Origin of the sequence: Salinarimonas sp., from assembly GCF_046292825.1 — a bacterium.
Lineage (GTDB): Bacteria > Pseudomonadota > Alphaproteobacteria > Rhizobiales > Beijerinckiaceae > Salinarimonas.
This window is the reverse complement of record NZ_JBKBQG010000031.1, coordinates 1-49,481: the sequence shown is the minus strand read 5'-3', so window position 1 is coordinate 49,481 and position 49,481 is coordinate 1. Positions and strand designations below refer to the sequence as shown.

Genomic DNA, 49,481 nt, shown 5'->3' with positions numbered 1-49,481 from the left:
CCTTCGCCGCTCCCGCGGCGAATGACCCCATCCGACCCGTCGGCTTCGCCGCCGGGCCACCTTCCCCTGAGGGGAAGGAGAGCGGCGGCGCCTGGTCGCATCGGTCCGAGGCGGGGCTCGAGGAAAAGGTGCGGCGCCAAGCTCGGCGCCAGACTCAGCGCCCCGTGAAGCGCGGCGCGCGCTTCTCGCGGAAGGCGGCGATCCCCTCGTGGAAATCGTCCGAGAAGCCGGCGCGGCGCTGCAGCTCGGCCTCGAGCGCGAGCTGGGACGCGAGGTCGTTCCCGAGGCTCGCGCGCACCGCTTGCTTGGTCATCGCCTGCGCGAGCGCCGGCCCCTGCGCGAGCCGGCTCGCGAAATCGAGCGCCTCGCGCGCGAAATCCGCGTCCTCGTAGACCGCGTGCACGAGCCCCATCGCGCGCGCCTCCTCGGCGGGGATCGGATCGCAGGTGAGCATCAGGGCGAGCGCGCGCTTGGGCCCGACGAGGCGCGGCAGGATCCAGGTCCCGCCGGCGTCGGGAATGAGCGCGATCCGGGCGAAGGCCTCCTGCAGATAGGCCGAGCGGGCAGCGACCAGGATGTCGCAGGCGAGCGCGATGTTCATCGAGGCGCCGACCGCCGGCCCGTTGAGCGCCGCGACCGTGAGTTTGGGATAGCCGGCGAGCATCTCGATCAGCGGGTTGTAGTCGCGCGCGAGCGGAGGCCCGAGATCGATCCGCCCCTCCTCGTCGCGCGGCAGGTCCTCGGTGAGGTCCTGGCCCGCCGAGAAGGCGCGGCCCTGGCCGGTGAGGAGCACGACGCGCACGCCCTCGTCCTCCGCGCAGGCCGCGAGCGCCTCGCGCAGGGCGGCGTGCAGCTCGGCCGTGAAGGCGTTGAGCTTGTCGGGGCGCGCCAGCGTCAGGACCGCGACCGCGCCCTCCCGGCGGCTCTCCAGAACTGGCGTCATGCGGCGTCCTCCCCTCTCGATTCGCGGATGCCGAGGATAGTGGAAACCTCGGCGCGCAGCACGGGGAGAAGCGCCTCCTCGAACCACGGGTTCCGGGCAAGCCAGGCATTGTTGCGCCACGAGGGATGCGGCAGGGGCAGGACGCGGGGGCGCCGCTCCTCGGCGAGGATCTCGCGGAAGCAAGCGACGGTCGCCGTCATGCCGTCCCTGCGCGCCTGCGGCAGGTGCCACCCTTGCGCGTGCGACCCGATCACGAGGACGAGCTCGAGCGCCGGGAGATTCTCGAAGACGCGCTTGCGCCAGATCGGCGCGCATTCCCGCCGCGGCGGCAGGTCGCCCCCTTGCGCGTCCCAGCCGGGAAAGCAATGGCCCATCGGCACGATCGCGACCCGGCCGGCATCGTAGAACACGTCCTCGCCGATCCCGAGCCAGGCGCGCAGCCGCACGCCGGACGGATCCCGGAACGGCACCCCCGCCTCGTGCGCGCGGATGCCCGGCGCCTGGCTCGCGATGCACAGCCGCGCGGTCGCGCTCGCCTGCACGATCGGCCGCGGCTCGTGCGCGAGCGCGGGCCCGCGCGTCGGCGCGTCCCGGCACACCCGGCAGGCGCGCAGCTCGGCGAGGAGATCGTCGAGGGGGGATGACATGCGGGGGAGATAGGGAGGGGGCGGGCGGAGCTGAAGGGGGGAGACGCGCGGTCTCGATCCCGCGCCCCACCCGACCTCCTTCGGCTCCGCCTCGGAGGCCACCCTCCCCGACGGGGTACGGCATGCACATATGATCGATTCTGCACGTCGACGAAGGCCGCTCTTGTCCTTCCCCCTTGGGGGAAGGTGGCTCCGAGCGAAGCTCGGAGACGGATGGGGGTCGTCGAGGCGGCACCGTCACGGTTCCTCCTGCACGACCCCCACCCCAGAGGAGTCCCATTGCCCTCCCCCAAGGGGGAGGGGAGACCGTCGAGCCCGTCAGGAAACCTTGAGGATCTCCAGGACATCCAGTCGGGAGAGATGTGTGAACCTCTTAGAGCTACGGTGAGGGATACGTGCGGCCAATCCCTCCCCGTAGGGGAGGGTGGACGCCGGAGCGCAGCGACGGCGGCCGGGTGGGGCCCGTGCGCGACGGCCTGTCCATCGCCCGTTTGACGGCGCACGCGCGCGGCTCTATCTGCGACCTCATGAAGCACGTCGTCGTCGTGGGGGCCGGGCAGGCGGGCTCGGCGCTCGTCGCCAAGCTGAGGGCGGAAGGGTTTTCGGGGTCGATCGTGCTGATCGGCGCCGAGGACGTCGCGCCCTACAACCGCCCGCGCCTCTCGAAGGCCTATCTCCTCGGCGAGGCGTCGCTCGAGCGCCTCCTCCTGCGCCCGGCCTCCTTCTACGCGGACAACCGAATCGACCTGCGGCTCGCCACCACCGTCGCCGCGATCGACCGCGCGGCGCGGCGCGTCGTGCTCGCCGACGGCGAGAGCCTGCCCTACGACGCGCTGGCGCTGACGACGGGCGCCGTGCCGCGGCGGATGCCGGCGGCGGTCGGCGGCGCTCTTGCGGGCGTCTTCGTCCTGCGCGCGCGCGACGACGCGGACGCGCTCGCCGCCGAGATCGCGCCTGGCCGGCGCGTGCTCGTCGTCGGCGGCGGCTATGTCGGTCTCGAGGCGGCGGCGGTGTGCGCGCAGAAGGGGATGGCGGTCACCCTCGTCGAAATCGCCCCGCGCATCCTCGGCCGCGTCGCCTGCGCGGAGACGGCCGATTATTTCCGCGCGCTCCACCGCGCCCACGGCGTCGACATCCGCGAGGGCGTGGCGCTGGAGCGGCTCCTCGGCGAGGGACGCGTGACCGGCGCGCTCCTCGCGGACGGGACCCGGCTCGAAGCCGACCTCGTCGTCGCCGGGCTCGGGATCGAGCCGGACGTCGCCCTCGCGCAGGCGGCCGGCCTCGCCCTCGAGAACGGCATCCGCACCGACGAATTCGGCCGCACCAGCGATCCGGCGATCTTCGCCGCGGGCGATTGCGCCTCCTTCCCCCACGAGGGGCGCCGGATCCGGCTGGAGAGCGTCGGCAACGCCATCGCCCAGGCCGAGGCGGCGGCGCTCGCGATGCTGGGGCGTCCGACGCCCTATCGCGCGATGCCGTGGTTCTGGTCGGACCAGTACGATTGCAAGCTCCAGATCGCCGGGCTCGGCACCGGCCACGATCGCATCGTCGTGCGCGGGGAAGGCGCGGCGCGCTCGCACTGGTATTATGCCGGCGCGCGGCTGATAGCGGTCGACGCGATGAACGACGCGCGCGCCTACATGACCGGCAAGCGGCTGATCGAGAGCGGCCGGTCGCCGCCGCCGGAGGCGGTCGCCGATCCCGCGATCGATCTCAAGGCGCTCGCCGCGCTCTGAACGGCGCGAGGTCGAGCCCGAGGCTCTCGCCGACGGAGGCGAGATGGGCGCGCATCGCCTCCTCGGCCGCATCGGGGCGGCAGGCGGCGATCGCCTCGACGATGGCGAGATGCTCGCGGCCGAGCCGCGCGCGCCGATCGGGCGAGCGCGTCCCCTCGCGCATCCGCTGCCAGACGGGATCGTCGCGCACCGCCTCGAGCGCCTCGAACAGAGCCAGGAAGAGGCCGTTGCGCATCGTCTCGGCCAGCTTGCGGTGGAAGGCGCGGTCCCAGCGCTCGTAATCGGCGTCCGTCTGCGCAGCGTGCGAGCGCTCGGCGAGGCGGCGCAGGCCGTCGACGTCGACCGGCGCGGCGCGGGCGGCGGCGTGGCGGACGATGACGGGCTCGATGGCGAGGCGCACCTCCATGATCTCGGCGGGGCTCGTCTGGCTCGCGAGACCGGCGAGGCGCTTGGCGAGCGGGCTCGGCGGGGCCGAGACGAAGGTGCCCTGGCCCTGCCGGCGCCAGACGAGACCCTGCGCCTCCAGCGCGTCGAGGGCGCGGCGCACCGCGCGACGCCCGACGCCGAGCCGCTCGGCGATCTCCCGCTCGGGCGCCACCCGTCCGTCCTCGACGATGACGCCGCTCGCCAGAGCCGCGGAGAGGGCGGCGAGCACCGGGTCGCCGCGATCGGCGCCGGTCGCGTCGCCGTCCGCTGCGGCCGGGTGATGGACGGGGACGGACACGCGACCTCCGATCGTGGGCGGGCGAGGCGCGCCGGACGCGGCCTCATGGGGAATGTACCAATATTGAAATTGGTACGCGATCTGGCCCTGCGCTGTCGAGCCTAATCCGCGGGCCGCTCCGCCGTCATGATGGGCTTTTGCTGAACGGAATTCGTGCAGACGCACGCTTGAATGCGTTCGTATACGGGTCTAGCCTGATCCGGTTCCGCAGAGCGCACGCGTACCGAAGGCGCCGCGGTCCGATAATGGTTCGCCCTCGCGCGAGCCCGGCATGCCCCGAGGAAGGCTCACCCGTGCAGACCGATCGCGCCGTCCGTTACCCCTCCCGCCGCTCACCGGTGCTCGCCCGCAACATGGTGGCGACCTCGCAGCCGCTCGCGGCGCAGGCGGGGCTTCGCATGCTGCTTTCGGGCGGCAACGCGGTCGACGCGGCGCTCGCGGCGGCGATCGCGCTCGTCGTGGTCGAGCCGACCGGCAACGGGCTCGGTTCGGACGCCTTCGCCATCCTCTGGGACGGCGAGCGCCTGCACGGGCTCAACGCCTCGGGCCGCTCGCCGGCCGGCTGGAACCCGGAGCGCTTCCCGAACGGCATGGTCGAGCGCGGCTGGGAGAGCGTCACGGTGCCCGGCGCCGTCTCCGCCTGGGTCGACCTCTCGACGCGCTTCGGCAAGCTGCCCTTCGAGGCCCTGTTCGCGCCTGCGATCGACTATGCCGAGAACGGCTATTCCGTCTCCCCCGTGATCGCGAACCTGTGGGCGCGCGCCGAGCGGATGCTCGGCCGCCAGCCCGGCTTCGCGGAGGCCTTCCTGCCGAACGGGCGCGCGCCGCGAGCGGGCGAGATCTTCGCCTGCAAGCCGATGGCGGACAGCCTGCGCGCGATCGCCGAGAGCCGCGGCGAGGCGTTCTATCGCGGCGAACTCGCCGAGAAGATCGCCGCGTTCGCCCGCGCGCACGGGGCGGCGCTCACCGAGGACGATCTCGCGGCCCACGAGAACGATTGGTGCGGCACCGTGAGCGCGTCCTACGGCGACGTCGCGCTCCACGAGATCCCGCCGAACGGCCAGGGCATCGCCGCCTGCATGGCGCTCGGCATGCTCGCGCACCACGACATCGGTCGGCTCGCCCCCGACAGCGTCGAGGCGCTCCATCTCCAGATCGAGGCGACGAAGCTCGCGCTCGCCGATGTCGAGGCCTATGTCGCAGACCCCGCCGCGATGGTGGACGTCGCCGCCGCCGATCTCCTGGCGCCCGATTACCTCGCCGCCCGCGCGAAGCTCGTCGACCCCGCCCGTGCGCAGGATCGCGGAGCGGGCGCGCCGAAGGCAGGGGGCACGGTCTATCTCACCGCCGCCGACGAGAGCGGCATGATGATCTCCTACATCCAGTCGAACTATGCCGGCTTCGGCTCGGGCGTGGTGGTGCCGGGCACGGGCATCTCGCTGCAGAATCGCGGCTTCGGCTTCGTGACGACGCCGGGTCACCCCAACCGCGTCGGCCCGCGCAAGCGCCCCTTCCACACGATCATCCCCGGTTTCGTCATGCGAGGCGGCCGCCCCGAGATGAGCTTCGGCGTCATGGGCGGGCCGATGCAGGCGCAAGGGCATCTGCAGATGACGCTGCGAACGCAGGTTTGGGGCCAGGACCCGCAACAGGCGGCCGACGCCCCGCGCTGGCGCGTCGTCGCCGGCATGGAGGTGGCGATCGAGGAGACGGTCGGCACGGCAGTGCTCGAGGGGCTCGCCGCTCTGGGGCATGCGATCACGGTCGAGGAGCCCGACACGAGCTTCGGCTTCGGCGGCGCCCAGCTGATCCGGCGCATCGAGGGCGGCTATGCGGCAGGCTCCGACCCGCGCAAGGACGGCCAGGCGGTGGGGTATTGATGGGGCGGGCAGCGACGAGCGCGGGACGCTTCTCCTTCCCCTTGCGGGGAGGTGGCACGGCTTTCCCACGCCGTCATTCCGGGGCGCGAAGCGAGCCCGGAACCCAGATCCACGACGGTGGACCGAACGCGCATGCGCGCTCGTTGCGCGAGTGCGAAGCACCCGAAGGTCGAGGGACGCAGCCTATCGGCTGCTCGCCGAGCCTTGGAGTTTCTGGATTCCGGGCCCGCTTCGCGACCCGGAATGACGGCGTGGAGGAATATGGCGACAGCCTCTATGGCTGTCATCCCGGGCCGCGAAGCGGACCCGGGACCCATACGCTCGACGCTTGTCGGAGCGCGCATGCCGCGCTCGCTCCGCTACCTGTCAGTGGCTTCGGTCGTCGGAGAAACGCAGCCTATAGGCTGCGAGTGCAGCGTAGTGGATATGGGTCCCGGATCGCCTTCGGCGTCCGGGACGACAGCTCGATGCAGGCACGACCCCCATTTCCCACCCACCGAACCGGTTCGGAGCCCCCCCGATGACCTGGTCGATCGTCGCCAAGGATCCCGAGACCGGCGCCTTCGGCATTGCCGTGGCGAGCCGGTTCTTCGCGGTGGGGGCGCGGGTGCCCTATGTCGCGGCAGGCGTGGGGATCGTCGCGACGCAGGCGCTGATCAACCCGCTCTACGGCCCCGCCGGGCTCGCCCTCCTGCGCGCCGGCAAGAGCGCCGCCGAGACGGTCGCGACGCTCGTCGGCGCCGACGAGGGCCGCGACCATCGCCAGATCCAGGCGATCGACGCGAGCGGCACCGTCGCCGACCATACGGGGCGGGACTGCGTCCCCTATTGCGGTGCCACCTCGGACGATCTGTGCGGGGTCGCCGGCAACATGCTCGCGGGGCCCGAGGTGCTCGAGGAGACGGCGCGCGCGTATCGCGAGGCGGCCGCCCTCCCCTTCCCGCGCCGCCTGATCGCGGCGCTCAAAGCGGGCGAGGCGGCCGGGGGCGACAAACGCGGCAAGCAATCGGCCGGCCTCGTGATCTACGGCACGGAGGACTGGTCCGAGCTCGACCTGCGCGTCGACGACCATCCGGAGCCGATCGCCGAGCTCGCCCGCCTGGAGCAGGTCTCGCGCGAGCGCTGGGCGCTCTTCCGGCGCTATCTGCCCACCAAGGCCGACCCCGTCGGCATCACCGATCGCGCGCGCATCGACGCCGAGATCGCCGCCGCGCTCGCCGCGCGCGAGGAGGAGCGATGAGCGACGAGCCCATCCTCACCGTCGAGGACCTGCGGGTCACCTTCACGGGGCCGGACGGGCGCACGACCCGCGCCGTCGACGGCGTCGGCTTCGACGTGAGGCCCGGGCGCACGCTCGGCATCGTCGGTGAATCGGGCTGCGGCAAGAGCGTGACCTCGCTCGCGGTGATGGGCCTCCTGCCGAAGGTCGGCACCAGAATCGAGGGGCGGGTCGCCTTCGAGGGGCGCGATCTCCTCTCCGCACCCGAGCGCACGCTCCAGGACCTGCGCGGCGACCGGATCGCGATGATCTTCCAGGAGCCGATGACCTCGCTCAACCCATCCTACACGATCGGCGACCAGATCGCAGAGGCGATCCTGCGCCACCGTCCGGTCGGCCGGCGCGAGGCGCGCGCGCATGCCCGCGAGATGCTCGAGCGCGTGCGCATCCCCGAGCCCGGCGCGCGGCTCGACGAATATCCGCACAAGCTCTCGGGCGGCATGCGCCAGCGCGTGATGATCGCCATGGCGCTCGCCTGCGCGCCGAAACTCCTCATCGCCGACGAGCCGACGACCGCGCTCGACGTCACCATCCAGGCGCAGATCCTCGAATTGATGCGGGGGCTGCGCGAGGAGACCGGCACGGCGATCGTGCTCATCACCCACGATCTCGGCGTCGTCGCGGAGGTCTGCGACGAGGTGGTGGTGATGTATGCGGGCCAGGTGGTCGAACGCGCGCCGGTCGAGGAGCTGTTCGCCTTTCCCCAGCACCCCTACACGGTGGGGCTGCTCGGCTCGCTGCCGCGCTTCGACCGGCGCCGCGAGCGGCTCGCCGCGATCGAGGGCGCGGTGCCGGACATGAGCCGCCCGCCGCAAGGCTGCCGCTTCGCCGCCCGCTGCCCCTTCCGGATCGAGGCCTGCGCGTCGATGCCGCCGCTCGCGCAAGTGGCGCCGGGCCGGGCCGCCCGCTGCTGGCGCGCGCCGCTCGAAAGTCTCGTCGCATGAGCGCGACCCCCCGCCCCGTCCTCGAGGCCGACGGCCTCGTCAAGCATTTCGTGGCCAAGCGCTCCTTCCTCGGCCGCACGCTCGCGAGCGTGAAGGCGGTCGACGGTGTGTCGCTCTCGCTGATGCCGGGCGAGACGCTCGCGCTCGTCGGCGAATCGGGCTGCGGGAAGTCGACGCTCGGGCGCATGCTGCTGCGCCTGATCGAGCCGACCGAGGGCACGATCCGCGTCGAGGGCCGGGACGTCACGAGCCTTCCCGAGCGCGAGGCCAAGGGCTTGCGCCGCACGGTGCAGATCGTCTTCCAGGACCCGTTCGCCTCGCTCAATCCGCGCATGACGGTCGGCGAGATCCTCGCCGAGCCCTTGATGCTGCACGCCATCGTGCCCGCGCAAAAGCGCGCCGCGCGCGTCGGCGAATTGCTCGAACAAGTGGGCTTGCGCCCCTACCAGGCGGCGCGCTTTCCCCACGAATTCTCGGGGGGCCAGCGCCAGCGCATCGTCATCGCCCGCGCGCTCGCGGTGGAGCCCAAGGTGATCGTCTGCGACGAGCCGGTCTCGGCGCTCGACGTCTCGATCCGCGCGCAGATCCTCAACCTCTTGGAGGAGCTCAAAGGCCGGCTCGGGCTCTCCTACGTCTTCATCAGCCACGATCTCGGCGTCGTCCGCCACATCGCCGACCGGGTGGCGGTGATGTATCTCGGGCGCATCGTCGAGGAGGGGCCGACGGATGCCGTCTTCGGCGATCCGCGCCATCCCTATACGCGCGCGCTGATCTCGGCGATCCCGGCGCCCTCGCCGACGGCGCGGCGCGAGCGGCGGCTCCTGCAGGGCGACGTTCCGAGCCCGCTCTCGCCGCCGTCGGGCTGCCATCTGCGCACCCGCTGCCCGCACGCGACGCCGGCCTGCGCGGGCGAGCGCCCGCCGCTCCTCGCGGTGGGGCCGGGTCATGCCGCCGCCTGTCTCTACGCGAACGAGCTGCCCGACGCGGGCGATCTCGTGCCGCGCGAGACACCGACCGATCCGCGCCTCGAGCGGCTCTTCGCCGCCTTCGAGGGCACGAAACCCCATGCGCCCGCCGAGAATACGGCGCGCTGAGGACACGAAAGGCGGCCGCGACGCGCCGCCGACAAGAGAGGGAGACGGTATCGTGATGAAGAGGACCATCATCGCCGGCGCGGTCGCGGTCGCGACCCTCGGCCTCGCCGCCTCGGGGGCGAGCGCGCAGACCCTGCGCATCGGGCTCGCCGAGGACCCGGACGTGCTCGACCCGTCGCTCGGGCGCACCTATGTCGGGCGCATCGTGTTCGCCTCGATCTGCGACAAGCTGTTCGAGATCGACGCCGATCTCAACATCGTGCCCCAGCTCGCGCTCTCCCACGAGACCTCGGAGGACGGCCGCACGCTCACCATCCGCCTGCGCGAGGGCGTCAAGTTCCACGACGGGACGGACATGGATGCCGAGGCCGTCAAGTTCTCGCTCGACCGCCACCGCGAGATGCCCGGCTCCTTCCGCCGCGGCGAGCTCTCGATCGTGGAGAGCGTCGAGGTGGTGGACGACCTCACCGTCCAGCTCAACCTCGCGAGCCCCTTCGCGCCGCTTCTCGCGACGCTCACCGACCGCGCCGGCATGATGGTGTCGCCGACGGCGGTGGAGGCGGCGGGCGACGCGTTCGGCAATGCTCCGGTCTGCGCCGGGCCCTTCCGCTTCGTCGAGCGCGTGCAGCAGGATCGCATCGTCGTCGAGCGCTTCGAGGATTACTGGAACGCCGAGAACGTGCATCTCGAGCGCATCGAGTACCGCCCGATCCCGGATTCCACCGTGCGGCTCGCCAATCTCCAGGCCGGCCAGCTCGATCTCATCGAGCGCGCGCTCGCGACCGACATCCCCGCGATCGAAGCCGATCCGCGGCTCGAACTCGCGATCGTGACCGAGCTCGGCTATCAGGGCATGACGATCAACGTCGCGAACGGCGAGGGCGCGACGGGCCCGCTCGCGGAGGATCCGCGCATCCGCCAGGCGCTGAACCTCGCGATCGACCGCAACGCCATCAACCAGGTGGTGTTCGACGGCAATTTCTTCCCCGGCAATCAATGGGTCGCGCCGACGAACCAATGGTACCAGGAGGCCTTCCCCGTGCCCGAGCGCGACGTCGCCGCCGCGCAGGCCTTGATCGCCGAGGCGGGCGTGGCGACGCCGATCGTCGTCGACTTCATGGTGCCGAACAACCCGGAAGTGCGCCAGGTCGCGGAAGTGATCCAGGCCATGGCCGGCGAGGCCGGGTTCGACATGCGCATCCGCGTCGTCGAATTCGCCACCGGGCTCTCGGAGGCCGAGGCCGGCCGCTTCGGCGCCTTCATGCTAGCCTGGTCGGGCCGCCCCGATCCGGACGGCAACATCTATTCCTTCGCGACCACGGACGGGCCGTTGAACTACGGCAAGTTCTCGAGCGAGGTCGTCGATCAGGCCCTCGCCGACGCGCGCACCGCGACGAGCTTCGAGGACCGCAAGGCGGCCTACGAGCGCGCGGCGCAGGTGTGGATGACGGAGGGCTCGGTGCTCTACCTCTACCACCGCGCGATGCTCATCGCCCACACCGACCAAGTGTCCGGCTACGAGCAGCTGCCCGACGGGCTGGTGCGCGTGGTGGGCGTTCGGATGGATTGAGGGGGGCCTCCCCGCATCCGGGCGCTCTCCAGCGTCGATGAAGGGCGCGCGGACCTCCCCTCCCCTTGGGGGAGGGCGAGGGGAACAAGAGCTCGGGTGGGGGTCGTGCAGGATGAAGCGCCAGGGTGCCTCCTGCACGACCCCCATCCGTCTCCGAGCTTCGCTCGGAGCCACCTTCCCCCAAGGGGGAAGGACAAGACGGCACGGCGCATCCGGGTGCTCTCCATCGTGAATGAAGGGAGCGCGGGTCTCCCCTCCCCCTTGGGGGAGGGCGAGGGAAACAAGAGCTCGGGTGGGGGTCGTGCAGGATGAAGCGCCAGGGTGCCTTCTGCACGACCCCCCATCCGTCTCCGAGCTTCGCTCGGAGCCACCTTCCCCCAAGGGGGAAGGACAAGGTGTGCTTCAACACGCGTTCTCCTTTCTGGGCAAAGAACAGAGGACCAAACCCGTGCTCCAGCTCATCGGCAAACGCCTGATCCAGCTCGTGCCGACGCTCTTCTTCGTGTCGGTGCTGATCTTCTCGCTGCAGCATCTCCTGCCGGGGGATCCCGCGCTCGTGATGGCGGGGGAGGAGCGCGATCCGGTCGTCATCCAGCAGATCCGCGAGCAATACGGCCTCGATCGGCCGCTGCCGATGCAATATCTCACCTGGATGGGCAACGTGCTCTCGGGCGATCTCGGGCAGTCGATGCGCATCCGCGTGCCCGTCCTCGATCTCATCCTCGAGAAGCTGCCCGTCACGCTCCACCTCGCGATCATGGCGATGGCGATCGCGCTCTTGATCGGCGTCCCGGCGGGCGTGCTCTCGGCGGTGAAGAAGGATTCGCCCGCCGATTACGTGATCAACGTGGTGGGTCTCGCCGGCATCTCGACGCCGAATTTCTGGCTCGGGATCATGCTGATCCTGCTGTTTGCGGTGAATCTCGGCTGGCTGCCGGCCGGCGGCTACGTCTCGCCCTTCACCGATCTGCGCGCCTCGATCGCCGCGACGATCATGCCCGCCTTCGTGCTCGGCACCGCGATCGCCGGCGTGATCATGCGCCATACCCGCTCGGCGATGCTGCAGGCGCTCGCGAGCGATTACGTGCGCACGGCGCGCGCCAAGGGCCTGTCCGAGCGCGTCGTCGTCTGGAAACACGCGATGCGCAACGCGCTCACCCCGGTGATCACGCTCGGCGCGCTCGAATTCGGCACGCTTCTGTCGGGCGCGGTGCTGACCGAGCAGATCTTCTCGATCCCCGGCTTCGGCAAGCTGATCGTGGATGCCGTCTTCAACCGCGATTACGCGGTGGTGCAGGGCGTCGTGCTGGTGACGGCGAGCATCTACATCCTCCTCAACCTCCTTGCCGATATCGGCTACATCCTCGCCAATCCGAGGCTGCGTTCATGAGCGCCGCGACGACCCTCCCCGCCACCGACGACGCGCCGGAGCTGAAGATCGAGGGCCCCTGGCGGCGCGCCTGGCGGCGCCTGCGGCGCCGGCCGGCCGCGATGGTGGCGCTCGCCGTCGTCCTGATCATCGTCGCCGCAGCCCTCCTCGCGCCGTGGATCGCGCCGCACGATCCGACGCGCCAGAGCTGGACGGCGGTGCGCCAGGCGCCCTCGCTCGCGCATTGGTTCGGCACCGACGAGGTCGGCCGCGACGTGTTCTCCCGCGTGATCTGGGGCGCGCGCGCCTCGCTGGCGGCGGGCGTCGTCTCGGTGATGATCGCGCTCGTGATCGGCGTGCCGTTGGGCCTCCTCGCGGGCTATGTGGGGGGCTGGACGGACGCGGTGCTGAGCCGGCTCACCGACGCCATGCTCGCGATCCCCTTCCTCATCCTCGCGATCGCGCTCGCGGCCTTTCTCGGCCCGAACCTGACGAATGCGATGATCGCGATCGGCGTGACCGCGACCCCGATCTTCATCCGCCTCACCCGCGGCCAGGTCCTCGCCGCGCGGGCGGAGGATTACGTCGAGGCGGCGCGCGCGGTCGGCAACCCGCATTGGCGCATCGCGGTGCGGCATGTTCTCCCCAACGTGATGCCGCCGATCCTCGTCCAGGCGACGCTGACCATCGCCGCCGCCGTGATCGCCGAGGCGAGCCTCTCGTTTCTCGGGCTCGGCCAGCAGCCGCCGATGCCGAGCTGGGGCTCGATGCTCAATTCCGCCCAGCGTTTCCTCGGCCAGGCGCCGTGGATGGCGATCTATCCGGGGATCGCGATCTTCCTGACGGTGCTCTCGTTCAACGTTCTCGGCGACGGCCTGAGGGACGCCCTCGACCCCCGCTCCCGCTGAGGCGGGCGCCTCTCGGGGACGGATGCGATCTCATTCCACGCAGGCGCGGATCGCGTTCTCGAGATCGGCGGGGCGGAAGGGCTTGGCGAGCACCCCGCGCACGCCGTAGCGGCGGCCCTCCGCTGCGACGTCGCCGGCCCCCGACACGATCAGGATCGGCGTGCCGGCGAGCCGCACGTCCGCGCCGATCCGGTCGAGCAGCTCCCATCCGCTCAGGCGCGGCATCATCAGGTCGAGGACGATCAGATCCGGCCGTGCGCCCGTCTGCAGCGCCTCCCAGGCTTCGAGCCCGTCTCCGGCCTGGCGCACGGCATGGCCCATCTCGACGAGCACCTCCTCGAGGTATTCGCGGATGAAGAACTCGTCGTCGACCACGAGGACGTTCGCCATCAGGCGGCCCTCGCATCGGCGCGCGGCCTGTAGGCGAAGGCGAAGCGGCTGCCCTCCCCCGGCACGCTCGTGACCTCGATCGTCCCGTTCATCGATTCGGCGGCGTGGCGGACGATGGCGAGGCCGAGCCCCATGCCGGGCTCGTGCTTGTTGCGCACGCTGCCCGCCTCCTCGAAGGGCTCGAAGATGCGCGCGCGGTCCTCGGGCGCGATGCCGGGCCCGGTATCGGCCACGACGATCCGGCACTCGCGCCCGTCGAAGCCGAGGAGGACGTCGACGCCGCCCGTTTCCGTGAACTTCACCGCGTTCTCGAGGAGGTGCTTGAGCACGAGCCGCAGGAGCCCTGGATCGCCCGGCGCCGGTCCGCTCGCCTCCACCCGGCAGGTCAGCGCGAGACCCTTGCGCTCGGCGGCGGCGCGGAACGGCTCCAACACCTCGCGGCCCAGTTCGGCCAAGGCGACCGGCACGATCGCGGGGGCGGTGTGGCCCGGCGCGAGGCGGGTGTGCTCGAGCACCGCCTCGACGATGTCGACGAGCCGCTCCGTCGCTCCGTCGAGGGAGCCGATCAGCCCCTCCACCCGCTCGCCGGCGCCCGACCCGAGAGCCCGGCGCAGACGATCCGTATGGATGACGACGCTGGTGAGCGGGTTCCGCAGCTCGTGACTGACGAGCCGCATGAACTCGGATTTCGCGCGGGAGGCGGCCTCCGCCCGGTCGAGCGAGAGACGCATCGTGTCGGCGGCGTCCGCGAGGGCCTCGTTGCGGTCGGCCACCTCGCGGGCGAGACTTTCGAGGTCGCGCTGCTGGCTGTCGATCTGGGTCCGCAGCAGGTCCCCCGCGCGCTTGACGGAGGTGAGGTTCGCCACGCGCGCGACGAGCTCGTCGGAGGAGAAGGGCTTGACGAGGTAGTCCTGCACGCGCTCGCGCAGGAGCTCGAGCCGCAGCGCGTCGTCCGCCCGCGCCGAGAGGACGAGGATCGGGATGTCGTGCAAGGCGGCGTCCTCGCGGATCGCGCGGGCGAGTTCGGCGCCGTCCTTGCGCGGCATCATGATGTCGGTGACGACGAGATCGGGCACGATCGCCCGCGCCGTCTCGAGCCCCTCCTCGCCGTCCGCGGCGGTGGTCACGCGGAAGCGCGTGCGCAGCGTGTCGGCCACGAAGGCGCGCAGATCGGGATTGTCCTCGACGACGAGGACGGAGGGCGCGTCGGCCGGCGCGTCCGCGGGGGCGCTCGCGTCGTCGTCGGAGGCGGGCGCGCTCGTCGCGAGCTCGATGCGCATCTGGTCGAGCACGCCGCGCGTCACGTCGCCGCCGCCGAGGAGCTCGGCGCGCGCCGGCTCCGCGGCGCGCGCGCGGCGCACCCGGGCGCCGACGGGAGCCGTGCGCGGCAGCTCGACCCGGAACAGAGCCCCCCCGCCGGGCGCCTCGCTCACGCCGATCGTGCCGCCGTGCAGCTCGGCGAAGTCGCGGGCGATGGCGAGCCCGAGCCCGGTCCCCCCGCGTTGGCGCGAGGCGCCGGCATCGACCTGCCGGAAGCGCTCGAACACGACCGATCGCTGATCGACGGGAACGCCCGGCCCGTTGTCCGCGACCGCGATCACGACGCGCCCATTGGCATCGAGCGCGGCCGAGCACGCGACCCGCCCGCCGACCGGGGCGAACTTGAGGGCGTTGGAGAAGAGGTTGAGGAGGATGCGCCGCACCTTGTCCGCGTCGAGCTCGGCGGGGAGGGTGTCGGGCACCTCGATCGCGATGGCGATCTGCCGCTGCGGCGCGAGCGCCTCGAAATTGGCCGCCACCTGCCGGACGAGCGCGGCGACGTCGGTCTCGACATAGTCGGGCGCCATCTCGCCGGCATCGAGCTTCGAGATGTCGAGGAGGTCGTTGACCTGCTTGAGCAGCACGGAGGCGTTGGATCGCACCACCTCGAGATCGCGGCGCATGCGCTCGTCGGGCGTGCCGTCCGCCAGGATGCGCTCGACGGGGCCCAAGACGAGCGCGAGCGGCGTGCGCAGCTCGTGGCTGACATTGGCGAAGAACTGCGTCTTGATCTCGTCGAGCTCGCGCAGACGCTCGAGCAGGCGCTCGAGCTCCCGGTTCTTGCGGGCGATCTCCTCCTCGGCGCGCTTCTTCTCGGTGATGTTGCGCCCCTCGGCGAGCAGCATCACGACCTCGCCCGCGCGGTCCCGGATCGGCACGAGCGAATAGTCGATGATGATCGTGTCCTCCCCGGCCGCGTCGCCGAAGATCTCCACGTCGTAGCGCACGAACTCGCCTGCGGCCGCACGGCGGATGCTGTCGCGAACGCCCTCCTGGATGGTCTCGGAGACCTGCCACCAGCGCGCTTCCCAGAAGGGCAGGCCGAGCGTCTTCTGGAGGTCGATGCCCGCGCCCTCGAGCGCGTTGCGGTTCGCGTCGATCAGGGTGCCGGCCGCATCGAGCAGACCGACGAACTGGTACATTTCGTCGAGAAGGATTCGCGCGAGTTTTGCGCGGTGCAGTTGTGAATCGTCCGTTTCGTGGAGGGTGACGTCGCGGATGTACAGCGCCGACTTGGTCTCGAACAGCTGCCGGTTCAATGATCGATCGGGCACGCGGCGAACTCCGGGCGAGATTGCCAAGCTCGTAACGTTCGTGCGCCGCCGATTGTTTCGCGGGGCTGCCTGCGGCGCTTCGGCTCTTCTCTTCATATAACCCGCTACGCCGCTCACTTGCAACGATGGGCACGGCCCCATCCCGGAAGCCCGGCCGTGCGGTGCGACGGAAAATCTTTCAAGCCTGAAAATTCGAAGCTTGAAACTTCTCGGCCCCGATGGCAGCCTTCTCGCCGATGCGCATCCCGAGCGTCAGCGACGCCTCGAGCTCGAAGGTGGAACGGGCCATGAAGATCCTCTGCCTCGGCGGCGGCCCCGCCGGCCTGTATTTCGCGATCTCGATGAAGCTGCGCGACCCCGCGCACGAGATCACCGTCCTCGAGCGCAACCGCGCCGCCGACACCTTCGGCTGGGGCGTCGTCCTCTCCGACGACGCGCTCTCGCGCATGCAGGAGAACGACCCGATCTCGACGCAGGCGATCCGCGATCGCTTCGCCTATTGGGACGACATCGCGGTCGTGCACGACGGCGTGCGCACGGTCTCCGGCGGCCACGGCTTCGCCGGCATCGGCCGCAAGGACATGCTGATCCTCCTCCAGGCCCGGGCGCGCGAGCTCGGCGTCGATCTGCGCTTCGAGACGGAGTTCCGCTCGGCCGAGGAGTACCGCCGCGACTACGACCTCGTCGTGGCCTCCGACGGCATCAATTCCGCGGTGCGACGCGAATATGCCGAGGCGTTCCAGCCGGACATCGACGTGCGTCTGTGCAAATTCGTCTGGCTCGGCACGCACCAGAAATTCGACGACGCCTTCACCTTCATCTTCGAGAAGACGCACCACGGCTGGGTGTGGGCGCACGCCTACCAATTCGACGCCGACACCGCGACCTTCATCGTGGAATGCGCGCAGGAGACCTGGGACCGGTTCGGCTTCTCCGACATGTCGAAGGAGGAGACGGTCGAGACCTGCCGGCGCATCTTCGAGCGGCATCTGGGCGGTCACGCCCTGATGTCGAACGCCGCCCATCTGCGCGGCTCGGCGGTGTGGATGAACTTCCCGCGCGTGATCTGCGCCCGCTGGTATCACGAGAACGTGGTTCTCATGGGCGATGCGGCGGCGACGGGGCATTTCTCGATCGGCTCGGGCACGCGGCTCGCCTTCGACAGCGCGATCGCGCTCGCCGAGCTCCTGCACAGCGAGCCCACCATCGAGGCCGCCTTTTCCCGCTATCAGGAGGAGCGCCGCCTCGAGGTGCTGCGCCTGCAATCGGCGGCGCGCAACAGCCTCGAATGGTTCGAGCAGGTCGAGCGCTATCTCGACCTCCCCCCCGAGCAATTCGCCTATTCGCTGCTCACGCGCAGCCAGCGCATCAGCCACGAGAACCTGCGCCTGCGCGATCCGGAATGGCTGGGGCGCACCGAGGACTGGTTTCAGCGCCAGGCCGGCGGGGAGCCGGGCCGCGCGCCGATGTTCGCGCCCTTCGCCTTGCGCGACATGCGCCTTCAGAACCGCATCGTCGTCTCGCCGATGGCGCAGTACAAGGCCGTGGACGGCTGCCCGACCGATTGGCACCTCGTCCATTACGGCGAGCGCGCCAAGGGCGGGGCCGGCCTCGTCTATACCGAGATGACCTGCACCTCCGCGCAGGGGCGGATCACGCCCGGCTGCCCGGGCCTCTACGCCCCCGAGCACGAGGCGGCGTGGAAGCGCATCGTCGATTTCGTCCATGCCGAGACGAGTGCCAAGATCTGCTGCCAGATCGGCCATGCCGGCCGCAAGGCGAGCACGCAGATCGGCTGGGAGGAGATGGACGCGCCGCTGCCCGACGGCAATTGGGAGATCATCGCCCCCTCGCCCGTGCCCTGGTCGCCGAGGAACGCCACCCCGCGCGAGATGACGCGCGCCGACATGGAGGCGGTGATTGCGGAATTCGCGGCGGCGACGGCGATGGCGAAACGCGCGGGCTTCGACATGGTCGAGCTGCACGCCGCCCACGGCTATCTCGTCTCCTCCTTCATCAGCCCCGTCTCGAATCGCCGCACGGACGCCTATGGCGGCAGCCTCGAGAACCGGATGCGCTGGCCGCTCGAAGTGCTCGCGGCGATGCGCGCGCAATGGGGCGAGGAGAAGCCGCTGTCGGTGCGCATATCCGCGACCGACTGGGTCGGCGACGAGGGCGTCACGCCCGACGACGCGGTGGAGATCGCCCGCCTGTTCGCCGCCGCGGGCGCGGACATCATCGACGTCTCCGCCGGCCAGACCTCGATCGACGCGCGCCCCGTCTACGGGCGCATGTTCCAGACGCCCTTCGCCGACCGCATCCGCAACGAGGCGGGCATCGCGACGATGGCGGTGGGCAACATCACCGAGCCCGACCACGTCAATTCGATCCTCCTCGCCGGGCGCGCCGACCTCGTCTGCCTCGCGCGGCCCCACCTCGCCGATCCGTACTGGACGCTGCACGCCGCGATCGCGCTGGGCGACGAGCGGACGCAATGGCCCCTGCCCTATCTCGCCGGGCGCGATCAGGCGCGGCGCCTGCAGGCGAAGGGCGGGGAGGTCATCCGGGCATGAGCGTCGCGGCGCGCGCGCGCGGGGACGCCTCCTCGAAGCGGCGCCTCAGGGCGTGGATCCGCCTCCTCGGCGCAACCCGCGCGGCCGAGGGCGCGCTGCGGGAGTTCCTGCGCGTCGAGCACGGCACGACGCTGCCGCGCTTCGACGTGATGGCCGCGCTCCACCGCCGCCGCGAGGGGGTGACGATGAGCCAGCTGTCGCGCATGCTGCTCGTCTCGAACGGCAACGCGACGGCTCTGATCGATCGGCTCGAGCAGGACGGGCTCGTGCGCCGGATGCCCTCGCCGAGCGATCGGCGCAGCATCCTCGTCGCGCTGACCCCGCTCGGCACGAGCCGGTTCGAGGCGCTCGCGGCCGAGCACGAGGCGGAGGTGGCGCGGCTCTTCGCGCCGCTCTCCGACGCCGATCTCGACCGCCTCGCCGACATTCTCCGGCGCCTCGCGCGCCACGATCCCGGCACGGCGCGGGAGGCCGTGCAGGACGCGGGAGCACGCGCATGGACAAGACCTTCCTGACCTGGCCGTTCTTCGAGGCGCGCCACCGCGCGCTGTTCGAGGAACTGGACGCCTGGTGCGCGGACCATCTCCCCGTCGCCCACGGGGACGTCGACGCCGCCTGCCGCGAACTCGTGGCGATGCTCGGGCGCGCGGGCTTCCTCGTCCATACCGGCGCGGACGAGGGCGAGCGGCTCGACGTGCGCACGCTGTGCCTCGTGCGCGAGACGCTCGCGCGCCACGACGGGCTCGCCGATTTCGCCTTCGCCATGCAGGGCCTCGGCATGGGGGCGGTGAGCCTGTTCGGGACGCCGGGCCAGCGCGCCTGGCTCGCGCGCACCCGCGCGGGCGAGGCGATCGCCGCCTTCGCGCTCACCGAGCCGGGCTCGGGCTCGGACGTCGCCGCGACGACGACGACGGCGACGCGCGTTCCGGAGGGCTGGCGCATCGACGGCGAGAAGACCTGGATCTCGAACGGCGGCATCGCGGACGTGTACGTACTCTTCGCGCGCACCGGCGAGGCGCCCGGCGCGCGCGGCCTCTCCGCCTTCCTGGTGCCCGCGGACACGCCGGGTCTCGCCATCGCCGAGCGGCTCGACGTGATCGCGCCCCACCCCCTCGCGCGGCTCTCGCTCGACGGCCTGGTCCTGCCGCACGACGCGCTGATCGGGCGCGCGGGCGAAGGTTTCAAGCTCGCGATGTCGGTGCTCGACGTGTTCCGCTCGACGGTGGGCGCCGCCGCGCTCGGCTTCGCCCGCCGCGCGCTCGACGAGGCGCTCGCGCGCGTCGCCGCACGGCGCATCCAGGGCCAGGCGCTCGCCGAGCTGCAGCTCGTCCAGGGCCACCTCGCCGACATGGCCTTGAAGATCGACGCCGCCGCGCTCCTCGTCTACCGCGCGGCCTGGACGAAGGACGCGGGCGCGGCGCGGGTCACGCGCGAGGCGGCGATGGCGAAGCTCTACGCGACCGAGGCCGCGCAGGAGGTGATCGACGCCGCCGTCCAGCTCCACGGCGGCGACGGCGTGCGGCGCGGCTCGGTCGTCGAGAGCCTCTACCGCGAGATCCGGGCGCTGCGCATCTACGAGGGCGCCTCCGACGTCCAGCGCGTCGTCATCGCCCGCAGCCTGCTCGGCTGAGAGTTTGAAAATCTTACCCCGCCCGTCATTCCGGGGCGCGAAGCGAGCCCGGAACCCAGATCCACGACGTTGGTTCGAGCGCGCATGCGCGCTCGCTCCGCAACCCGAGACAACTGATACCTCGAAGGACGCAGCCTACAGGCTGCTCATCAGAGGTCGGGAGTCTGGATTCCGGGCTCGCTTCGCGCCCCGGAATGACGGCGTGGAGGTTCTAGGAGAAAGATTCACAAACGCTGAGGGGCGAGGTGCGCGTCACCCCTCGGACACGATCGCCTCGGCCTCGATCTCCACCCGGTGGTCGCCGATGAGCCCGGCGACCTTGACGAGCGTGTTGGCGGGCTTGACCGTGCCGAGCACGCGGCCGTGCGCGCGCGAGACGTCGATCACGTCCTCCTCGTGGGTGATGTAGATGCGGGTGCGCACGATGTCCGCGGCCCGCCCGCCGAGCGCCTCGACCGCCGCGACGATGCGGTCGAGGATATAGGTCGTCTGCGCGCCCGCATCCCCCGGGGCGACGGCGCGGGCTTGGCCCGCGACCGCGGTCGTGCCGGAGACGAGGATACGGTCGCCGACGCGCTGCGCCCGGCAATAGCCCGCGACGTCCTCCCACATCGACCCGGTGAGGACCCGCCGCACGCCCGGCCGGCCGGGCACGTCCTCGGCGGCGAAGGCATGGGGGATCGCGTCGAGATGGTGCGAGAGATCCCCGGAGGCGGTGAGGAAGGGCGGCGTGCGATATTCGTCGCCGCAATCGCCGGGGATCGGCTTCGTCGCGGCGAAGGCTTCTTCGAGGCGGGCATGATCCTCCGCGTCCAGCGCGAAGGAGAACAGGCGCAGATTGTCCTGCGTATGGACCCGCTCGCCGAGCCGCGCGCCGATGATCACGCCCGCGACGCGCGGCTGCTCCAGAACCCAGCGCGTCGCGACGTTGGCGATCGACACGCCGTGCCGGCGCGCGATCGCGGCGGCCGCGCGCAGCACCGTCTGGAACGCGTCCCAGCCGCCGGCCGCCTCGATGAAGCGCCGGTACTTCATCCGAGACCAGTCGTCGATCCGCTCCGGCGCGGGCGCGTCGAGCCAGCGCTCGGAGAGGAAGCCACCGCATAGGGTGCCGTAGGCGAGGCACCAGACGTCGTGCTCCGCGCAGACGCGGGCCATCTCGCCCGCGGCGCGGCGGTCGATCAGCGAGAAGCTCACCTGATTGGTGCGCACGGGAACGCCGTCGGCGCGGGCGAGCCGCAGATGGGCCGCATCGAAATTGGTCACGCCGAGCTCGCCGATCGCGCCCTCCTCGCGCAACCGCGCGAGCTCGTGCAGCGCGTCGAGCCACGCGGGATGGCGGAAGCTCCACCAATGGAGCTGCAGGAGGTCGATGCGCGCGACGCCCAGCCGCTCGAGCCGCTCGGCGACGCCGGCGCGCACGATGTCGGGCGTCATCGGGCCGGGCGTCGGGCACCATTTGGTCAGCGCCCGCGCGGAGGGCGCGACGGAGCGGGCGAGGAGCCGACCGGCGACGATCTCGGCGCTGCCGTAATGGTCGGCCATGTCGAACGTGTCGAAGCCCGCCTGCGCATATTCCGCGAGCCGATCCGCGCCGGTCTCGGGGTCGATCGTCGTGCCGTCCTTCTCGATGTCGGCGACCTGCCAGAGACCCGTGAGGATCCGGGAGATCTCGAGCCGCTCGGTCAGGCGGAAACGTTCGGGCATGGCCGGCATTCGTGCTGTCCTCCTCGGAGCCCTGCGTGGCGCGCGTGCACGGACACGAAAGCGCGTTCGCCGGATCGCGGATACGCGCGGGAATTCCCAAAAGGAATGCCCGAATCGGGCGGCTTTTCAACACGCACGTGACGGCTAGGCTCGCGACGCGACCCGCGCGCCGGCCATTGACAGGGGCGCGAGCCTGCCGTGATCTAGGGCCTCGTCGAAGAAGAGACGCGATCGGGGGCGGGGGTGAGCGGGAGCGCGCAGGCCGGTTTCTGGCTCTACGACCTGCGGGTGGAGACCGTGCTCGACGGCCGCGTCCCGGTCTGCCGCCACGTCGAGGGCGAGAGCTTCCGCGTGATCGGCGAGAGCCTCGTCTTCGAGGCCGGTCAATCCGTCTCGATGTACGCGCTCGCCGCCCTCCTGCCGCTCCTGCCCGCCAAGCAGCGCGAGACGGCGCCGGGCGATTGGATGTCGACCGATGCCGAGGTCGCCTGCCCCGATCCGCATTGCGGCGGGCGCTTCCGCATCGTGCGCGAGGGGCGGCGCTGGTTCACCCATTCCGGGACGACGGGCCTGCCCGATGCGCGCGGCCGGCCCTATTGGCTGACGGACGAGGAGACGCGGTGAGCCCCGAGACGACCGACCTGCGCCCCGGCCACCGGATCTCGCGCGTGATCAAGGGCTGCTGGCAGCTGGCCGGCGATCACGGCCCGGTCGACCACGCCGCGGCCATCGCCGACATGGAGGCCTTCCTCGATGCCGGCATCACGACCTTCGACTGCGCCGACATCTATCGCGGCGTCGAGGAGATGATCGGCGCCTTCGTCGCGGACCTGCGCCGCAGGCGCGGGCGCGAGACGGCCGATCACGTCGTCGTGCACACCAAGCTCGTGCCGGACCTCTCCCGCCTCGCCGACATCCGCCCCGAGGAGATCGAGGCGATCGTCGACCGGTCGCTGGCGCGGCTGGGGATCGAGCGGCTCCACCTCGTGCAGTTCTTCTGGTGGGACACGGCGATCGGCGATCCGGTCGGCGCGCTGGAGGTCCTGAAGGAGTGCCGGCGCAAGGGCAAGATCGCCAATCTCGGCACCACGAACTGGGACGCCGACCGGATGGGGCCCTTCGTCGAGGCGGGGTTCGACGTCGTCTCCGCCCAGGTGCAATACTCGCTCCTCGACCGGCGTCCCGCGGGTCGCCTCGCGGATTGGGCGGGCGCGCGCGACATCCGCTTCCTGTGCTACGGCACGCTCGCCGGCGGCTTCCTCACCGATGCCTGGCTCGGCCGGCCCGATCCGGGCTTCGCCTTCGAGAACCGCTCGCTCGTCAAGTACCGCCTGATCATCGACGAATTCGGCCCCTGGGATCTGTTCCAGGAGCTCCTCGCCTGCCTGCGCGCGATCGCCGACCGACACGGGGTGTCCATCGCCTCGGTCGCGACCCGGTTCGTGCTCGACGCGCCGCAGGTCGCCGCCGCGATCGTCGGCGCGCGCTACGCCCGCCACCTGCCGCAGACGCTGGAGGTCTTCCGATTGGCGCTCGACGCGGACGACCGGGCGGCGATCGCCCGCGTCCTCGACCAGGCGGGCGGCCCCTCGGGGCCGGTCTACGGGCTCGAAGGCGATCGCACGGGGCGCCACGGGCGCATCATGAAGTACAACCTCAACACCGATCCGAACGCCCCCGTCCTCGGGGCGATCGCGCCATGAGCGCGGAACCGACGCGCGCCCCGCCGATCCTCTCCGTGCGCGACCTCACGCGCGATTTCGGCCCCTTCCGCGCCGTCGACAGCGTCTCGCTCGATTTCCGCGCCGGCGCCATCACCGGGCTGATCGGCCCGAACGGCGCGGGCAAGACGACGCTGTTCAACATGATCGCAGGCGAGCTGCCCCCCAGTGCCGGCCGCGTGTTCCTGCACGGCGAGGACGTGACGGGCCTGAGGCCCGAGGCCCTGTTCCGCAAGGGTCTGGCGCGCACCTTCCAGATCCCGCGGCCCTTCCGGCGCATGAGCGTTCTCGAGAACGTCATGCTCGTGCCGCACGGGCAGATCGGCGAGAGCGTGCTCGGCGCCCTCTTCCGCCGCGGCGCGATGGCGCGGGAGGAGGCGCGGCTGCGCGAGAAGGCGATGGACATCCTCGCCTTCATGACGCTCGACGCCCTCGCCGACCATCCCGCCGGCAAGATCTCCGGCGGACAGGCGAAGCTCCTCGAGCTCGCCCGCGCGCTCATGGGCGACCCGAGCGTGATCCTGCTCGACGAGCCGGCGGCGGGCGTCAACCCGGCCCTGACGCGCATCCTCGTCGAGCGCATCGAGGCGCTCAACCGGCGGGGCACGAGCTTCGTGATCATCGAGCACGACATGGATTTCGTCATGCGCCATTGCGACCCGGTGATCGCGCTCGCGATGGGACGCAAGGTGTTCGAAGGCACGGGCGAGGAGGCGCGCGCGAATCCGGTCCTGCTCGACGCCTATCTCGGCAGCGTCGCATGAGCGGGGGCGCCGCGAGCGACGCCGTGCTGCGCGTCGAGGGGCTCGTCGCGGGCTATGTCCGCGATCTGCCCATCCTGCGCGACGTCGACCTGTCGCTCGCACGCGACACGCTGACCGCGATCATCGGGCCGAACGGCGCGGGCAAGTCGACGCTGATCAAGGCGATCGCGGGGCTCGTGCCGGTCTCCGCCGGGCGCGTCGTCCTCGACGGGCGGGAGATCACGGGCATCCGGCCCGACGAAATGGCGGGGCTCGGCCTCGCCTACGTGCCGCAGACGGACAACGTCTTCCGAAGCCTGACGATTTCCGAGAACCTCGCCCTCGTCCTGCGCTCCGTCGCCGACCGGACGCGGCGGCTCGAGGAACTCTACGCGCTGTTCCCGCCCCTCGCCGAGAAGCGGCGCGAGCGCGCGGGAGCGCTCTCGGGCGGGCAGCGCCAGATGCTCGCGGTGGCGATGGCGCTCGCGTCGCGGCCAAGGGTGATGCTGATGGACGAGCCCTCCGCCGGGCTCTCGCCGAAGATCCAGGAGGAGGTCCTCGCCCTCGCCCGCCGGCTCACGCGCGAGGGCGTGTCGATCCTCCTCGTCGAGCAGAACGTGAAGCAGGCGCTGCGCGTCGCCGACCATTGCTTCATCCTCGCGGAGGGCCGCAACAGGCTCGACGGGCCCGCCGACCGGATCCTGTCCGATCCGGCCGTGGCGGAGATCTATCTCGGTGGCACGCGGGTGGAGCCGGCATGATCCAGAACCTCGCCGACGGCATCCTCACGGGCGCGATCATCTCGCTCGGCGCGATCGGGCTCACCCTGATCATGCACATCCTGCGCTTCGCGAACTTCTCCTCTGCGGAGCTCCTCGGCATCGGCGCCTACAGCGCGCTCGTCTTCGACAGGCTGCTCGCCGCGCTCGTGCCGGTCCTGCACGAGGCGATCGGCCCCTCGAGCCTCACCTGGACGCTCGCCGCCTCGATCGTCCTCGCGATGGCGGTCACGGGCGCCTCGGCGGCGCTGCTCGACAAGCTGGTGTTCAAGCGCATCCGCGAGAATGCCGGGCCTCTGTCGATGGTGTTCGCGTCCTTCGGCGTCGCGCTGATCCTGCGCAACGTCATCACCCTGATCTTCGGCCACCGTGCCGCGCTCTACTCGAACGACATCGCCTTCGCGATCGTGGTGAGCCTCGATCCGCTCCTCCTGATCAAGCCCGACCAGGTCGTCGTGCTCGGCGCGGCGCTCGTCCTGATGCTTGCGCTCCACCTGGTGCTCACCCGCACGAGCTTCGGCTACGCGCTGCGGGCGGTGGCGGAGAACCCCGATCTCGCTCAGGTGGCCGGGGTGCGCCTGTCGCGGATGGTGATCGCGGTCTGGGTGATCGGCGGCGGGCTCGCTGCGGCGGCGGGCGTGTTCTACGGGCTGACGAACCACATGTCCCCGCATATGGGGCACAATTTCGTGCTGCCGGTCTTCGCGGCGACGATCGTCGGCGGGATCGGGAGCGTCTACGGGGCGGTGCTCGGCGGCTTCGTGGTGGGGATCGCCTCGGGCCTCGCGCTCGCCGTGCTGCCGTCGGGCTACATCCCGGCGATGCCGTTCCTGATCATCATCGGCGTGCTCCTGTTGCGCCCCAACGGCCTGTTCGGCGAGGAGCTGCATCGATGATCGGCTTCGTCTCCTACCTGGCCTTCTTCCTCACCATGGCGGCGATCTTCGCCATCGCGGTGCTCGGCCTCAATCTGCAATGGGGCTATACCGGGCTCTTCAACGGCGGCGTCGTCGCCTTCTTCGGCGCGGGCGCCTACGCCACCATGATCCTCGGCGGGCGGCCCGACCCGACGGTGATGGGCGGCTTCGAGCTCCCCTTCCTCGTCGCCGTCTGCGGCGGCATCCTCGCGGCGGGGCTCCTCGCCTGGATCGTCGGCATCCTGACGCTGCGGCTGCGCCACGACTACCTCGCCATCGCCACCTTCGGCGTCGCCATCGCCTTCGAGAGCGTGACGCGCAATGCCGAGTGGCTGACCGGCGCGGCGCGCGGCCTGCGCGGCTTTCCGCGCCCGTTCGAGGCGGCGATCGGGAACACCTTCGTCTACAATCTCGTCTTCCTCGCCTTCGTCCTTGCGGTGCTCGTTCTCGTCTATCTGGGGCTCGAGCGGCTCGTGCGCTCGCCGTTCGGACGGGCGCTGCGCGCGATCCGCGACGACGAGACGGCCTCGCGCGCCGTCGGCAAGGACCCGACGCGGCTGCGGCTCACCTCCTTCGTCCTCGGCGCGATGATCATGGGAATCGCCGGGGCCCTCTACGTCACCTTCTACGCATTCGTGAGCCCCCAGGACCTCGCGCCGATCCTGACCTTCCAGATCTGGGCGATGCTGATCGTCGGCGGGGCGGGGAACAACCGCGGGGCCATACTCGGAGCTTTCGCGATCTGGGCCGTGTGGACCGCGAGCGGCTTCGCTCTGTCGCGATTCGCGCCGCAAGCGATGCAGATTTACTCCGGCTCGATTCAATTTATCCTGATCGGGTCGATCATCGTCGGCATGTTGTTGTGGCGCCCGCAAGGGTTGCTGCCGGAGCGCCTGGAGCGCTCGGCGGGCGCGCGACGACGGGGAGAGGCGGAAGCGGCCGCAGCCGCGCGCGCACAGAGGGGAGTGGTCGGACCATGAGAAAGAGACTAGCCGGAATCGTCGCCCTCGCCGCGGCGGCCCTGACCGCCCAGACCGGCGATGCCGCGGCGGATTGCACGCTGCCCGTCGGCATCGCCTATCCCATCTCGATCGATTGGGGCAAGCCGATCGCGGAGACGGCCCTGTGGGTCGCCGACATGATCAACGAGGCGGGCGGCGTCGACGGCTGCCGGGTCGATCCGATCCTGCGCGACACGCAGGCCGATCCGCGCGTCGGCGTCGACGCGGCGCGCGCGCTCGTCGATCTGGACGGCGTGCAGCTGCTGATCGGCGCGGTCGCCTCCGGCGTGACGATCCCGATCGTCACCTCCGTGACGGTGCCGGCTGGCGTGATGCAGATCTCGTGCTGCTCGTCGACGACGCGGCTGACGACGATCGCCGCCGAGGGCGGCACCAAGGGCCTCTTCTTCCGCACCTTCGCCACCACCAAGGTGCAGGCGGCGGTCGCCGCCAAGCGGGCGCAGGAGGCGGGCTACGAGAGCATCACCATCCTCTACAAGAACGACGATTGGGGCCAGGACATCGCCGCGCTCGCCGCGCAGATGTTCGAGGGCGCGGGCATCGAGGTGCGCGCGCGCGTCGCCATCAACGACGCCCAGCCGAGCTATCGCGCGGAGGTCGTCCAGGCGCTCGGCACGCGGCCGGACGCGCTCTATCTCGCGCTCTACCCGAAGGAGGGCATCGCCGTCGTCCGCGAGTGGATCTCGCTCGGCGGCACGACGCAGATGATCGGCGCGAATTCGCTGAAATCCGACGAGTTCCGCGAGGCGGTGGGGGGGCAGTTCCTCGGCGACTTCGTCGGCACCGACATGTCGACGCCGCGCGTCGGCTCGGCCACGGCCTTCGTCGACGCCTACACGGCGCGCTTCGGCTCCGCCCCGAGCGGCCCGGGCCTGCCAAACAGCTTCGATGCGGCCGCGATCGCGCTGCTCGCCTACCACGCCGCGGGTCGCGAGGCGACGGGCGCGGAGATCGCCGCCAAGGTGGCGATGATCACCGATCCCGCCGGGGAGAAGATCGACGGCGACGTCGAGGGCTTCCGCCGCGCGATGGCGCTCCTCTCCGAGGGCCGCTCGATCTCGTTCCAGGGCGCGACCGGCGCCGTCACCTTCGACCAGTACGGCGACGTCTCCGCGCCCGCCGTGTTCTGGCGCTTCGCCGAAGACGGGGCGATCGAGGAGGCGCAGTACGTGACCCTCGAAGAGGTCACCGAGTTCATCGCCTCGGTCGAGTAACGCGCTTGCGCGCGGCCGACCCGGACGGCGCGGTCCCGATCGTCGTCGTCGGCAGGGGCCGGATCGGCGGCGCGGTCGCCGATTGGCTCGCGCGCGGGCCGGATTACGACCTCCTCGCCGTCCTCGGGCGCGGCGAGGCGGTGCCGCCGGCCGCGGCGATCGTCGTCGACGCGGCCGGTCCGGCTTTCCTGCGCACGCACGGCGAGCGCCTGCTCGCGTCGCACGAGGTCTGGAGCGTGGGGGCGGCGGCGCTCGTCGATCCCGATCTCGCCGCGCGGATGCGCGCCGCGGCGCGTGCGGGCAGGGGGCGGCTGCGCCTGTTCACCCCCTGGATCGCCGGCCCGGCTCTGTGCCCGGCGGGCATCGCGGGCCGGCTCTTCGTCCGCCAATCCGCGCCCGGCCTCGCCGCCGCGCCCGGGCGGCTCTTCGACGGACCGCTCGCGGAGGCGGCGCGGCTCTTTCCCGATCACCTCAACACGGCGACGGCCGCGGCTCTGGCCGGACCCGGCATCGCGGCGACGCATGTGCGCCTGACCTGCTCGCAGCCCGGGCGCCCGCACGTCATCTCGTCGCGGTTCGAGATGCCCGGCTCGACGGTGTCGACGCGCATCCGCCTCGACGTCGCGCCGGGCGCCCTCCACCCCGTCGCCGCCGCGCTCGTCGCGGCGCTCCAAGCCCGCGCCGCGCGGGTCGGCTACGGCTGAGGGCGGAGCCTCAGAGCCGTTCCTCGTAGGCGGCGAGGAAGAGCGCGCGCGCCCCCGCTTCGTCGAGCGGCACCGGATTGCCGCCCGCCGTCGGATCGACGACGGCCATCGCCGCGATCTCGTCGGCCGCGGCGGGGTCGATCTCGGGGGAGAGGCCCTTGAGCCCGTGGGGGACGCCGAGCTCCTCGCGCAGGCGCAGGATCCAGGCGAGCAGCCCGTCGAAGCCGCCGTCGAGCCCGAGGAAGGCCGCGAGCCGCACGCATTTGTCCTCGATGGCCTTGCGGTTGTGCACCAGCACGTAGGGCATGAACACGGCATTCGTCATGCCGTGATGGGTGTGGAACAGGGCGCCGACCGGGTGGGAGAGCGCGTGGATGCCGCCGAGCCCCTTCTGGAAGGCGACGGCGCCCATCGCGGCGGCGCTCATCATGTCGCCGCGCGCGTCGATGTCGTTCGGATCGGCCGCGACCCGCGGCAGCGCCTCCTTCACGAGGCGCATGCCTTCGAGCGCGATGCCCTCGGACATCGGGTGGTAGCTCGGCGCGCAATAGGCCTCGAGGCAATGGGCGAGCGCGTCCATGCCGGTGCCCACCGAGATCGCGCGCGGCATGCCGATCGTCAGTTCCGGATCGCAGATCACGACCTTGGGCAGCATGAGCGGATGGAAGACGACCTTCTTCGTGCGGATCGCCTCGTTGGTGACCACGCCCGCGCGGCCGACCTCGGAGCCCGTGCCGGCGGTGGTGGGCACGGCGACGATCGGGGCGATGCCCTCCGTCTGCGCCCGCTTCCACCAATCGCCGATATCCTCGAAATCCCAGATCGGGCGCGTCTGCGCCTGCATGAAGGCGACGAGCTTGCCGACGTCCAGCGCCGAGCCGCCGCCGAAGGCGACGACGCCGTCGTGCCCTCCCGCGCGATAGGCGGCGACGCCCGCCTCGACGTCCGCGCCGACGGGATTGGGCGCGACGTCGCGGAAGAGGCCCGCCTCGAGACCCGCCTCGGCGAGGGCCGCGAGCGCGGTGCGCGCGATCGGCAGGTCGGCGACGACGGGATCCGTCACGACGAGCGGGCGGGAGATGCCGGCGGAGCGGCAGGCCTGGCCGAGTTCGGCGATGCGCCCCGCGCCGAAGCGCACGGCGGTGGGATAGCTCCAGGTGGCTTTCACGGACATGGACGGGCTCGTGTCGTGGGCGGTCGGCGCGATCAGCCGAGACGGCGCAGGTGGAAGGATTTGGGGCGGGTGACGGAGAGATAGCCGAGGCGCGAGAGCGCCGCGCCGCGGCCGGTATCCTTGCAGCCGGTCCAGCACAGGGCCGGATCGAGATAGTCGCAGCGATTCATGAAGACGGTGCCCGTCTCGAGCCTGGCGCCGATCGCGGCGGCGGCGTCGAGATCGGAAGTCCAGATCGAGGCGGTGAGGCCGAAATCGCTGTCGTTCATGAGCGCGATCGCCTCCTCGTCGTCCGCGACCTTCATGATGCCGACGACGGGGCCGAAGCTCTCCTCGCGCATCACCCGCATGCCGTGATCGACGCCGACCAGCACCTGCGGCGCGAGATAGGCGCCGCCATCGTCGGCGGGGAAGAGGGCCGGGTCGACGAGCGCCCGCGCGCCGGCCGCGACCGCCTCCGCCACCTGCTCGCGCACGAGCGCGGCGAAGCGGCGATGCGCCATCGGCCCGAGCGTCGTCTCGGGATCGAGCGGGTTGCCGAGCCGCAGCTTGGAGGCCCAGGCGACGGCGCCCTCGACGAAGGCGTCGTAATGGCGCGCGTGCACGTAGATCCGCTCGATGCCGCAGCAGCATTGGCCGGAATTGAACATCGCCCCGTCCATCAGCCCGTCGATCGCGGCCTCGAGATCGGCGTCGGCGCGGACATAGCCCGGGTCCTTGCCGCCGAGCTCGAGCCCCGTCCCGGTGAAGGTGCCAGCCGCCGCGCTCTCGATCGCCCGGCCGCCGCCGACGGAGCCGGTGAAATTGACGAAGCCGAAGGCGCGGGCGCGGATCAGCGCCTCGGTGGTCTCGTGGGCGAGGACGAGGCTCTGGAAGACGCCGTCCGGCACGCCGCCCGCGCGCATCGCCTCGGCGAGCCGCTCGCCCGTGAGCAGCGTCTGGCTCGCCGCCTTGAGCACGACGGCATTGCCGGCGATCAGGGCGGGGACGATGGTGTTGATCGCGGTGAGATAGGGGTAGTTCCAGGGCGCGACGACGAGCACGGTGCCGACGGGCTCGCGGGCGATCATGCGCCGGGCGCGCGGGCCGTCCTCGATCGTCTCGGGGGCGAGCGCGTCGGCGGCGATCGCGGCCATGTGGGAGGCGCGCTCCTCGACGCCGCCCATCTCGCCGCCGTAGCGGATCGGCCGGCCCATCTGCCAGGCGAGCTCCTCGGCGAGGAGAGCGCGCTTCTCGCCGAGCGCCGCGATGCCCGCCCGCACCGCCGCGACGCGCGCCTCGAGCGGGGTGGCCGCCCAGGCGACTTGCGCCGCGCGCGCTTTCGCCAGCGCCTCGCGCGCCGCCTCGAGCGACGAAGCCGGGCGCTCGGCATAGACCGAGCCGTCGACCGGCGAGACGAGCCTGATCGTATCCATCATGTATGCCCTCGAACCCTTCTCGTGCCGCCGCGCCCGTCAGGCCCGCTCGAAGCCGCGGATGCGCTCGAAATCGGTGACGACCCTGTCGTGCTCGGCGATCTCCCAGCGCGCCGCGTGGACGTAATGGTCGACCACCTCGTCGCCGAGCGCGGCGCGCAACATGGCCGATTCGTCGGCGAGACGCACGGCCTCGCGCAGGGTTTTCGGGATCTCGCGGATGGAGGCCGCGTGATAGGCGTCGCCGCGGAACTCCGGCTCGAGCGCGAGCTCCTGCTCGATGCCCGACAGCCCCGCCGCGACGAGCGCCGCGCAGGCGAGATAGGGGTTGAGGTCGGCGCCGCCGATGCGGCATTCGACGCGCACCGCCTTCGATCCCTCGCCGCAGATCCGGAAGCCCGCCGTGCGGTTGTCGCGCGACCACACCGCCTTGGTCGGCGCGAACATGCCCACGCAGAAGCGCTTGTAGCTGTTGACGTAGGGCGCGAGGAAGAGCGTCAGCTCGCGCGCATGAGCGAGCTGGCCGGCGAGATAGTGGCGCATCGTCGCCGACATGCCGTGCTCGTCCGCCTCGTCGAGGAAGGCGGGGCGCCCGTCGGGCGTCCAGAGCGATTGGTGGATGTGGGCGGAGGAGCCCGCGCGCGCATGGTCGTATTTCGCCATGAAGGTGACCGAGCGCCCGAGCGCGTGGGCGATCTCCTTCGTCGCGTTCTTGGTGATCACGTGGAAATCGGCCGTCTCGAGCGCGTGCGAATAGCGGATGTTGATCTCCTCCTGCCCCGCTTCCGCCTCGCCTTTCGAATTCTCGACCGGAATGCCCGCGCCGTAGAGGCCGTTGCGCAAAGCGCGCATCAAGGGCTCTTCCTTGGACGTCTGGAAGATGTGGTAATCCTCGTTGTAGCCGGAGATCGCCTTCAGGGCCTGGACCCCGCCGTCGCGCAGGGCCTCGTAGGAATTCTCGAAGACGAAGAACTCGAGCTCCGTCGCCACCATCGGCGAGAAGCCGAGCGCGCGCGCGCGCTCGACCTGACGCTTGAGCACGGTGCGCGGCGCGATCGCCACCTCGCCGTGGCCGTGATGGTCGTGCAGATCGCACAGGACGAGGGCGGTGCCCGGCAGCCAGGGCACGCGCCGCAGGGTCGAGAGATCGGGCACCATCGTGTAGTCGCCGTAGCCCGCCTCCCAGCTCGTCGAGCGATAGCCGGGGACCGTGACCATCTCCATGTCGGTCGCGAGCAGGTAATTGCAGCAATGCGTCTCGCGATGGCCCGAATCGAGGAAATGGGCGGCGTGGAAGCGCTTGCCCATCAGGCGACCCTGCATGTCGGGGATCGCGACGAGGACCGTGTCGATCTCCCCCGCCTCGAAGGCGGCCCGCAGGCTGTCCAGCGTCAACGTACCCGGCATCGTCTCGTCCCCGTCCTGTTCTTTCCTTCGTCGACCGGCGGCGCGACGCGCGCGCCGCCGGCTCGTCTCCGATCAGCGATACGGATAGCCCGCCTTCTCCATCGTGTCCGCATAGGTCTTGAAGGCCTGGACGACCTTCTCCGCGCGGGGGCTCGAGGCGGCGATCTCGTCCCAGAAGCCTTCCGCGTCACGCACGACCTGCGCCCATTCCTCCTCGGGCAGGCGGGTGAGCTCCATCTTCTCGCCCTCGACGCGCAGCTTCGCCTCCCCGCCCCAGTACCAGACCTGGCGGTAGTAATGCGACTGGTCGATCGTGCTGCGGAAGAGCTGCTGGAGGTGCGGCGGCACCCGCTCCCAGGATTGGGTATTGGCGAAATAGGAGCCGAACCACGCGCCCGTGATCGAGTTCGAGAGCGCGTAATTGCAGATGTCCGCCCAGCCCACCTCGTAGGCCTCGGTGAAGCCGCACCAGGCGACGCCGTCGAGCTGGCCCGTCTGCAGCGCGACCTCGACGTCGTCCCACGGCACGGTGACCGGGATCAGCCCGTAGCGCGACAGGAAGCGGCCGGCGGTCGGCACGCCGAAGACGCGCTTGCCGCGCATGTCGGCGAGGCTGCGGATCGGGTCGATCGTGAAGATGTGCAGGGGATCCCAGGCGCCGGAGGACAGCCAGGTGACGTTGTCCACCTCCGAATAGGCCTCCTCCCAGATCTCCTTGAGGCCGTAATACTCGAACAAGGCCGGCACATCGAGGCTGAAGCGCGTGGCGAAGGGGAAGTAGCCGCCGAAGACCGAGATGTCGACCGGCGAGGCCATCGTCGCCTCGTCGGACTGCACCGCGTCGAGCGTGCCGTTCTGCAACGCGCGGAAGAGCTCGTCGGTCGGCACGAGCTGGTCGGCGTAGTAGAGCTCGATCACCATCTCGCCGTTGGCGGCGGCGTTGAAGGCGTCGATCTGCGGCTTGATGACGTGCGCGCCGAGCGGGGCGCCGGAATAGGTCTGCAGCCGCCAGCGGATCGGGGACTGCGCCTTCACGTAGGGTGCGGCGAGGCTCGACGCTGCCACCGCCGCGCCGCCGATTCCGGCATTGCGGAGGAACGAGCGTCGCGAGGCGAGGATCTTCTGCGAGGGGCTCTCGTTGCCTGTCATGTCTTCCTCCTCCTTCACGATCGGCCCGACATTCCGGGCCACGGCGCGCCGCACCCCTCAGATCAGGATCAGCGCGATTTCGGGAAAGGCCATCACGAGCCCGATGGTGAGCGCCATCATCGCCACGAAGGGCCAGATCGAGCGGTAGATGTCCCACAGCGACACTTCCGGCGGCGCCATGCCGCGCATCAGGAAGAGGTTGTAGCCGAAGGGCGGGGTGATGTAGGCGATCTGGCAGGTCATCGTGTAGAGCACGCCGAACCAGATCATCTGCTCGCGCACGCTGTCGAAGCCGAGATCGAGCATACGCACGAGCGGGATGTAGAGCGGCGCCACGATGACGAGCATCGCCGTGTCGTCGAAGAACATGCCGAGCAGGATGAAGCTCAGCTGCATCAGGATGATCACCTGCCAGGGGGTGAGCTCCCAGCGGGTGATGAACAGGCTCTCCACCGCCCGCACGGCGCCCAGCCCGTCGAAGACGGTCGAGAAGGCGAGCGCGGCGAGGATGATCCACATGAACAGGCAGGAGATCGCGAGCGTCTCCTCCGCCGACTTGCGCACCATCGTCCAGGTGAGACGCCGCTTGACCGCGGCCGCGAGGAGCGTCGCCGCCGCCCCGATCGCCGCGCTCTCGTGCAGGAAGGTGTAGCCGGCGAGGAACAGGCCGATCATCGAGACGAAGATCAGGACCGGCAGGATGCCGGCGCGGATCAGGGCGAGCTTCGCCACGAGCGGCATGTCGAGATCGGCGTCGCTCGCGGGCGGGGCGAGCGCCGGGTTCAGCCGCGCGCGGACCGTGACGTAGGCGATGAACAGGATCGCCATCAGGAGCCCCGGCACGATGCCCGCGAGCCAGAGGCGATCGACCGGCTGGCCGGCGATGGCGCCGTAGAGGATCATCACGACGGAGGGCGGCAGCAGGATGCCGAGCGAGGAGCCGCCCTGCACGACGCCGGTGACGAGCACCTTGTCGTAGCCGCGCCGCAGCATCTCCGGCAGCGCCACCGTCGCGCCGATCGCCATGCCCGCGACCGAGAGCCCGTTCATGGCCGAGATCACCACCATGAGGAGGATCGTCCCGATCGCGAGCCCGCCGGGAATGCGCCCGAGCCAGACGTGGAACATCCGGTAGAGGTCCTCGGCGATGCCGGAGCGGGCCATCACGTAGCCCATGAACACGAACAGCGGCAGCGCGACGAGCGCCGTCCAGCGGAACAGCTTGAAGGCCTGGTTGAAGGCGAGCTCCTCGCCGCCGACCCCGTAGCCCACGAGCGCCATGATCGCCGCGACGAAGCCGATCGCCGCGAAGACGCGCTGGCCCGTCATCATCAGGACGACGAGCGAGAGGAACATCAGGAGCGCGATCGACTCGTAGGTCATGCGATCTCCCGGCCGCGCGCGCCGTAGGCGTAGCGGATCACGAGGGCGAAGGATTGCAGCAGCATCAGCCCGAGGCAGACCGTCATCAGCACCTTGATCGGGACGACGGAGGGGTTCCAGGGCGAGGGCAGCCGCTGGTTCGTGCGCAGCGAGAATTCGAGCGAGGAGATCGAGCCCCAGAACAGGATGCCGACATAGAAGATCAGGCACCCGACGGTGGCGAGATCCATCAAAGCCCGGCGGCGCGGCGTCAGACGGTCGTAGAACAGGTCCATGCGGACATGGGTGTTGTCCTTGAGCGTCTTCGCGCCGCCCATGAAGTAATAGGCCGCGAGCGTGAATTGCAGGAACTCCAGGCCCCAGAGGATGTACACGTCGAAGAACTTGCGCGCGACGACGTCGTAGAGCATCACCCCCATCATGACGAAGATCAGCATCGTCGCGAACCAGCCGACGAAGTCGGAGAGCCGGTCGGTGGCGCGGACGTAGAGGCCGAGGACACGGGTCATCGGGCCACCGGGCGCCCCAGGCCGCGATCCCCGGCGCGACGCGCGCGGACGCTTCGGCGGGCACTTCTTCGACAGGGGACCTTCGGGGCTCGCATGGACTGCACGGGTCGCCTCCAACGACACAATGCCGCACCAACGCCAGGGCCGAGTCAACAGGTTTCTCGGGATTACGGCCGCGTTTCTCGTTCGCGTCTGCGCGCGATTGACGGGAGGGCCCGAACCGCGGAGGATTTCGCCTCGGAATCCTCGGAGGGCGCGATCACCGATGGAGACGTTCGACGCGGCCATCGTCGGTGCCGGCGTGGTGGGCTGCGCGGTCGCCCGGCGCCTCGCCCTCGACGGCGCCCGCGTCGTGGTGCTCGAGGCCGCCGCCGACATCCTCGACGGCGCCTCGAAGGGCAACAGCGCGATCCTCCATACCGGCTTCGACGCGACGCCCGGCACGCTCGAGGCCGCGCTCGTCGCCGCCGGGCATGCCGAATACCTCGCGATCCACGAACGCCTCGGCCTGCCGCTGATCCGCTCCGGCGCCCTCGTGCTCGCCTGGAGCGAGGAGGAGGCGGCGCGCCTGCCTGCTCTCATGGACAAGGCGCGCGCCAACGGCGTCGACGACGTCGAGCCGCTCGACGCGCCCGCGCTGCGCGCCCGCGAGCCGGCTCTCGCGCCGCGCGTCGTGGGCGGCTTTCTCGTGCCGGGCGAATACCTGATCGACCCGTGGTCGGCGCCGCTCGCCTATCTCGCGCAGGCGCTCGCCAACGGCGCGGAGCTGCGGCGGGCATGCCCGGTCGAGAGCGCGGAATGGGACGGCGCGCTCTGGCGGCTCGGGACGCCGCGAGGGCCCGTCGCCGCACGCCTGGTGGTGGGCGCGGCGGGGCTCCACGGAGACCGCCTCGACGCGCTGATCGCCGGCCGCGCCCGCTTCACGATCCGCCCGCGCAAGGGCCAGTTCGTCGTCTTCGACAAGCCGGCGGCGGCGCTCGCGCGCCACATTCTCCTGCCCGTGCCGACGCCCGTGACGAAGGGCGTCGTCGTCTGCCGCACGGCCTTCGGCAATCTCCTCGTCGGCCCCACCGCCGAGGAGCAGGAGGACCGCACCCGCGCGGAATGCGACAGCGCCACGCTCGCCGCTCTGCGCGCCCGCGGCGAGGCGATCCTCCCCGCGCTCGCCGACCACGAGGTCACGGCCTTCTATGCCGGCCTGCGCCCGGCCTGCGAGCACCAGGACTATCAGATCGCGCTCGATGCCGAGCGGCGATATCTGAGCCTCGGCGCGATCCGATCGACGGGGCTCTCGGCCGCGCTCGGTGTCGCGCGCCACGCCTCGGAACTCGTCGGCACGCTGGGGCTCGGCTGGAGCCCGCCCGCGGACCCGGTCTGGCCGCGCGTGCCGAACCTCGCCGAGGCGGGCGAGCGGGATTGGCAGCGCGCCGGGCACGGCGGCATCGTCTGCCATTGCGAGCGCGTCACCCGCCGCGAGATCGAGGCGGCGCTCGCCGGCCCGCTCGGCGCCACGACGCCCGCCGGTCTCAAGCGGCGCACGCGGGCGACGATGGGGCGCTGCCAGGGCTTCTATTGCACGGCGGAGCTCGCGCGGATCGCCGAGGGCCGGCTCGTCGAGCCGATCGGAGCCGGCGATGGCGGATGAGCGCGTCGACGAGATCGTGGACGTCGCGATCGTCGGAGCGGGGCCGGCGGGGCTCTCGGCGGCGGCCGAATTGCGCCGGCTCGGCGTCGCGCGCGTCCTCGTGCTCGAGCGCGAGAGCGAGGCGGGCGGCATCCCGCGCCATTGCACGCATTCGCCCTACGGCCTGCGCGAATTCCGCCGGCTCGTGACCGGACCCGCTTATGCGCGCCGCCTCGTCGAGGCGGCCAAAAGCGCGGGCGTCGAGATCCGCACGGACACGACGGTCACCGCCTGCCTGCCGGGTCCGCGCCTCGCGATCGCCGCGAACGAGGGACCCGGCACCATCGCCGCGCGCGCCGTCCTCCTCGCGACGGGTGCGCGCGAGACGAGCCGGGCGCAGCGGCTCATCGGCGGGACGAAGCCCGGCGGGGTCCTCTCGACGGGGGCGCTGCAGGGGCTCGTCCATCTCGCCGGGACGCTGCCGTTCCGCCGCCCCGCGATCCTGGGGAGCGAACTCGTCGCCTTCTCCGCGATCCTCACCTGCCGCGCCGCCGGCATCCGCCCCGTCGCCATGATCGAGCCCGGGCCGCGGACGATCGCGCGCGCGCCGGCAGCCCTCCTGCCGCGCCTCCTCGGCATCCCCTTGATGCACGAGACGAGCGTCGTCGCGGTCGAGGGCGAGCGGCGCGTCGAGGCGCTTCGGCTGCGCCATGCGGACGGGCGCGAGACGCGCATCGCGGCCGACGGCCTCGTCGTCACCGGCGGCTTCCGGCCCGAGGCGAGTCTCCTCCACGACAGCCATCTCGCGCGCGATGCAAACACGCGCGGCCCCGAGATCGACGCCTATGGGCGCCTGTCCGACGCGGGCTATTTCGCCGCCGGCAATTGCCTGCACCCGGTCGAGACCGCCGGCTGGTGCTGGGAGGAGGGGCGGCGCGTCGGGCGCGCCATCGCCCGCGCGCTCGAGAGCGGGCTGCCGCCCGCGACCGGCACGCGCATCGCGATCGCCGGCGACGCGCTCGCCTACGCGATCCCTGCGCGCCTCGCGCCGATCGAGCGCCCGGCCTTCGACCGGCTGATGCTGCGCATGGCGCGTCCCGCGACCGGGCGTCTGTCGCTGCGGGTCGGCGGCCGCGAGATCGCGGCGCGGCGCCTCTCCGCCCTGCCCGAGCGGCGGCTGTTCCTGCCCCTGCCGACGGGGGATGGGCCGGTCGAGGTGCGTTTCGAGGAGACGGCATCGTCATGAGCGTGCTCGCGATCGACCAGGGCACCACGAGCACCCGCGCCCTTCTCGTCGAGGACGACGGCAGCCGCCGCATCCTCGCGAGCTTCACCCATAGCCAATCCTATCCCGCGCCGGGTCGTGTCGAGCACGATCCGGAGGAGCTCCTCGCCCATGTGCGCGCCTGCCTCGACGCCGGGCGGGCGGCGGGGGCGCGGGCGTGGGGGCTCGCCAATCAGGGCGAGAGCTGCCTCGCCTGGGACGCGCGGACCGGCCGGGCGCTCGGGCCCGTGATCGTCTGGCAGGACGACCGCACCGCCCCCGAGATCGCCCGCCTCGCCGCGGACGGCGCGGAGGCGCTGACGCTCGCGCGCGCGGGCCTGCCGCTCGACCCCTATTTCTCGGCCTCGAAGCTCGCCTGGTGCCTCCGGAACCTGCCCGAGGCCCCCGCCCTCGCCGCGACCGGCCGGCTGCGGCTCGGCACGACGGACGGCTTCTTCCGCGACCGGCTCCTCGGCGATTTCGCCACCGACCCCACCACCGCCTCGCGCACCTCGCTGATGGCGCTCGAAACCTGCGCCTGGGACGCCGATCTGTGCGCCTTGTTCGGCGTACCCGTCGAATGCCTGCCCGCGATCCGCCCGACGACCGGCGGGCTCGGGGAGGCCGGCGGGCTCGCGCTCGCGGCGAGCGTCGTCGACCAGCAGGCGGCGCTCTACGGACACGGCTGCCGGGAGCCGGGGCGGGCGAAGATCACCTTCGGCACGGGCGCGTTCGCGCTGTGCGTCACCAAGGCCCTCGCGCCCGCCGGGCGAGGGCCGCTGCCGACCATCGCCTGGGCGATCGACGGGGAGCCTCCGGCCTACGCGCTCGACGGCGGGGTCTATGCCGCGGCCTCGGCGGTGGAATGGGCGCGCAAGGCGGGGCTCTTCGCGACGCGCGAGGAGATCTCCTCCTTCGAGGGCGAGCCGGCGATCGCGCGCGGGCTCGCCTTCGTCCCCGCGCTCGCGGGCCTCGCCTGCCCGCATTGGGACCGCGCCGCCCGCGGCGCCTTCCTCGGCCTCGAGCTCGCGACGAGCGGGCACGACATGGCCCGCGCGGTGCTCGAGGGCATCGCCTTTCGCACGGCCGAGGTGATCGCGTCGATGGCCGCGATCGAGCCCCTCGCCGACACTGTGCTCGTCGACGGCGGCCTCTCCGGCAACCCGTATTTCGTGCGCTTCCTCGCGGATACGCTGGGGCGGGCCGTCGTCGTCTCCGACGAGCCGGAGCTCACCGCGATGGGCACCGCCGCGCTCGCCGCCCGCGGCGCCGGCCTCCCCGCCGCACCGACGCCCGGCGGAAGCCGGATCGAGCCGCGGCTCCAGCCGGCGGACTGGCAGGCACGCTTCTCGGCGGCGCGCGCGGCGATCGCCGCGTTCGGCATGCACCGGCCCGAAGAGGCGCGCGACACCTCGGCACGATCCGCACATTCAACGTTATAGCCGAGCTGTTCCCTAGAGGAAATCAGTCCTGGCGAAGAAAAGGCGCGCAGTGTTGCCGTGGAGAGACTTCCCGGCACGCGACAGACGCGCGACAAGCGCGCTCGAAACACGCGAATTCGAGCAGCAGCCGATGATTCGGACCGGACGACTGACTTCCATCCTGTCTCTGGCGCTGCTCGTCGCGGCTTGCGGCGGCGGTGGCGGCGAGGGCGGCGGCGGCGGGACGGCGAGCCCGCCGCCTGCGCCGACGCCGGTCGAGATCGCGGTCGTCGAGCCGGCACCGATCCGCACGAGCGACCCCTTCGTCTCGCCCGGCGCGGCCTCCGCGTCGCGGGTGACGCGCTTCGACGAGGCGGCCGCGACGGCGGTCCGCGAGAGCGACGCGTTCCGCAAGCAGCGTTTCCGCTGGGGCGGCCTCGACACCTTCTCCTTCGCCGACGTGCGCGCCGAATACCCGCTGTCGATCGGGATCACCGGCCGGCACCAGACGATCGCGATCGTCGACGACGGCTTCCGGCCGAGCCACGACGAATTCGCCGGCAAGAGCGTGCGGACCTTCGGCACCGTCCCCGCGGCCGATCACGGCACCGCGGTCGCGGCGATCGCGGCCGGCGCCGACGACGGGCGCGGGATGATAGGCATCGCGCCGGGCGCCGATCTCCACCTCTCCTCCTTCCGCACCGACTTCGCGGGGCTCGCCGCCGCGACGCGCGATGCGATCGCGACGAGCGACGCGGTCGTCCAGAACAATTCCTGGGGCTTCGTCGATCGCAACGGGAAACCGATCCCGATCGCGGCCGTGCAGAGCCGCCTCGCGGCCGATCCCCGCACGACCCTGCCGAAGGCGATGCAGGCGGTGCTCGGAGGATCGGAGACGGGCATCGCGGCCTATCTCGACGCCTTGCGCGCCTTCACCGCCCGCGGCGTCGTCGTCTTCGCCGCCCCCAACGATCGCGACGCGACGAGCCTTGCGGTGATGGACGGCCTCCCCCTCGTCGCGCCCGAGCTGACGCAGGGCTGGATCGTGGCGATCAACGCGGTCCCCGTCCGCGAGGGCGGGGAGATCGTGGGGGCGCAGCGGCTCTCGGCCGCCTGCCTGCAGCTCGCCCATACCTGCCTTGCCGCCAACGGGCTCGTCCATTCGGCGACCGCGAAGGCGGACGATCACTACCAGAATTGGAACGGGACCTCGTTTTCCGCTCCCCAGATCGCCGCCGGCATCGCGATCCTCGCCGAGGCCTTTCCCGGCCTTCCGCCGAGCGACCTCCGCCGCCGGCTGCTGGCGAGCGCGAACAACCGCTTCTTCGCGCATGTCGGCGTGACCGATTTCGGCAACGGCGTGCTGCACGGCTTCGGCGAGGAATTCGGCCACGGCTTCATGGACCTCGCCGCCGCCCTGATGCCGATCGGCGCGACCGGGCTTCCGGTCGGGTCGAGCGTGCACGACGGCGTGGCCCCGCTCGGGGCGGCGGCGCTCGTCTCCGGCGATGCGCAGGGCGACGCGCTCGTGCGCGGGCTCGGCGCGCAGACGATCACCGTCTTCGATTCGCTCGGCGCCGACTTCGCCATGCCGGGCCTCGGCCTCTACGGCGGCGAGAGCCGGACCTCGTCGTCGCAGCGGCTCGAGCGCTTCGCGGCGCGCACGCCCGTCGCGCGGGCCGGCCTCGACACCGGAGCGGAGGCCGCGACCGGCCCCGCCGCCTGGGCGTGGCAGGCGGGGCCTGTGACCGGGATCGCGCACCGCGTCGGACCGCACGGGCGCGAGACGCCGCTCGTCGCCGGCGCGGGGGCTCTCGTCGGGCTCGCGCCCGATGCGATCGGCATCGCCGCCGAGCGGCGGCTCGGCGAACGCGGCCGGCTCGCGCTCTACGGCTTCGCGAGCCCGCCGGCCGACCCGCGCCCCGAGCGCGCGGGTCTCGCGGCGCATCTCGATCGCGCCGACCCGGCGGCCGCGACGGGCGCGGGCCTCGCCTGGACGGGCATGGCCGGGCCGGCGAGCCTCTCGGTCGGTGCCTCGCTCCTGTCGGAGGGCGGCGCGTTTCTCGGTCTCGCGACGAGCGACGCCGCCGCGCCCCTGCGCGGCACCGCGGGCGCCGTCGATCTCGGCCTCGACGCGCGGATCGCCCCCGGCACGCGTCTCTCCCTCTCCGCCCAGGTCGGCAGCGGGGAGGCACGCGGCGGCGGTCTTCTCGGGGCGCGGGGTCGGTCCCTGTTCAGCGCGTTCGGCGCCGCGGTCTCGCGGCACGACGTCGTCGCGTCCGGCGACACGCTGCGCGTCTTCGTCCGCCAGCCCCTGCGGATCGAGGCGGGGTCGCTGCGCCTGCGCGTCCCGAGCGGCCGCAGCGAGGACGGCACGGTCGCGTGGCGCACGCTCGCCGTCGAGTCGACCCCGTCCGCGCGGCAGATCGACATCGGCGCGGAATACGAAATCGCCTGGAACGCGCGGAGCCGGCTGAAGCTCGGCATCGCCTATTCGCACGCCGCCCGCCACACGCGCGGCAGCCATGACGTGTCCGCGATGGGCGCGTTCGACCGGGCGTTCTAGGGCGTCGGATCGGTCAGCGATCGCCGCCGGACCTCCTTCAGGAGCGTTCGAAATCCGCGCCGGAGCGCATGCCGGCTCGGCATCAGCCGCGGCCACCCGCCCGCGCGCCGCGCGGCCCGCCAGGCCTTCGCGAGGGAGGTCGACATGCTCTCCGGCCTGTCGGGATCGGCGACGCCGCTGCGGGCGAACGCCTCCTCGGGCGCGGCGAGCGTCGGCAGCGCGTAATCGATCAGGGTCCGGCCCGGTCGGCGCAGCCGCTCGATCGCCGCGATGAGCGACCCGCCCTCCGCGAGCGCGTCCGCCACGGCCTCGGGCGTCGTGGCGAGATGCTCGGCGAGGAGGCGGTTGCGCAGATGCGCCACGAAGCGCGTCTCCTCCGGCCGCCCGGCTTCGAGAGCGAGATCGGCTTCGGTGTCGAAGCCCATCGAGCGATTGTTGAGGTTCGACGAGCCGACCCGAACGAGGACGTCGTCCACGATCATGATCTTCGCGTGCACGTAGATCGCCGTCCCGCTCGCATTGACGGGGTGATAGATCCGGAACCGATCGACGGGCGCGATCCGGGAGAGGTCGCGGACCAGGATCGCCCGCGCGGAGCCCATGGCCTTCTCCTCCAGCCATCCGTCCGCCCTCACGGGATTGACGATCACGATCTCGGGACCGTCGCGCTCGCGCAGGCGCGCGGCGATGGCGTCGGCGATGCGCTGGGAGGCGAAATATTGCGTCTCGATGTAGATCCATCGCCGGGCCGTCGCGATGGCGCGCAGGTACAAAGCCTCGATCTCGCGGATTTCAGGCTCCTCGCGATAAGCAGGCTGGGTTCTGGCCACCGCGACGTCGGCATCGCGCAGATCGACATCGAGCGCCTCGGGCCAGAGCGGCTCGCGGGGATCGGGAGCGGGAAGCTGCTCGCCCGTCGCCGTCCGCCACCGCGCGCGCGCGAGCTCGCCCAGACTGCGCGCCGCGTCTCCGGACACGGCGACCGTCGCGTCATGCCAGGGACCGTAGGGTTCTCCGGACGGGTGCACCCGATTGGGATCGTCGTCGCGGTGCGCCGACGTGTCCCACCGGCCGAGCGTGACGTCGATCCCGCCGCAGAAGGCGAGCGCATCGTCGATCACGGCGATCTTCTGGTGATGGCAGGCGGCTGCGGGATGCGCGTGATCGAGCCGCAGGACGATGCGCGGGCCCTGCAAAAGGTCGAGCAGAGCGAGCGGCAGCGTAGCCCGCAGCGGCATCTTGACGAGCGAGAGATCCCAGCGGAGCACGCGGATGCGGACGTCCGGGTTGCGCTCGACGACATGCGACAGGAATTCGTCCAGCCGGTCCGGCACCTCGGAATGCTCCTCCGGCGCGAGGGCGATCCGCATGTCGAAGTCCCACCCGATCAGCAGGACCGATTGCCGGGCGCGGAGGATGGCGTCCTTCAAGGCGCGGAAATACGCGGCGGCGTCGACGACGATGGCGAGACGATCGGCGCGTGCGAGACGCCAGCAGGTCGCGCCCGGCTCGAGGATGCGATCGGCCGCCTGCCTCGATCCGGTCGCCGCGTCGCCCCGATCCACCCTCGTCGCCATCTCCGCCTCCTCAGCCGACGGTGTCGCGGGCCGCGATCTCGCCCGATCGAGGCCGACGCCTCCCTCGTCCCTGCGGCCAAGCATGCAAGTCTCGCCCGCCCGCTTCGTTCCCGACAACGAGGCGGACAACGCTGCGGCATCGACGCCCGGCGCGGCGGAGGGGGTTCAGGTCAGGGCCGTGCGATAGCGGCTCATGGCGTCGGCGAGCACGATCTTGTCGGTGCCGATCACGAAGAGGCAGGCGCCGCGCCCCTCCCAGAGCGCGCGCTGGGCGCGGGCGGCCTGGGGGTCGGGATCGAAGATCGGGGCGAGGATCGGCAGCCCGGCCGCGCGTGCCGCCGCGCACAAGCGCCCGATCGCCGCATCGACCTCCTCGCACAGATAATCGCCCGCGCGGCCGAGCGAAACCGAGAGGTCGAAGGGGCCGACGAGGAGGCCCGCGAGCCCCTCGACCGCGCAGATCGCCTCGATCGCCTCGAGCCCCGCGCGCGTCTCGACGAGCGGGATCAGAGCCGCGCCCCGGCTCGCCTCTACGTAACCGCGCCAATCGCGCACATAGTGCCCGCCCGCGCGCACGCAGGGACAGGCGCCGCGGGTGCCTTCGGGCGCGAAGCGGGTCGCGGCGAGGAGCGCGCGGACCTGATCGGCGCTCTCGACCTGCGGCGCGACGATTCCCGCCGCGCCCGCATCGAGCGCCTGGCCGACGAGGAAGGGCTCCGGGCGCGCGATGCGCACGAGCGGCACGAGGCCGGCCGCGTCGCAGGCCCGGACCAGGCGCTCCGCCGTCTCGATCCCGAAGGCGCCGTGTTCCATGTCGACGATCGCGAAATCGAGCCCCGCCGCGCCGAGAATGTCGACCACCTCCTCGGAGGCGATCTGCGCCCAGGTGCCGATCGGCGGGCGGGGCGAGGCGAGGAGGTCGGAATAGGTCCGGCGCGGCATGGCTTCACTCCGGCAGGTAGAGGACGCGGCGGAGCGCCGCGACGATGTCGGCCGGGCCCGGGATCACCGCGCGCTCCAGAGCGTCGTTGTAGGGCATCGGCGTCGCGCGCATGCCGACCCGCAGGACGGGCGCGTCGAGATGGTCGAAGGCCGCTTCCGTCACGGCCGCCGCGATCTCCGCGCCGAACCCGTGGCGCGTCCAGCCCTCGTGGGCGACGACGAGCCGGTTCGTCTTGCGCACCGAGGCGAGGATCGTGTCGAGATCGAGGGGCGCGAGCGTGCGCGGGTCGATCACCTCGACCTCGACGCCCTCGCGCGAGAGCTCGCGCGCGGCGGCGAGCGCGGGCGCGACCATCGCCATCGTGGCGACGAGGGTGGCGTGACGCCCCTCGCGCTTGACGTCGGCCTTGCCGATCGGGATCGCATAGGGCTCGGCGGGCACCGGTCCCATCGCCTGGACGTAGAGGAGCTTGTGCTCGAGGAACACGACCGGGTTGTCGTCGCGGATCGCGGCGAGCATCAGGCCCTTGGCGTCGTAGGGGGTCGAGGGGGCCATCACCACGAGGCCCGGCACGTGGGCGAACCAGGTCTCGAGCGATTGCGAATGCTGCGCGGCGAGCCGGATGCCGCCGCCCTGCGGGCCGCGGATCACGAGCGGCACGCGGGGCCGCCCGCCGAGCATGAAGCGGAATTTCGCCGCCTGGTTGACGATCGCGTCCATCATCAGGGTGACGAAATCGAAGATCTGCACCTCGGCGATCGGCCGCAGGCCGGTGATCGCCGCGCCGACCGCCGCATTGGCGATGGCGTTCTCCGAGATCGGCGCGTCGCGCAGCCGAGCGGCGCCGTATTTGTCGATGAGCCCGCGCGTGCAGCCGAAGATGCCGCCGATGCGCCCCACGTCCTCGCCGATGACGAAGACGCGCTCGTCCTCTTCCATGGCCTGGTCGATCGCCTCGCGGATCGCCTCGACATAGGAGATCGTGCGCGCGGAGGGCGCTCTCGGTCCCGGCTCCGGCGCGGGCGCCGCGTGCGGGGCGAGGACCGCGTCGTCGAGGATGGCGAGCGTCGGCTCGGGCGCGGCCTTGGCCGCCTCGACCGCGGCCTCGATCGCCGCGCGCTCCTCCCGCTCGATCGCCTCGAGCGTCTCGGCGCGGATCTGGCGCTCGGCGAGGAGCGCGGCCGTGCGGGCGAGGGGGTCGTTGCGCGCGCGCCAATCCGCCTCGTCCTCCTCGCGGCGATAGCGGGGCAGGTTCGCGCGCATCGAATGGTCGCCCCAGCGCCAGGTCATCGCCTCGATGAGCGAGGGCCCCTCCCCCGCCCGCGCGCGAGCGACGGCGCGGGCGACGCTCTCGTGGACCGCGCCGACGTCGTTGCCGTCGATCGTCTCGCCGGGCATGGAATAGGCCCCCGCGCGCTTGGCGATGCGATCGATCGCGGTCGCCTCGCGCGTCGCGGTCGAGAGGCCGTATTGGTTGTTCTCGCACAGATAGACGACGGGCAGCTTCCAGAGGCTCGCCATGTTGAGCGCCTCGTGGAAGATGCCCTCGTTCGCCGCCCCGTCGCCGAAGAAGACGAGGCAGACCTCGCCCGAGCCGCGCAGGGCGGCGGATAAAGCCGCCCCCGTCCCGAGCCCGATGCCCGCCCCGACGATGCCGTTCGCGCCCAGAATCCCGAGGTCGAGATCGGCGATGTGCATCGACCCGCCGAGCCCGCGGCAATAGCCCGTCTCCCGCCCCATAAGCTCGGCCATCATCCGCGCGAGGTCCGCGCCCTTGGCGATGCAATGGCCGTGGCCGCGATGATGCGAGACGATGGTGTCGCGCGGCTCGAGCGCGGCGCAGGCGCCCACCGCGATCGCCTCCTGCCCGACGCAGGAATGCGCCGTGCCCTTGACGAGCCCCTGCTGGAAGAGCGCGATCACCCGCTCGTCGAAGCGCCGCACGCGCAGGAGCCCGCGATAGGCGCGCTCGAGGAAGGCGGTGTCGAGGAGGGGGGCGTTCATGGGGTGATCCCCAAGCCCTCAGGAGGCACCACCCCTCTCCTTCCCCTCAGGGGAAGGTGGCCCGGCGGCGAAGCCGACGGGTCGAATGGGGTTTTTCGCCGCGCATGCGGCGAAGGGGCGTTGTCGTAGAGCTCCTTACGTACGGCGGCTCCCGACGCCCCTTCGCTCCTTCGGAGCGAAAGACCCCATCCGTCTCCGACCCCTGTTCGGGGTCGGAGCCACCTTCCCCTGAGGGGAAGGAGAGGGAGCGCCTTGTTTGCGTGAAGGCATTCAGGAACCACGATGTGCGCACTCCGCAGTCTCCAGGGGGAGGGGGCCTCGGGCGCGCAGCGATCGTGGTCGCGTCGGGCTCGACCCTCGAAGAACAACCCCACCCGGGCCCCGCCCGACCCCCTCGCTGCGCTCGGGGGCCACCCTCCCCTCCGGGGAGGGACGCTATCCCCCTCCGTAGCTCTGCACGAGCGAGCCCGCGACGAGGCTCCAGCCGTCGACGAGGACGAAGAAGATCAGCTTGAAGGGGAGCGAGACCGTGATCGGCGGCAGCATCATCATGCCCACCGACATCAGGATCGACGCCACGACCAGATCGATGATCAGGAAGGGCACGAAGATCAGGAAGCCGATCTCGAAGGCGCGCCGCAATTCGGAGATCATGAAGGCGGGGACGAGGACGTGCAGGCCGAGATCGTCGGGCGTCTGCGGCGCGGGCTCGCCGGAGAGCGTCACGAACAATTCGAGATCGCGCTCGCGGACATGGGCGAGCATGAAGGTGCGAAACGGCGCGATGCCGCGCGTGAACGCCTCCTCGGGGGCGATCTCCTGCGCGAGCAGCGGCTGGATCGCCTCCTCGTAGGCGACGCGGAAGGTCGGCGCCATCACGAAGGCGGTGAGGAAGAGCGCGAGCGAGACGATCACGCCGTTCGGCGGCGCCGTCTGCGTGCCGAGCGCCGAGCGCAGCAGCGAGAGCACCACCACAATGCGGGTGAAGCTCGTGATCATCACGAGGATCGACGGCGCGAGCGCCAGCACCGTGATCAGCGCGATCAGCTGAAGCGCGCGCTCGGTGACGCCGCCGCCTTCGCCGAGATCGAGCGTGATGGTCTGAGCGAGCGCGGGAGGCGCGCCGAGGATCGAGCCGAGGAGCGCGAGGACGACGAGCGCGAGCATGCCGACGCATCCCGCGACGATACCGCCCCGGTCGCGTCGCCCCGCGCCGCTCGCCTGCCCCCGTCCGCCCATGACCGCCGATTCGCCCGCGATTCGTCTCGTATCGAGACGCTGCGCGGGAAGCGGCGTCGGCGCAAGCCGGAGGCGCGCCGACGCGGCGGATCGCCTCAGCGTTTGCCGTCGTTTTCGGTGGATCGTCCGAGAAGCCGCGCGAACTCGGCCTCGATTTCCTCGACGGAGAACGGGTCGATCGGTTTGGGCTCGGGTTTGGGCTCGGGTTTGACTTCGGGCCTCGGCTCCTGCGCGGGCTCTCGCGCCGGCTCTTCGACGGGCTCAGGCGCCGCCTCGGCGCGGGCAGGCTCGGGCTCCGGCTCGGGCTCGGGCTCGGCGAGCGGCGGCTCGGGCTCGGGAGCGGGCGCCGCGATCGGCTCCGGCTCGGGCGGCGCCTCGCGCGGCGGGGTCGGACTGGGCTCGTAGGTCCGCGCGTCGGTGACGACGGTCGTGCCGCCGGTCGGCTCGGGGCTCTGCTCCAGGCTCGGCTCGATGCTCGCCTCCGCGCTCGGCTCCCGCGCGGGTTCCGGCTTCGGCTGCGCGGACGGCGCGGGCGACGATGCGGGCTCCGGCCGGGACGGCGGGATCGGCTGAGCGGCGGGCGCGGGCGCGGGCGGAACCGGCCGCGACGGCGGCTGCTGGGCGGGACCGCTCTCGCCGGCGGGGCGGCGCAGGAGGCTCGCGAAGTCGAAATCGGCCGTGCCCGCCTCGCGGCGCGGCGGCGGCTCGGGACGCGGTC

The 49,481-nt window shown here is 71.6% G+C and carries 39 protein-coding genes and 1 pseudogene; 23 read left to right on the top strand and 17 right to left on the bottom strand.

Annotated features, from left to right (window positions below; translation table 11 throughout):
* Positions 1–154: 154 nt before the first annotated feature.
* Together ACK4UM_RS14770 and ACK4UM_RS14765 are read right to left on the bottom strand one after the other, a co-directional pair.
* Positions 155–943: an enoyl-CoA hydratase-related protein gene (locus ACK4UM_RS14770; protein ID WP_409800503.1), complete on the bottom strand. Its 789-nt coding sequence runs from the start codon at positions 941–943 to the stop codon at positions 155–157.
* Entirely contained in the window at positions 940–1,590 is a 651-nt protein-coding gene (locus ACK4UM_RS14765; RefSeq protein WP_409800501.1) for a uracil-DNA glycosylase family protein, read from the bottom strand. The genes ACK4UM_RS14770 and ACK4UM_RS14765 overlap by 4 nt, the downstream gene beginning before the upstream one ends.
* Before the next feature lie 527 nt (positions 1,591–2,117).
* On the opposite strand from ACK4UM_RS14765, the gene ACK4UM_RS14760 reads away from it, so the two are divergent.
* Entirely contained in the window at positions 2,118–3,326 is a 1,209-nt protein-coding gene (locus ACK4UM_RS14760) for an NAD(P)/FAD-dependent oxidoreductase (protein ID WP_409800499.1), read from the top strand.
* On the opposite strand, the gene ACK4UM_RS14755 is transcribed toward ACK4UM_RS14760, so the two are convergent.
* Positions 3,304–4,050, bottom strand: a complete 747-nt coding sequence (locus ACK4UM_RS14755) for a FadR/GntR family transcriptional regulator (protein WP_409800497.1) — start codon at positions 4,048–4,050, stop codon at positions 3,304–3,306. The genes ACK4UM_RS14760 and ACK4UM_RS14755 overlap by 23 nt on opposite strands.
* Positions 4,051–4,403: 353 nt before the next feature.
* On the opposite strand from ACK4UM_RS14755, the gene ACK4UM_RS14750 reads away from it, so the two are divergent.
* The 7 genes from ACK4UM_RS14750 (at position 4,404) to nikC (ending at position 13,094) form a co-directional block, all read left to right on the top strand.
* Positions 4,404–5,930: a gamma-glutamyltransferase family protein gene (locus tag ACK4UM_RS14750; RefSeq protein ID WP_409800507.1), complete on the top strand. Its 1,527-nt coding sequence runs from the start codon at positions 4,404–4,406 to the stop codon at positions 5,928–5,930.
* Positions 5,931–6,450: 520 nt separating this feature from the next.
* On the top strand, positions 6,451–7,170 hold the full coding sequence (locus ACK4UM_RS14745) for a DUF1028 domain-containing protein (protein WP_409800495.1): 720 nt from the start codon (positions 6,451–6,453) through the stop codon (positions 7,168–7,170).
* Positions 7,167–8,153 (top strand): ABC transporter ATP-binding protein, encoded by a 987-nt coding sequence (locus ACK4UM_RS14740; RefSeq protein ID WP_409800493.1) that lies wholly within the window; start codon positions 7,167–7,169, stop codon positions 8,151–8,153. The genes ACK4UM_RS14745 and ACK4UM_RS14740 overlap by 4 nt, the downstream gene beginning before the upstream one ends.
* Positions 8,150–9,247: an ABC transporter ATP-binding protein gene (locus tag ACK4UM_RS14735; protein WP_409800491.1), complete on the top strand. Its 1,098-nt coding sequence runs from the start codon at positions 8,150–8,152 to the stop codon at positions 9,245–9,247. Before ACK4UM_RS14740 ends, ACK4UM_RS14735 begins: the two co-directional genes overlap by 4 nt.
* Before the next feature lie 55 nt (positions 9,248–9,302).
* Entirely contained in the window at positions 9,303–10,817 is a 1,515-nt protein-coding gene (locus ACK4UM_RS14730; RefSeq protein ID WP_409800489.1) for an ABC transporter substrate-binding protein, read from the top strand.
* A gap of 448 nt (positions 10,818–11,265) precedes the next feature.
* Positions 11,266–12,207, top strand: a complete 942-nt coding sequence (locus ACK4UM_RS14725) for an ABC transporter permease (protein ID WP_409800487.1) — start codon at positions 11,266–11,268, stop codon at positions 12,205–12,207.
* The gene (gene nikC / locus ACK4UM_RS14720) at positions 12,204–13,094 is read left to right on the top strand and encodes a nickel transporter permease (RefSeq protein WP_409800485.1); all 891 of its coding nucleotides are present in this window, start codon (positions 12,204–12,206) and stop codon (positions 13,092–13,094) included. The genes ACK4UM_RS14725 and nikC overlap by 4 nt, the downstream gene beginning before the upstream one ends.
* 30 nt (positions 13,095–13,124) lie before the next feature.
* Here nikC and ACK4UM_RS14715 read toward each other — a convergent pair whose 3' ends face one another.
* Both ACK4UM_RS14715 and ACK4UM_RS14710 read right to left on the bottom strand, forming a co-directional pair.
* Positions 13,125–13,484 carry a response regulator gene (locus ACK4UM_RS14715; protein ID WP_409800483.1) on the bottom strand — a complete coding sequence of 120 codons (360 nt, stop codon included), beginning with the start codon at positions 13,482–13,484 and terminating at the stop codon, positions 13,125–13,127.
* Positions 13,484–16,078 carry an ATP-binding protein gene (locus tag ACK4UM_RS14710; RefSeq protein WP_409800481.1) on the bottom strand — a complete coding sequence of 865 codons (2,595 nt, stop codon included), beginning with the start codon at positions 16,076–16,078 and terminating at the stop codon, positions 13,484–13,486. Before ACK4UM_RS14710 ends, ACK4UM_RS14715 begins: the two co-directional genes overlap by 1 nt.
* Positions 16,079–16,365: 287 nt before the next feature.
* Here ACK4UM_RS14710 and ACK4UM_RS14705 point away from each other — a divergent pair, with 287 nt between their 5' ends.
* From ACK4UM_RS14705 to ACK4UM_RS14695, 3 genes are read left to right on the top strand one after another with little or no spacing between them, the layout of a single operon-like run.
* Positions 16,366–18,651 (top strand): bifunctional salicylyl-CoA 5-hydroxylase/oxidoreductase, encoded by a 2,286-nt coding sequence (locus ACK4UM_RS14705; RefSeq protein ID WP_409800479.1) that lies wholly within the window; start codon positions 16,366–16,368, stop codon positions 18,649–18,651.
* A complete protein-coding gene (locus tag ACK4UM_RS14700) occupies positions 18,648–19,166 on the top strand; it encodes a MarR family winged helix-turn-helix transcriptional regulator (RefSeq protein WP_409800477.1) in 519 nt (172 codons plus the stop codon). The genes ACK4UM_RS14705 and ACK4UM_RS14700 overlap by 4 nt, the downstream gene beginning before the upstream one ends.
* A complete protein-coding gene (locus ACK4UM_RS14695) occupies positions 19,148–20,281 on the top strand; it encodes an acyl-CoA dehydrogenase family protein (RefSeq protein ID WP_409800475.1) in 1,134 nt (377 codons plus the stop codon). The genes ACK4UM_RS14700 and ACK4UM_RS14695 overlap by 19 nt, the downstream gene beginning before the upstream one ends.
* Before the next feature lie 252 nt (positions 20,282–20,533).
* On the opposite strand, the gene ACK4UM_RS14690 is transcribed toward ACK4UM_RS14695, so the two are convergent.
* The gene (locus ACK4UM_RS14690; protein ID WP_409800473.1) at positions 20,534–21,988 is read right to left on the bottom strand and encodes an aldo/keto reductase; all 1,455 of its coding nucleotides are present in this window, start codon (positions 21,986–21,988) and stop codon (positions 20,534–20,536) included.
* A 243-nt stretch (positions 21,989–22,231) separates the two neighbouring features.
* On the opposite strand from ACK4UM_RS14690, the gene ACK4UM_RS14685 reads away from it, so the two are divergent.
* Genes ACK4UM_RS14685 through ACK4UM_RS14650 form a run of 8 tightly spaced genes read left to right on the top strand, consistent with a single transcriptional unit; the run spans position 22,232 to position 29,088 of the window.
* The gene (locus ACK4UM_RS14685; protein WP_409800471.1) at positions 22,232–22,612 is read left to right on the top strand and encodes a TIGR04076 family protein; all 381 of its coding nucleotides are present in this window, start codon (positions 22,232–22,234) and stop codon (positions 22,610–22,612) included.
* The gene (locus tag ACK4UM_RS14680; protein WP_409800469.1) at positions 22,609–23,691 is read left to right on the top strand and encodes an aldo/keto reductase; all 1,083 of its coding nucleotides are present in this window, start codon (positions 22,609–22,611) and stop codon (positions 23,689–23,691) included. The genes ACK4UM_RS14685 and ACK4UM_RS14680 overlap by 4 nt, the downstream gene beginning before the upstream one ends.
* The gene (locus tag ACK4UM_RS14675; RefSeq protein ID WP_409800467.1) at positions 23,688–24,473 is read left to right on the top strand and encodes an ABC transporter ATP-binding protein; all 786 of its coding nucleotides are present in this window, start codon (positions 23,688–23,690) and stop codon (positions 24,471–24,473) included. Before ACK4UM_RS14680 ends, ACK4UM_RS14675 begins: the two co-directional genes overlap by 4 nt.
* Positions 24,470–25,213 carry an ABC transporter ATP-binding protein gene (locus tag ACK4UM_RS14670; protein ID WP_409800465.1) on the top strand — a complete coding sequence of 248 codons (744 nt, stop codon included), beginning with the start codon at positions 24,470–24,472 and terminating at the stop codon, positions 25,211–25,213. Before ACK4UM_RS14675 ends, ACK4UM_RS14670 begins: the two co-directional genes overlap by 4 nt.
* Positions 25,210–26,127 carry a branched-chain amino acid ABC transporter permease gene (locus tag ACK4UM_RS14665; protein ID WP_409800463.1) on the top strand — a complete coding sequence of 306 codons (918 nt, stop codon included), beginning with the start codon at positions 25,210–25,212 and terminating at the stop codon, positions 26,125–26,127. The genes ACK4UM_RS14670 and ACK4UM_RS14665 overlap by 4 nt, the downstream gene beginning before the upstream one ends.
* Complete coding sequence (locus tag ACK4UM_RS14660; protein ID WP_409800461.1) at positions 26,124–27,128, top strand: branched-chain amino acid ABC transporter permease; 1,005 nt, start codon at positions 26,124–26,126, stop codon at positions 27,126–27,128. The genes ACK4UM_RS14665 and ACK4UM_RS14660 overlap by 4 nt, the downstream gene beginning before the upstream one ends.
* Positions 27,125–28,384 carry an ABC transporter substrate-binding protein gene (locus tag ACK4UM_RS14655; protein WP_409800459.1) on the top strand — a complete coding sequence of 420 codons (1,260 nt, stop codon included), beginning with the start codon at positions 27,125–27,127 and terminating at the stop codon, positions 28,382–28,384. The genes ACK4UM_RS14660 and ACK4UM_RS14655 overlap by 4 nt, the downstream gene beginning before the upstream one ends.
* Before the next feature lie 5 nt (positions 28,385–28,389).
* Complete coding sequence (locus ACK4UM_RS14650; protein ID WP_409800457.1) at positions 28,390–29,088, top strand: aspartate dehydrogenase domain-containing protein; 699 nt, start codon at positions 28,390–28,392, stop codon at positions 29,086–29,088.
* A gap of 10 nt (positions 29,089–29,098) precedes the next feature.
* On the opposite strand, the gene ACK4UM_RS14645 is transcribed toward ACK4UM_RS14650, so the two are convergent.
* The 6 genes from ACK4UM_RS14645 to ACK4UM_RS14620 form a co-directional block, all read right to left on the bottom strand.
* Positions 29,099–30,262 (bottom strand): iron-containing alcohol dehydrogenase, encoded by a 1,164-nt coding sequence (locus ACK4UM_RS14645; RefSeq protein WP_409800455.1) that lies wholly within the window; start codon positions 30,260–30,262, stop codon positions 29,099–29,101.
* A gap of 32 nt (positions 30,263–30,294) precedes the next feature.
* A complete protein-coding gene (locus tag ACK4UM_RS14640; RefSeq protein WP_409800505.1) occupies positions 30,295–31,677 on the bottom strand; it encodes an aldehyde dehydrogenase family protein in 1,383 nt (460 codons plus the stop codon).
* Positions 31,678–31,716: 39 nt separating this feature from the next.
* Positions 31,717–33,084 carry a glutamine synthetase family protein gene (locus ACK4UM_RS14635; RefSeq protein ID WP_409800453.1) on the bottom strand — a complete coding sequence of 456 codons (1,368 nt, stop codon included), beginning with the start codon at positions 33,082–33,084 and terminating at the stop codon, positions 31,717–31,719.
* 72 nt (positions 33,085–33,156) lie between these two features.
* Positions 33,157–34,233 carry a twin-arginine translocation signal domain-containing protein gene (locus tag ACK4UM_RS14630; RefSeq protein WP_409800451.1) on the bottom strand — a complete coding sequence of 359 codons (1,077 nt, stop codon included), beginning with the start codon at positions 34,231–34,233 and terminating at the stop codon, positions 33,157–33,159.
* 57 nt (positions 34,234–34,290) lie between these two features.
* A complete protein-coding gene (locus ACK4UM_RS14625) occupies positions 34,291–35,616 on the bottom strand; it encodes a TRAP transporter large permease subunit (RefSeq protein WP_409800449.1) in 1,326 nt (441 codons plus the stop codon).
* Positions 35,613–36,125 carry a TRAP transporter small permease subunit gene (locus ACK4UM_RS14620; RefSeq protein ID WP_409800447.1) on the bottom strand — a complete coding sequence of 171 codons (513 nt, stop codon included), beginning with the start codon at positions 36,123–36,125 and terminating at the stop codon, positions 35,613–35,615. Before ACK4UM_RS14620 ends, ACK4UM_RS14625 begins: the two co-directional genes overlap by 4 nt.
* A gap of 265 nt (positions 36,126–36,390) precedes the next feature.
* Here ACK4UM_RS14620 and ACK4UM_RS14615 point away from each other — a divergent pair, with 265 nt between their 5' ends.
* The 4 genes from ACK4UM_RS14615 to ACK4UM_RS14600 all read left to right on the top strand — a co-directional run bounded on the left by ACK4UM_RS14615 (position 36,391) and on the right by ACK4UM_RS14600 (position 43,000).
* Positions 36,391–37,770, top strand: coding sequence for an NAD(P)/FAD-dependent oxidoreductase (locus ACK4UM_RS14615; RefSeq protein WP_409800445.1), 1,380 nt, complete (start codon positions 36,391–36,393; stop codon positions 37,768–37,770).
* Complete coding sequence (locus tag ACK4UM_RS14610) at positions 37,760–38,995, top strand: NAD(P)/FAD-dependent oxidoreductase (RefSeq protein WP_409800443.1); 1,236 nt, start codon at positions 37,760–37,762, stop codon at positions 38,993–38,995. Before ACK4UM_RS14615 ends, ACK4UM_RS14610 begins: the two co-directional genes overlap by 11 nt.
* Entirely contained in the window at positions 38,992–40,455 is a 1,464-nt protein-coding gene (locus tag ACK4UM_RS14605) for an FGGY family carbohydrate kinase (RefSeq protein ID WP_409800441.1), read from the top strand. The genes ACK4UM_RS14610 and ACK4UM_RS14605 overlap by 4 nt, the downstream gene beginning before the upstream one ends.
* Before the next feature lie 130 nt (positions 40,456–40,585).
* Positions 40,586–43,000, top strand: a complete 2,415-nt coding sequence (locus tag ACK4UM_RS14600) for a S8 family serine peptidase (RefSeq protein ID WP_409800439.1) — start codon at positions 40,586–40,588, stop codon at positions 42,998–43,000.
* Here ACK4UM_RS14600 and ACK4UM_RS14595 read toward each other — a convergent pair.
* The 5 genes and pseudogenes from ACK4UM_RS14595 to ACK4UM_RS14575 form a co-directional block, all read right to left on the bottom strand.
* Complete coding sequence (locus ACK4UM_RS14595) at positions 42,997–44,577, bottom strand: phospholipase D-like domain-containing protein (protein WP_409800437.1); 1,581 nt, start codon at positions 44,575–44,577, stop codon at positions 42,997–42,999. The two genes, ACK4UM_RS14600 and ACK4UM_RS14595, sit on opposite strands and share 4 nt — an antisense overlap.
* A 165-nt stretch (positions 44,578–44,742) precedes the next feature.
* Positions 44,743–45,519, bottom strand: a complete 777-nt coding sequence (locus tag ACK4UM_RS14590; protein WP_409800435.1) for an HpcH/HpaI aldolase family protein — start codon at positions 45,517–45,519, stop codon at positions 44,743–44,745.
* A 4-nt stretch (positions 45,520–45,523) separates the two neighbouring features.
* Entirely contained in the window at positions 45,524–47,524 is a 2,001-nt protein-coding gene (locus ACK4UM_RS14585) for a pyruvate dehydrogenase complex E1 component subunit beta (protein ID WP_409800433.1), read from the bottom strand.
* Positions 47,525–47,959: 435 nt separating this feature from the next.
* Complete coding sequence (gene fliP, locus ACK4UM_RS14580) at positions 47,960–48,691, bottom strand: flagellar type III secretion system pore protein FliP (protein ID WP_409800431.1); 732 nt, start codon at positions 48,689–48,691, stop codon at positions 47,960–47,962.
* A gap of 167 nt (positions 48,692–48,858) precedes the next feature.
* Positions 48,859–49,481, bottom strand: a pseudogene (locus ACK4UM_RS14575) (hypothetical protein); the annotation flags it as partial.

Excerpts from the sequence above, each read along its gene's own strand:
- ACK4UM_RS14675 (WP_409800467.1), top strand. The coding sequence starts at position 23,688 with ATGAGCGCGGAACCGACGCGCGCCCCGCCGATCCTCTCCGTGCGCGAC.
- ACK4UM_RS14645 (WP_409800455.1), bottom strand. The coding sequence starts at position 30,262 with ATGTCCGTGAAAGCCACCTGGAGCTATCCCACCGCCGTGCGCTTCGGC.
- ACK4UM_RS14620 (WP_409800447.1), bottom strand. The coding sequence starts at position 36,125 with ATGACCCGTGTCCTCGGCCTCTACGTCCGCGCCACCGACCGGCTCTCC.
- ACK4UM_RS14745 (WP_409800495.1), top strand. The coding sequence starts at position 6,451 with ATGACCTGGTCGATCGTCGCCAAGGATCCCGAGACCGGCGCCTTCGGC.
- ACK4UM_RS14610 (WP_409800443.1), top strand. The coding sequence starts at position 37,760 with ATGGCGGATGAGCGCGTCGACGAGATCGTGGACGTCGCGATCGTCGGA.
- ACK4UM_RS14630 (WP_409800451.1), bottom strand. The coding sequence starts at position 34,233 with ATGACAGGCAACGAGAGCCCCTCGCAGAAGATCCTCGCCTCGCGACGC.
- ACK4UM_RS14590 (WP_409800435.1), bottom strand. The coding sequence starts at position 45,519 with ATGCCGCGCCGGACCTATTCCGACCTCCTCGCCTCGCCCCGCCCGCCG.
- ACK4UM_RS14715 (WP_409800483.1), bottom strand. The coding sequence starts at position 13,484 with ATGGCGAACGTCCTCGTGGTCGACGACGAGTTCTTCATCCGCGAATAC.
- ACK4UM_RS14690 (WP_409800473.1), bottom strand. The coding sequence starts at position 21,988 with ATGCCCGAACGTTTCCGCCTGACCGAGCGGCTCGAGATCTCCCGGATC.
- ACK4UM_RS14750 (WP_409800507.1), top strand. The coding sequence starts at position 4,404 with ATGGTGGCGACCTCGCAGCCGCTCGCGGCGCAGGCGGGGCTTCGCATG.
- ACK4UM_RS14585 (WP_409800433.1), bottom strand. The coding sequence starts at position 47,524 with ATGAACGCCCCCCTCCTCGACACCGCCTTCCTCGAGCGCGCCTATCGC.
- ACK4UM_RS14635 (WP_409800453.1), bottom strand. The coding sequence starts at position 33,084 with ATGCCGGGTACGTTGACGCTGGACAGCCTGCGGGCCGCCTTCGAGGCG.
- ACK4UM_RS14625 (WP_409800449.1), bottom strand. The coding sequence starts at position 35,616 with ATGACCTACGAGTCGATCGCGCTCCTGATGTTCCTCTCGCTCGTCGTC.
- ACK4UM_RS14760 (WP_409800499.1), top strand. The coding sequence starts at position 2,118 with ATGAAGCACGTCGTCGTCGTGGGGGCCGGGCAGGCGGGCTCGGCGCTC.
- ACK4UM_RS14665 (WP_409800463.1), top strand. The coding sequence starts at position 25,210 with ATGATCCAGAACCTCGCCGACGGCATCCTCACGGGCGCGATCATCTCG.
- ACK4UM_RS14700 (WP_409800477.1), top strand. The coding sequence starts at position 18,648 with ATGAGCGTCGCGGCGCGCGCGCGCGGGGACGCCTCCTCGAAGCGGCGC.
- ACK4UM_RS14655 (WP_409800459.1), top strand. The coding sequence starts at position 27,125 with ATGAGAAAGAGACTAGCCGGAATCGTCGCCCTCGCCGCGGCGGCCCTG.
- ACK4UM_RS14670 (WP_409800465.1), top strand. The coding sequence starts at position 24,470 with ATGAGCGGGGGCGCCGCGAGCGACGCCGTGCTGCGCGTCGAGGGGCTC.
- ACK4UM_RS14735 (WP_409800491.1), top strand. The coding sequence starts at position 8,150 with ATGAGCGCGACCCCCCGCCCCGTCCTCGAGGCCGACGGCCTCGTCAAG.
- ACK4UM_RS14605 (WP_409800441.1), top strand. The coding sequence starts at position 38,992 with ATGAGCGTGCTCGCGATCGACCAGGGCACCACGAGCACCCGCGCCCTT.
- ACK4UM_RS14695 (WP_409800475.1), top strand. The coding sequence starts at position 19,148 with ATGGACAAGACCTTCCTGACCTGGCCGTTCTTCGAGGCGCGCCACCGC.
- ACK4UM_RS14660 (WP_409800461.1), top strand. The coding sequence starts at position 26,124 with ATGATCGGCTTCGTCTCCTACCTGGCCTTCTTCCTCACCATGGCGGCG.
- ACK4UM_RS14615 (WP_409800445.1), top strand. The coding sequence starts at position 36,391 with ATGGAGACGTTCGACGCGGCCATCGTCGGTGCCGGCGTGGTGGGCTGC.
- ACK4UM_RS14740 (WP_409800493.1), top strand. The coding sequence starts at position 7,167 with ATGAGCGACGAGCCCATCCTCACCGTCGAGGACCTGCGGGTCACCTTC.
- nikC (WP_409800485.1), top strand. The coding sequence starts at position 12,204 with ATGAGCGCCGCGACGACCCTCCCCGCCACCGACGACGCGCCGGAGCTG.
- fliP (WP_409800431.1), bottom strand. The coding sequence starts at position 48,691 with ATGCTCGCGCTCGTCGTCCTCGCGCTCCTCGGCTCGATCCTCGGCGCG.
- ACK4UM_RS14765 (WP_409800501.1), bottom strand. The coding sequence starts at position 1,590 with ATGTCATCCCCCCTCGACGATCTCCTCGCCGAGCTGCGCGCCTGCCGG.
- ACK4UM_RS14730 (WP_409800489.1), top strand. The coding sequence starts at position 9,303 with ATGAAGAGGACCATCATCGCCGGCGCGGTCGCGGTCGCGACCCTCGGC.
- ACK4UM_RS14770 (WP_409800503.1), bottom strand. The coding sequence starts at position 943 with ATGACGCCAGTTCTGGAGAGCCGCCGGGAGGGCGCGGTCGCGGTCCTG.
- ACK4UM_RS14640 (WP_409800505.1), bottom strand. The coding sequence starts at position 31,677 with ATGGATACGATCAGGCTCGTCTCGCCGGTCGACGGCTCGGTCTATGCC.
- ACK4UM_RS14705 (WP_409800479.1), top strand. The coding sequence starts at position 16,366 with ATGAAGATCCTCTGCCTCGGCGGCGGCCCCGCCGGCCTGTATTTCGCG.
- ACK4UM_RS14600 (WP_409800439.1), top strand. The coding sequence starts at position 40,586 with ATGATTCGGACCGGACGACTGACTTCCATCCTGTCTCTGGCGCTGCTC.
- ACK4UM_RS14595 (WP_409800437.1), bottom strand. The coding sequence starts at position 44,577 with ATGGCGACGAGGGTGGATCGGGGCGACGCGGCGACCGGATCGAGGCAG.